The following is a 55,191-nucleotide window of genomic DNA, read 5'->3' as shown; positions in this document are numbered from 1 at the left end:
GGGGGGGGGGGTGGTTCCGGGGCGGGCAGGGGCCCCCCCCGCCTCCCCCGTTAACGGGGCGAGCGGCGGGGTTTGTTTAACCGGGGGGGGGGGGGCGGGTGGGCCCCCCCCCGCGCCGCACGTCGAGGTCGTCGGTCAGGAACTCATGCAGAGGACCGCAGCCCCGCGGTCACAGGACCCGCCGTCTACGGCCGAGCCAGGTCTGGGCCACCACCACGACGGCGAGGAAGGCCCCGCTGACGACCTGCTGGTAGGCGGAGTCGAGGGAGCCGATCTGGTTGATGACGTTCTGGATCACCTTCAGCAGGAGCACCCCGACCAGCGAACCGCTGACGAAGCCGAACCCGCCGGACAGCAGCGTGCCGCCGATGACGACCGCCGCGATGGCCTCCAGCTCCATGCCCGAGCCGAGGATCGTCACGCCCGACAGCAGCCAGGCGGCGTTGAGCGCACCCGCGAGACCGGCGCACAGCCCCGACACGGCGTACACCGCGATCTTCGTCCGTGCCACGGGGGCACCCATCAGGGTCGCCGCGTCCTCGTTGCCACCGACCGCGTACACGTACTGGCCGAATCTGGTGCGTCGCAGTACGACGGCACCCAGTACGAACAGGGCCACCGTGATCCACACGGGCACGCCGATGCCGAGCAGTGAGCCCTGGCCGAGCGTCGCGAGGAAGGAGTCCTTGTCCACGAGGTAGGTCCGCGAGCCCTCGTCGGTGATCGCGAGCAGGATGCCGCGCGCGCCGAGCATGGCGGCGAGGGTGACGATGAACGGGGCGAGTCCCGACCGGGCGATGAGCAGTCCGTTGACCAGCCCGATCAGCCCGCACACCGCGAGCGGGAGCAGCAGGGCCACCGCCGAGCCGTACTGCGAGCCCCAGGCCGCCACCACTCCGCCGAGGGCGAAGAGCGAGCCGACCGATAGGTCGATCCCGCCGGTGACGATGACGAACGTCATGCCGAGCGCGACCACGGCGAGGAAGGCCGAGGACAGCGCCATGTTCTCGAGGTTGTCGCCGGTCAGGAAGGTGTCGAAGCTCAGCGACGCCACGGCCATGGCCATCAGGAGGGTGACGAGGGCCCCGTGCTGCTGAGCGAGGGCGCTGAAGCGGTCGGCCCGGCCCGGTCCGCGGTCCTCGTCGGTGATCCGCTGGACGGCATCGGGCTGCATGTCGGCTTCCGTGGTCTCGGTGGTCATCGCTTCCCTCGTTCGCGGGCCGCGTAGACGGCACCGACGATCACCACGGCCTGGGCCATCTGCGTCCACGACGGCGGCAGGTCGTGCTTGACGAGCGTGGTGGTCAGCAGCTGGATGAGGACGGCACCGGCGACCGTGCCGCCGATCCGGACCCGGCCGCCGGAGAGGGGCGTGCCGCCGACGACCACGGCGGTGATCGCCGACAGCTCCATCAGCGTGCCCAGCGAGGTCGGGTCACTGGCCGTCAGCCGGGCGGTGGCGAGGACGCCCGCCACTGCGGCCAGCGCGCCGGAGCAGGCGTACACCACGATGAGTACCCGGCGGACGGGCAGGCCGGCGAGGCGGGCCGCGGGCCGGCTGTCGCCGATGGCGAGCAACTGCCGCCCGAAGGTCGTGCGGCGGACCACGAAGGCCACCAACAGGGCCAGGGCGACGGCGATGAGGACGAGATACGGCACACCGAGCACGTCGCCGGAGCCGAGCGCCGTCATGCCCGGATCGCGTACGTCCTTGAGCTGGGGGAGCAGGACCAGGGCCAGGCCGCGAGCGGCGACCATGAGGGCGAGTGTGGCGACGATCGGCTGAACTCCCAGGTGGGCGACCAGTGTTCCGTTCGCGAGCCCGACCAGGATGCCGCCCGCCACCGCCACGAGTACGGCGGCCCACGGTCCGTAGCCGAGATAGAGGGACAGCAGCGAGGTGGACAGGGCCATCACGGAACCCACCGACAGGTCGACGCCCTCGGTGCCGATCGCCAGCGCCATGCCCAGCGCCACGATGAGCACGGGAGCGACCTGGACGGCCTGGGTGCGGAAGTTCTCCGCGGAGACGAAGTGATCGGTGAAGGCGAAGTTGAAGACCAGGAGCGCGGCGACGCCCGCGTAGACGCCGTACTCCTGGAGCAGGCGCAGCAGCCGGTCGCGGTCCACCCGGCCCTGCGCGAGCGCGAGTTCAGTCATGGTGGCTCCCGGCGGGTTCGGCCGCGATGGCCCGCATCAGCGCGTCCTCGGTGAGGGCGTCGCCGGTCAACTCGTCCACCACCGCTCCGTCCTTGAGTACGACGATCCGGTCGCTGCCCTCGATCAGCTCCTCGGTATCGGAGGAGATCAGCAGCACGGCCAGTCCGTCGTCGGCGAGTTCGTCGATGAGTGCCTGTACCTCCGCCTTGGCGCCGACGTCGATTCCGCGGGTCGGCTCGTCCAGCAGCAGCACCTTCGGGTGCAGGGCGAGCCAGCGGGCCAGCAGCACCTTCTGCTGGTTGCCGCCGGAGAGTTCGCCCACCATCTGGTGTGGGCCGGATGACTTGATGCGCAGCCGCTGCACGAAGGTGTCGACGATCCGGTCGATACGGGCGTCGTCCACCAGGCCGAACCGTGAGAGCGAGGGCAGGGCGGCAAGCGCGATGTTCTCCCGTACCGACAGACCGGGGACGATTCCCTCGGCCTTGCGGTCCTCCGGCAGCAGGCTGATCCCGGCGCGGATCGCGGCCGGTGTCGAGCCGGTGCGCACGGCGGCGCCGCCGACCGAGACCCGGCCCGAGTCAGTCGGCAGCGCTCCGGCGACGGCCCTGGCCGTCTCGCTGCGGCCCGAGCCGAGCAGCCCGCCCAGGCCCACCACCTCGCCCGGGCGGATGGACAGCGACACGTCCCGCAACTGGTGACGGGCCGTCAGTCCTTCGGCGTGCAGCATGGGTTCGGCCGACGTGTGGTGGGATCCGGTGAACTTGGTCAGGCCCTCGCTGCGGACCTCGCCGATCTCCCGGCCCAGCATGAGCGAGACCAGACGCAGGCGGTCGAGGTCGGCGAGGCGGCCGGTGTGCACCACCCGGCCGTCACGCAGCACGGTGACCGTGTCGCAGATCTCGTACAGCTCGTCCATGCGGTGGCTGACGTAGACCACGGCGATACCGCGCTCGCGCAGCATGCGGATCACGTCGAACAGGGTGCGCACCTCACGCGGTTCGAGCGAGGAGGTGGGCTCGTCCATGATCACGACACGGGCGTCGACGGCGACGGCACGGGCGAGGGCCACCATCTGCTGGGCCCCGACGCCGAGTTCGCGCAGCGGGCGGCGCACGTCGACGCGGATGCCCAGGCCGCGCAGCGCCTCGTCCGCATCCCGGTGCATGCGCCGGAAGTCGATCAGACCGAGCCGGCCGCGGGGTTCACGGCCGAGGAGGAGATTGCGGGCCACGCTCATCAGCGGGACGAGGTTGACCTCCTGGTAGATGGTCGAGATGCCCGCCTGCTGGGCCTGCAGGGGGGTCGTGAAGCGGACCGGCGTGCCGTCGTGGACGATCTCGCCCGCGTCCGGCCGGTAGACGCCGGTGAGTACTTTGATCAGGGTCGACTTGCCCGCGCCGTTCTCGCCGACGAGGGCGTGGACCTCCCCGGCGCGGGCGGTGAAGTCCACGTCGGACAGCGCCTTCACGCCGGGGAAGACCTTGGACACGCCGGTGACCGAGAGCATCAGCTGTACGCCTTGCCGAGGTCCGACCGGGCGTTGGACTCGGTGTACGCGCTGTCCTTGATAACGATGTCCTGAGCCACTTCGCCGCCCTGGGTGAAGGTGTCGAGGGTCTGGAAGGCAAGCGGCCCGAAGCGCGGGTTGGACTCGATGACGCCGTGGATCCAGCCGTCCACAATGCCCTGCACGGCGTTGCGCGTGCCGTCGATGGTCACGATCTTCACGGCGCCCGGCTTCTTGCCCGCGCCCTTGAGGGCGTTGACCGCGCCGAGGCCCATCTCGTCGTTCTCGGCGTAGATGCCCTTGATGCCGGGCTTGGACTGGATGAGGTTCTCGGTGACCGACTGGCCCTTCTCGCGGGCGAATTCGCCGGTCTGCTGGAACACCACCTTGAGACCGGGGGCCTTGGCCTTGATCCGGTCGAGGAAGCCCTTGGTGCGTTCCGTCGTGACGTTGTTGCCCGCTGAACCGAGCAGGATGGCGATGTCGCCCTTGCCGCCGGTCGCCTCGATCATCTCGTCGGCTGCCCGCTTGCCCTGCTCCACGAAGTCGGAGCCGATGAAGCTCACATAGTCCTTGCAGGCGGTGGCGTTGATCTTGCGGTCCACCGTGACGATCGGGATGTGCTTGGCCGCCGCCGTACGCAGCACGGGTTCCCAGCCGTCCGAGTTGAGCGGCGCGATGACGAGCAGGTCGGCGCCCTTGGCGATGAGGTCCTGGACGTCGCTGATCTGCTTGGAGAACTGCGACTGGGCGTTGGCGGTGAGGAGCTTGACGCCCCGTTTCTTCGCCTCCGCCTCGATGGAGGCGGTCTCCGCGATCCGGAAGGGATTGGCCTCCTTCTCGGACTGGGAGAAACCGACGGTGGCGCTCTTGAGGTCGAGCTTCTCGCCCCCGTACGCGTCGATGGTGCAGGTGGGTCCGGATCCGGCGCTGGGCGAGGCGACCTGCTGGCCGGCGTCACCCTGCTGGGGCGCGGCCTTGTCGCTGTCGGAGGAGTCCTCGGACTTGGTGCATCCGGTGGTCAGGACCAGGCTTGTCAGGAGGCCGGTGGCGAGAAGGGTTCGAGCGGAGGTACGACGGAGAAGTGCGGTGGGCTTCATGGGAGTCCCCAAACGGCGCGGCCCCGGCGCTGAGAGCGCTCCCGGGGAGTTCGGCACTTGCGGTCAACATGGCGTGCACGTCGTTCAGGGGAGTTTTTTACATCGTTGGAAGGAGGCTGTAAACCCTTCCGTCCGAAATCTCGGCCAGTTGGTCCGGACCGTGGTCAGCGTCGTCCGAGGGTGCTCTCCCGCTCCACCAGCCGGTATTCCGCGGTCAGTTCACGTCCTCCGGGCTCCTGACGGCCCGACAGACTGCGCAGCAGTGAGCCCATCGCGAGCTGGGCGATGGCCTGCTTGTCCGGCGCGATCGTGGTCAGCGAGACGGCTCCGAAACGGCTCTCGGCGATGTCGTCGAAACCCACCACGGCGACGTCCCACGGCACCCTGAGCCCGCGCTCGTGCAGCACCCGCATGGCGCCGATCGCGATGAGGTCGTTGTAGGCGAAGACCGCGTCGGGCCGGATGCCCGAGTCCAGCAGCCGCGCCATGGCCCTGGCCCCGTCGTCCCGGTCCCAGCCGTCGACGGGCACGACCATGTCGTCCGTGGTCGGCAGGCCCGCAGCCGTCAACTCCGCCCGCCAGCCGTCGAGTCGCAGATGGGCGGGGCGGTTCGCGGAGTCGGTGCGGGCGCCGAGGTAGGCGATCCGGGTCCGGCCGCGGCCGATCAGATGACGCACCGCCTCGCGCGAGGCCGCCACGTTGTCGATCGCGATGTGGTCGAAGGGCAGGTCGTACTCGCGCTCGCCGAGCAGCACCAGCGGCACGTCGTCGGCCCGGCCGTGCAGGTCCTCGGCCTCCAGTTCCAGCGGGCTCAGGATCAGCCCGTCGATCACCCGGGCCCGGAAACCCTGGCTGACCAGCAGCTCCTGCTCACGGTCGCCGCGCGTGTGGTCGAGCAGGACCGTGAACTCGTGCTGGGCCGCCGCGTCGATCACCGCGCCGGCGAGTTCGGCGAAGTAGGGATTGCCGAGCTCGGGAACGGCGAGCGCGATGATGCCCGTACGGCCCTTGCGGAGATGGCGCGCGGTCAGGTTCGGGCGGTAGCCGAGCTGGTCGATCGCCTCCTGCACCTTGGCGCGCATCGCCGGTGTGACGTGCGGATAGTTGTTCACGACGTTGGAAACGGTCTTGATCGAGACGCCGGCCCGTTCGGCCACGTCCTTCAGGCTGACCCGCAAGGAATCTCCTCGGCATCGACGGGGGCTCCGCGACCGGAGCTTTGTCATGGACCTGGACAGCGGCCAAGAGCCCGTGCTCTTATGCCAACTGCCTCTGCTTTCAACGTTGTACAGACTGAAGCACCGAGCCGCCACCCTTCCTCAACCAAGGAGGATTCGTGCGCATCAGACCGTTCACACACAGCCTCGCCCTGCTCGTCGCAGCAGTGCTGGGTGCCGCGGGACTGGCCGCAGCACCTGCCGCGACGGCCGCGGAGGATCCCGAGATCCACGGCCTCAAGGGTGAGTACTACACCCAGTCCGCCCCCGGCGCCTTCGACTTCCACGAACTCAAAGCCACCGGATTCGATCCGCAACTCGACTTCGACAACCTGGAGCCCCGTCTCCGTTCGGCGACCGGACGGTCGGACGACGTCTCCGTCCGCTGGACCGGCCGGATCGTGCCGGAGAAAACCGGCCCCACCACCTTCTCGATCATCGGGGACAACGGCTTCCGCCTCTGGGTGGACGGGAAACCCGTCATCGACCACTGGGTCGACGACTGGGACCGCGAACAGACCGGCACCCCGGTGGAGTTGACCGCCGGCAAGGCCTACGACATCAAGATCGAGTACTTCGAGCACTACGGGGGCTCCAACCTCCACGTGCGCTGGACGCCGCCCGGCGGAACCAAGACCGCCGTCCCGCAGTCGGCCTTCCTGCTGCCCGCGGACTACGACTACAACGGGGCCATCGCCGCCACGGTCCTCAAGGACGGCCGCACCCTGCGGCTCGACTTCGCCCAGACACTCGCGGCCGCCCCGGCCGGTCTCACCGACCACCTGGACGCCGTGATCGGCGGCGCCACCTGGCCACTCGGCCGGGCACGGCTGGATCCGGCCAACCCGAGATCGCTGCTGGTCGCGCTCAAGGAACCCGTGGTCGGCAACAAGACCGGCACCGCGCGCGGCGCCGCCGATGTGCGCTACGACGGATCGGGCGGCCTCTCCGGCAAGGACGGCAACGTTGTCAAGGCCTTCTGGAGCAGCGGCGCCAACAAGTCCACCTACCAGCTGACCACCCCGTGGGGCGAGAAGGTCACCCCGGCCAACGCCCACCGCGAGTACCCGAGGCCCCAGCTCACCCGCGGCGACTGGAAGAACCTCAACGGCAGCTGGCAGTTCGCCGCGGCCAAGGCGGGCGAACAGCCCCCGGTGGGCCGGGAACTCGCCGAGAAGATCCTCGTCCCGTATCCCGTCGAGTCCCAGCTGTCGGGCATTGAGCGGCACGAGGACCGGATGTGGTATCGGCGCACCTTCACCGTCCCGTCCGACTGGAGGATCGGTTCCGCCAAGCGCCTGCGGCTCAACTTCGGCGCGGTCGACTGGCGCTCCGAGGTCTACGTCAACGGCACCAAGGTCGCCGAACACAAGGGCGGCTACGACAAGTTCAGCGCCGACGTCACCGACGCCCTCAAGCCCGGCCGCACCCAGGAGCTGATCGTCGGCGTCTACGACCCGACCGACGCCGCGAGCGGCGAGAACCCGCCCGTCGGCAAGCAGCGCCTCGACCCCAGCGGCATCTGGTACACCCCGTCCTCCGGTATCTGGCAGACCGTGTGGATGGAGCCCGTCGCCACCGACCACGTCGACTCACTGAAACTCACCCCGGACGCCGGCGCGGGCACCCTCACCGTCGAGCCGCAGGGCGTACGCCCCGGACTCGCCGTCACCGCGACCGCGTACGACGGCAAGCGAAAGGTCGCCACCGTCACCGGACGCACCGGAAGCCCGCTCACCCTGAAGATCAAGAACCCCCGGCTGTGGTCGCCCGACGACCCGTTCCTGTACGACCTGAAGGTCAGCGTCGGCGCCGACCGCGTCAGCAGCTACTTCGGCATGCGGTCCATCGCCGTCGAGAACGTGAACGGAACCCCGCGAACCGTCCTCAACGGCAAGCCCGTCTTCATGATGGCCACCCTCGACCAGGGCTTCTGGCCGGACGGCCTGCACACCGCCCCCAGCGACAAGGCCCTGGCCTACGACCTGAAGATGCACAAGGCGATGGGCTTCAACTCGGTCCGCAAGCACATCAAGGTCGAACCCGACCGCTGGTTCTACTGGGCCGACCGGCTCGGCCTGCTGGTGTGGCAGGACATGCCGTCCATGACGGCGGGCGTCAACCCGTCCACCGCCGCCCGCGCCGAGTACGAGCTGGAGATGAAGCAGATGATCGACGAGCACATCAGCAGCCCGTCCATCGTCATGTGGGTCACCTTCAACGAAGGGTGGGGCCAGTACGACGTGGGCCGCATCGCCACACAGGCCAAGGCCTGGGACCCGACCCGCCTGGTCAACAACCAGTCGGGCCTCAACCTCGGCGCCGACGGCGGCACCGGCGACATCATGGACGAGCACGGCTACCCGAGCCCCGCACTGCCACCACGCCCGGACGGCAAACGGGCCCTGGTCATGGGCGAGTACGGCGGCCTCGGCCTCGCCGTACCCGGACACGCCTGGTCCGTACAGCAGTCTTACGTCGACGTCGACCCGGCCACGTACACCGACGACTACCTCACCAAGCTCGCCGAGGTGCACGCCCTCGCATGCAAGGGCGGCAACGGCGCGGTCTACACCCAGATCGCGGACGTCGAGGGCGAGCTGAACGGGCTGATCACCTACGACCGCAAGGTCGTCAAGCCCGATGTGCCACGGGTCAAGGCGGCCCACGAGGCACTGATCAACGACGTGTCGCGGCCGACTCCCGCCGGCTGCGCCTGACCCGGACCGCCCGGCGAACGGCTCACCTCCGCTCGCCGGGCGGCTGCTCCGGAACACGAATCACGGGAAACGGACCGTGACGACGAGGCCGCCCGGCCGGCCGGGCTCGGCCGTTGCCCCGGTTCCGTGGGCCTCGGCGATGGAGCGGACGATGGCGAGGCCCAGTCCGTGGCCCGTGGTGCCGATGCGGTCCTGGGTGAGGCGGCGGAACGGCTCGAAAAGGTCCGGCACCCGGTCGGCGGGCACCGGAGGCCCGGTGTTGGCGACGGTCAGCGTGCGGCCGTCGAGCCGTACCCGGACCCGGCCGCCGGGGTGGTTGTACTGAATGGCGTTACGGACCAGGTTGGTCAGCAGGTGGCGCAGCAGCACGGGGTCACCGAGGACGGTCAACTGCCGGTCCGCCGACACCTCTACGTCCACGTGCTCGCTCCTGGCCTGCGGGGCGAGTTCGGCCGCCACCAGTCGGGCCGCGGCCGACAGGTCCACGGTCTCGGTCTCTTCCAGGCCACGATCGCTGCGGGCGAGCAGCAGCAGAGCGGTGATCAGCCGCTCGGCCTCACGGTTGGCGGCGAGCAGATCCTCGCGTACGTCGGCAAGCCCCTCGGGGAGGGGATCGGCGAGGCCGACCTCCAGGCTGGTGCGCTGGACCGCGAGGGGAGTCCTGAGTTCGTGAGAGGCGTTGGCGACAAAGCGCCGCTGGCTCTCGAACGACCTCTCCAGCCGGTCCAGCATGGTGTCGAACGTGTCGGCCAGGCGGTGGAGTTCGTCGTCGGGGCCGGTGAGCGCCAGCCGCTGATGCAGGTTCTGCTCACTGATCCGACGGGTGGCCTCCGTCATCGCGGCGACCGGCCCGAGCGCACGCCCGGCCAGCCACCGGCCGACCAGTCCGGCCAGCAGTGCCATGACGAGCAGCCCGACGGCCGACCAGAGGACCATCTGCCGCAGAGCGGTGTCCTGCACGGCCTGTACGGTCTGGTCGAACTGCCGGACCATGGCGAAGTCGTCGCGAGGCCCGACCGACGGAGGAAGGGTTCCCTGGGGATCCGTGGGCTGCCCGCGCACGGTGGCGAACCCGCCGCCGCTCGGCACGTCACCCTTCGTGATCTCGATTCCCTTGAGCTGCTGGGCCGTTCCATAACGCGCGAGCAGCACCACGAAGGCCAGCAGCGCCGCGCCCGCGAGCAGAAAGAGCAGGGAGAAGGCCACGGTCAGCCGGGCACGGAACGGCATGCCCCGCAGCAGCGCCCGCGGGTTCAGTGGCACAGCCGGTATCCCTGACCCTTGTCGGCGGTGATGAGTCCGGGGTCGCCCAGTTTGCGGCGCAGCCGGCTGACGACGGCCCGTACCACGCTGGTGCGCGGGTCGAGGTTCTCGTCCCAGAGGGTGCGAACGAGTTCGTCGTGCGGCACCGCCATCCCCTGGGCCTCCATCAGCAGTCGCAGGACCGCGAACTCCTTGGGTGTCAGGTCCAGTTGCCGCCCCTCCACGGACACCTCGTGGCGAGCCCGGTCCAGGGTGATGCCCTCGTGTCGTAGCGCGACCGGTGGCGACTTGGGGACGCGGCGGCCGAGCGTCCGTATCCGGGCGACCAGTTCGGCGAAGTCGAAGGGCTTGGCCAGGTAGTCGTCGGCGCCGAGCGTCGTGAGGCCGTAGACCTTGTCCGTGATCTCGCCGGCCGCGGTCAGCATCAGGATCCGCGGCGGGTCGGTCAGTTCGCGCAGCCGTCGGCACACCTCGTCGCCCGTCATGACCGGCAGATCGCGGTCGAGGACCAGCACGTCGTAGTCGGTGAGCAGGCACATACGCTCGGCCTCGTCGCCGGAGACGGCGAGATCGACGGCCATCGCCTGCCGACGCAGACCGGTGGCGATGGTGCGGGCGAGAACGCGATGGTCCTCGGCTACCAGAACTCTCATGCGCCCCATGAAACCCGGCGCGGCATTGCAGCGGAGTAAGGACAGCAGTCGCATCGGCCCCGTCCCCGGCATGGCGAGGACAGTGCCCTTACGCCCCTGTAACGCGCTTATCCCGCTGCAAAGTGCTCCCTGCTTCTGTCGTGGCCATGAACTTCGTCAAGCGCGCCGGCCTGAGCCTGCGTGCCAGGAAAGGCAGGACGGCTGTCCTGCTGGGCATCTTCGCGGTCATCTGCACCCTGCTGCTGGGCGGTTTCCTGCTGCAGGACGCCACCGCCCGTCAGGAGGCGGACGCACAGCGGACGATCGGCGTCGACGTGACGCTGAAGGGCAAGTCCCTCACTCCGGCTCTCGCGGACCGGCTCGGGTCGTCCCCGCGGGTCCACCGGTACAACCCGCGGCTCCCGGTCGAGGCCGGGGCCCGCGGCATCGAACCGCTGGAGTCCGACGTCCCGAGGCCTGGCGGCAACCGCGCCGGGTCGAAGACACGGCGTTCCCTCTCCCTGGCACTGAACGGCGTGCGGGACTCTGGCCTGCTGCTGCCCTTCTCATACGGTTCGAACAAGATCACAGCGGGGCGTGGGATCACTCCTGCGGACGCCGACCGCCGGGTCGCCCTGGTCGAGAAACGGCTGGCCGAGAAGAACGGGCTCAAGGCCGGCGACACCCTCCGGGCACTGGCCGCCGACGGCAAGAGCACCGTGCCGCTCACGGTCGTCGGGATCTTCCGAGACTCGACGCCCGACCCGACGAGGTGGACGCCGCCGCACCTGCTGCCCGGCAACACGCTGTACGTACCAGTCCGCACGGTCCAGCAACTGAGCCCCGGCGCCGCGGACTTGGCCGAAGCGGTCTTCAGGATCGGCGCCCCCGAACAGGCCGAGCAGCTGCATGCCGAGGCCCGGCGGCTCCTCGGCACGGGGTCGTTCGACTTCCGCGTCAACGACAAGGCGTACAAGGACCAGGTCCGTCCGATCCAACGCGTCGGAACCATCGCCAGGCTGATCGTCCAACTCATCGCCGTGGCCGGGGCGCTCATTCTCGGGCTCATCGTGATGCTGCAGATCCGGGAGCGCCGCGACGAACTCGGCATGCTGCTGTCGCTGGGCGAGAAGAAGTGGAAGCTCATCGGCCAGCACACCGTGGAGGTCGCCGCGGTCGCCCTGCCGGCGGTGGCCGTCGCCGCCCTCGCCGGTCAGATCGCCGCCCAGCAGGCGGGTGACGCACTGCTGGGCCACCAGGAGTCCGCCTCTTCCCCGGGCCCCCGAGCCCCGGGCCCCCGAGCCCCGGACGCACCGGCCGACTCGCCCGAGATGCGCGTCCAGCCGTCAGACCTCGGCAAGGTCGCCGGCATCGGTCTCGGCATCTCCCTGGTCTCCACCGTCGTCCCCGGCATCGGGATTCTCCGCCTCCACCCCCGCTCCATCCTCACCGACAGCGAATAAGCACCGCACCGACACAGACCGGGAGAGCCGACCGACCATGAACTTCGTCAAACGCGCAGGGTTCAGCCTGTGGTCCCGCAGGGGCAGGACCCTGATCACCCTCTGCACCTTCCTCGTCATCTCCGTGATGGTGCTGGCCGGGGTACTGATCCAGGACGCGACCGCCCAGGCCAAGAACGAGGCCAAGCGCTCCGTGGGCGCCGAGGTCAACCTGGGGATGGACGTGACCGGCCAGAACGCCGCCGGTGGCATGGTGGCCCCTCAGATCAGCGCCGCAACGGTGGAGAAGCTGGGCGCGTCCAAGCTGGTCCAGAAGTACAACTACTCGATGTTCGACCGGGGCGTCGTCAAGGGCGGCACCGAGCTGGTCACCGGGGGAGTGGACACCAAGCCTCCGGCATGGGTCCCGACGGCACCCCGACCATCGGAGTCCTCGACACCGCGCTCCTGCCCGACTTCCGCAGCGGGAAGTTCCAACTCCTGTCCGGAGCACATCTCACCGCCGCCGACAAGGACAAGCACCTGCTGCTGATCGAGGAGAGGCTGGCGCGGAAGAACGGCCTCAAGACAGGCGACAAGATCACCCTCGGGGCCAACGAAGGCTCTGCCACAGCAGAGTTCACAGTGGCCGGGATCTACCGCGACCCGCGACCCAGCTCCGAACCCGAGCCCGAGTACTTCGTCGACCCGGCCAACATGCTGTACGCGTCCGTCGGAGGCTTCGCCGGGCTCAACGCCACCAAGGACGCTTCGCTGCAGGTCAGGAATGCGACCTTCCTCCTCCAGGACGCCGAAGACCTGGAGAGGTTCAAGGAGGAGGCCGGGCGGGAAGCGGGGTCCGAGCTGGACGGCTTCAAGCTGGACGCGAACGACAAGGCGATCCGGCAGATGACCGGCCCCCTGGACAGCATCGGTTCCACCGCCACCCTCGCGATGTGGCTGATCGGCATCGCGGGCGCCGCCGTACTCGTCCTCCTCGTCAACCTCGCGGTCAAACAGCGCCGCAAGGAGTACGGCGTACTACTGGCCATGGGCGAGAAGAAGTGGAAGCTCATCGCCCAGCAGGCGCTGGAGATCGTCGCGGTCGCGGCCCTCGCCATCGGGCTGAGCTTCCTGTTCACCCAGAACCTGACCCAGAGCGCGAGCCGGTCGCTGCTCGGCGAAGAGGCAGCCGAAGCCCGGCACAAGCTCGAATCCTGGCAGCCCCCCGCTCCCGGCAGCACCGGCATCGACCAGGGCATCGACCCGGACGACAAGCCGGTGGAGAACGCCGACCCCATCGACAGGATCGACATACGTCTCGACCCCGCGGCCCTCGCCACCGTGGGCGCCGTCGGCCTCGGTCTCGGACTGCTCGCCACGGCCGTCCCGGCCGCCTCCGTACTGCGGCTCAGCCCGCGGACCATCCTCACGAAGGGCAAGTGACAGCCACCATGACCAACACCAACACCAACAACACCGCGAGCGCCGCCGAACCCCCGCCCGTCCTCCGGCTCGACGGCGTCAGCCACACCTACATCGGCCAGCGCCGCCGGACCACCGTGCTGAAGAACATCGACTACAGCTTCCGGCGCGGCACCTTCTACACCGTGCTAGGACCCTCGGGCAGCGGCAAGACCACCCTGCTCAGCCTCGCGAGCGGCCTCGACGCACCCACCCGGGGGACCGTCAGCTTCAACGGCCAGGACCTGACGAAGCTCGGCCTCGGCCGCTACCGCAACAAGCACGCCGCCACGGTCTTCCAGCACTACAACCTGCTCACCTATATGACCGCCCTTCAGAACGTCACCACCGCCATGGAGATCACCGGAGTGAAGCCAAGCACCGGCGGGCGCAGGGCGCGCGCACTGGAACTCCTGGAGCGGGTCGGCCTGGACAGGCACATGGCGACGCGCAACGTCATGCGGCTCTCCGGCGGCCAGCAGCAGCGCGTCGCCATCACCCGCGCCCTGGCCTGCGACGTCGACATCCTCTTCGCCGACGAACCCACCGGAAACCTCGACGAGGACACCGCCCAGGGCATCATCGACACCTTCCGCGAACTCGCCCACGAACAGGACAAGTGCGTGGTCGTCGTCACCCACTCCCAGCGCCTGGCATCCCAGTCCGATCGCGTACTCACCCTGCGCAAGGGCAAGTTGACGGAGTGACTCCTGGGCGGCTCGCTCGCCGTACGCGGTTTACTCCGGAAGCTCCAGCATGGGTTCACCGCAGGACCGGCATTCGGCGAAGACATCGAGATCGTTGAGTATCTCGGCGTACTCGGTGTGTCCCTTGAGGGCCGCCGCGGCCGCGAGCAGACAGCGAGTGGTGATCTGGTCGTGCTCCGCCGCGGCCAACGTGTCCGCCAGCAGGGTCATGGCCTCGGGGAGCGCCTGACGATAGGCATCCGCGATGTCCTGGGGCAGGTCGGCCGGAGTCTCGCCCAGTTCGCCGGAACACATGGCCACGAGGCCGACGACGTACAGGTAGTCGTCCCGCTTGGCCGGAGGAAGCCCGCGCGCGATCGTGACGATGTACGGCACGGCCGCGTAGGCGGCCGGCCAGGCGGTGCCCTCGGAACACAGGTACGGCCACAGGTCGTTGAAGTGACCGCCGTTCGTGGGGTCGGCCATCAGGTGGCGCAACTCGTCGGGCACGAAGGGGGCGTCGGGCCAGCTGCCCTGCCCCTTGGACCAACCCCGGTGGTCGAGGGCGGGCCAGCGCGGGTCGTCCAAAGGCATCATGGGCGGAAAGTGTAGGTGGACCGGATCGCCCGTCGGGCGGGAGGTTCAGGTGTCCTTGGCAGCGATCCGACCAGGCCCGACGACGGCGGCGTACGGGGTGCCGTGCACGAAGGCGCGACTTGCTCCGGCACTGCCGCCTATCGTGATCCTGATTCGACTCACGTGTCACAACGGCAGTCAGGAGACTCTCCATGGCCCATTTACCGGAACCCGAGGACTCGACCGGCCACCCGTCCAGACGTCGCTTCGGCCGGCTCGCCGCCCTCGGACTCGCCACCGCTACAGGCTCGTTCGCACTCAGCTCACCAGCAGCGGCCGTCGGAGCGGAAGCAGCGCAGGACCACTACGACCGTGCCCGCGGGCTGGCAGGCAGCGATCCGGTCCTCCTCGCCGTCGTGAGGGCTCTGACGCCTGGCATCGACTTTCCCCGTCCGCCCGCGCCTGAGCCGCTGAAGCTCTTCGACAACCTGGCCTTTCTGAGCACCGGTTGGGTCTCGGCCATGGCGGTGCTGACCGACGACGGGATCGTACTGATCGACGCGCTCACGTCCCCCGCGGAGGCCGAGGGTGTTCTCGTCCCCGGGCTGCGTGCGCTGGGAGCCGATCCTAAGACGATCAAGTACGTCGTCGTCACCCATGGCCACGACGACCACTTCGGGGGCGCGCAGTACCTCGCCGACCGTTACGGAGCACGGGTGTTGATGGCACCGGCCGACTGGGACCTCATCGCCCGCACCCGGCCGGACCACGCCCCCACCAGGGACCTGGAGATCGCGGACGGGCAACGGCTTACGCTCGGCGGCACGACGGTCCGACTGCACCACACCCCGGGCCACACCTCGGGCACCGTCTCACCGGTCATCCCCGTACGGGCTGGACGCGAGCGCCACACGGCCATGCTGTGGGGCGGAATGAACCCGCCCACCTCACTCACGGAGCTGCGCACCTACCTGGCGTCCATCCACTCCTTCCGCGACCGGATCCGCCGGGCCGGCGTGGACGTGGAACTGTCCAACCACCCCAACGACCACGGTCTCCAGCGCGCCGAGCAGCTCCGGAACCGTCCTGACGGAGTGAACCCCTTCGTGCTCGGCCGGCCGCGCACGCAGCGGTTCATGGCGGTGATGGACCTCATGCTGCGCGGCAGGATCGCCGACGCCGAAGCGGCCGAAACCCCGGGCGGCACCCTCCGCCGGGCCGAGCCCGCCTAGAGGGAGGCGAGCAGCCCGTACAGGAGAGGGATGCGCGGCGCGCTGTCCGGCAGGCGCCACCAGCCGGAAGGGGTGCGGACCATCTGCGGGAAGCGTGGCCAGGGGAGTTCCTCGCTCTCGCGGAGCCGGACGATGCGCAGGCCGGCTCCGGCCAGTGCGTTGATCACCTCGTCCAGGCCGTGCCGCCACTCGAAACTCTCCGTCGCGCCGTCGACCGCCGGGCCGTCGGTGTACGTGTGGGTGGAGTTTCCGCGGATGGCGCCGCGCCCCTGGAGATAGTCGTGGCGCAGCAGAAGGTCCGGGCCCTCGTCGGGGGCGGGCTTGGGGCCGAGGGCGTTGAGCAGGGGGTGGAACTCGACGAGGTACAGCCGTCCACCCGGTTTGAGGAGACGGGCGATCACCTCCGCCCAGCGGTCCAGATCCGGCAGGTAGCACAGCGCCCCCTTGCCGGTGTAGACCACGTCGAAGAGTCGCCGGCCGAGCGCGTCCACCGCGTCGTACACGTTGGCGCGTACGTAGTCGACGTCGCAGCCAGCCTTCGCCGCGAGGTCCCGGGCCGCCGTCACCGACGCCCCGGAGATGTCGAGGCCGACCGTGCGCGCTCCGCGCCTCGCGAACGCGAGGGTCTCCGTGCCCAGATGGCACTGCAGATGCGCGACCTCCCGCCCGGCCAACTCGCCGAGGTCCTCCCATTCGAAGGGAGCGAACCAGCGGAACGGATCGGGTCGCTCCTCCACACCGTAGAAACGGCTGGCCAGGTGTACGGGAGTCCGCGCGTCCCAGTTCGCCCGGTTGGCCTGCATCATCTCCCGGACCACGGGATCGAACCGCTCGGCAGCCTCAGTCATGGCTCCATACAACCGTGAAATCCGTTCCGGCCGAAGCATGTCGGGTGGATCTCGACGAGCCCCTTCGTGAACTCCCCTCGCACGCACCCCGAAAGAAGGTGACCGGCGACCGATGAGTTGTCGGGCGGACCGAGGTCTACCCCTGCGAAAGGCATCAACACCCAACAACGAAGCAGGAGTCAGTGCCATGAGCGCAATCACGTCCCAGACCCGTCCCGCTACCTCGTCCCTGTCCTCCGCCCGTTCCGCCCGGCTGCTCGACACGCGCCCCGTGTGGCTGGTCGGCGTACTCGCCACACTCGCCGGTGCCGTCGTGACCGAGGGCTTCGGGCTCATCGCCCGCGGCGTCGGGGTACCGATGGAGGCGGCCAGTCCCGGCGCCACGGAAGCGGCGGAGATCCCAGTGGGCGGCTTCTTCGGCGGTGTGCTGTTCTGGTCGGTCGTCGGCATCGTTCTCGCGGTGGTTCTGGCGCGCTGGGCCAAGCGGCCCGCCCGCACCTTCGTGGTGACCACGGTCGCGCTCACCGCGCTGTCCGTCGCCGGTCCGGCGGTGGCTCCGCACACCGCGACCTCCACCCAGATCGTCCTGGCGATGTCCCATCTGGTCGCCGCCGCTGTGATCATTCCGGTGGTGGCGCGTCGGCTCTCCCACCGGCGCCCGTGACCCGCAACGCAGGACATGCGGCAGCTGTGGCGGCCGGCCCATGTGGGCCGGCCGCCATTGACGTCGTGTGGCGCCGGCGGTGTGCCATGGCTCAGCCCCGGTTGGGCGCACCCCGAGGTGGCGCCGGCGGCGAGGTCAGGCGCAGAGGACGCGGGTCTCGGGTGTGTAGACCGGACCGCCGCTGGTGTTGGCGCTGTCGCTGAACTCCGCGTAGAAGTACGAGTAGAAGCCGATGTTCCCGTTGCAGCCGGAGTCGGCGGCGACCTGAAGGGTGAGCGTGACGGTCCGGCTCTGCCCCGGCGGGATGGTGGCGCCGTAGTTGGTGCCGAGGTTGGCGGGACCGGTGCCGGTGCACGGAACGCTGCCGGCCGCCGTGGCCAGGCTGCAGCCGGTGAAGCTGTACTTGAGGTCGGGCCGTTGGGTGGTCAGCCAGGTGGGCTCGATCGTCTGGTAGATGAACCAGACGTCGTAGGTCCTGTTGTTGGTGAGCGTCATCGACAGATTCACCGTGCCACCCGGGGTCGCGGTGGCGCTGTCGGTGGTGAAGGTCAGATCGGCCGGGCCCGGTTCGGCCGCGCTCGCGCTGGGCGCGAGACCGAACAGGGCGAGGACGAGGGCGAGGATGCCGGTGAGACCGATGCGTCTCATCTGTGTTGATCGCATGACCCGGGAGGCTAGGCAAACCGCGAACGCACCGTCTTCCCCAAGGGACACATCCGGAGCGATGCTCGGCCGGAAGTGTGCGTCCGGTGATGCCACCGTGAAGGCGCCTCCACGAATGGCCACTTCCTGTATTCGTGCACGGCAACGCGGGATCGATGGCCCGATGAGCGCGGCGAGCCGTGCCGGATGGCTCTTCGGAAGGGTGTGGAGGGGCGTGGCGGTAATGGCGGATACAGGATGCGTCGGCCGCCGCTGAACGAGCACCGCTGCGTGCGAAGCGATGAAAGTTTCGGTCAATCATACGCATTTGGGCCACGTGCGTAGCCGCATGACCGGCCCTGGCCCTGCCCCGGATCTCCGCTCGGGCCGAGTTGCGCGCGTGGTCGATCGCGGTGGCGCGGGACTGGCGCTGGTCGTGCCGTTGGTGGTCCTCGCCCGTACTCAGGCTCGGCAGATCGCCTGGAACACGCCGCCGACTGGAGCAGCGCCGGTGCGGTGCTGCGTGAGATGTCCGCCGGCCGTCTGCGTGGCAAGGCGGTCCTGAGCGTCGCCTGACCCCAGCCGGGCCGGCCGGGCGAAGGCAGCCCGGCCGGCCCGCGTACCCCTGCGCTGCACCGCCCCCGCGCCGACAGTGCCCGGGGCGCCCCCGGCGCAGCGCATTCCTCAGAAGGACTGCTCGTGCCGGGACCGGAGCGGCACACTCGGGCCCGGCACGAGAAGTACGGGCCATCCCGGCGGTCTTGCGCGTGACGGCGAGTGGTCTGCCCCTTCAGACCGACACCCGGGCCTTGGCCGTGGCGTGTTGGGCTTCCGGTGCCGTGCGCCACAGCGCCGCCGCGAGCCACATCAGGATGACGCCCACCAGGATGTGCAGCCCGATCGTGAGCAGGCTGTCGGACAGGCCGGTGAGGAACGCGAACAGCGGCAGGACGACGGCGTAGCCCCAGGCGGGAATCCTCGGAAACAGCCGGGCGCGGATCATCGCCGCCCCGAACAGCGCACAACCCACGGCGAACACGGCCGCACAGCCGATGAGCACGGGGATCGTCGGGCCGGTCAGCGCCCCGTCGATGACGTCGTCGTCGAAGTAGAACAACACCAGGTTCGAGGCGAACGCGGCACTGCCGAACAGGCCGATACCGATGAGGTTCACGATGTGTGCCACCTCTGCGAAGCGGCCGGTGGTGGGGCGCTGCCGCAGGTGCAGCGCGGTGAGCAGCGGCAGGGCGAACGCGGGGGAGAGGCCGAGCGGGACGCTGGTCGCCGTGGTCTCCCCGGTGAACGCCTCGACCAGCGAGGGGAGGGCGATCAACAGACTGGACAGCACTCCGCACAGGGCGCCGGCGCGGATCGTCGATGAGGTGATGGGTGAGGCAAGGGGTGAGGACATGAGGCCAACTCCGGTTGCTCCGACGGTTCTGGCAGTGGGACAGGCCGCAACCGTAGGGAGCCGCCGATCAGCAGCAGGAGGTGCAGAACGGGGACATCGGCAGCCGGAAGTCACCATCTCCCGTGCGCCGTCCAGCCGTTCGGCACGTGCCGTTCGGCCTCGACCGCCCGGATTTTCCGCGGTGAGGCCGCTGAGCCGTCGGGTTCGGCCTAGCCTGACGACAGCGGGTGAAGGGGGTGTCCATGGCGGCGTACGGGCCCGTGCGGTGGGTGCCGCCGCTGCTGTACGGCGCCGTGCTCGTGGGCGGTCTGTACTACGCGGCGGCCGGACTGGGCGACGGCCCGGGCCCGTCGGTGTGGCGGACGATCGGCTTCGTCGCCGCGATCGGGGCGCTGTTCGTCCTGGAGGCCGCGGGGCACCGCCGTCCCGTGGCCCGGATGCCGCTGCTGCTGGCGCGCTGTGCCCTGATCGTCGCGGCGGTGGCCCTCGACGCCTCGGACCTGGCCCAAGTCCTGTTCGTGCTGCTGCCGTTCACCGCCTACTTCGCCTTCGGCCGTACGACCGCGCTCGCGCTGGGCGGGCTCTGCCTGGCCGGGCTACTCACGCTGTACGTCCTGACCGCTCCCGGCTGGTACCGCGATCTGGAGCACATCTCCGACCTGTTGATGCTCACCGTCGGCCTAGTACTGGCACTCTCGATGGCCGCCGTGGCCGTCGGTGAACAGCGGGCCCGGCGCGAACTGGAGGAGTACGCGACGCGGGTCGCCGAGCTGTCGGCCGCCACCGAACGCAACCGGCTGGCGCGGGACATCCACGACAGCCTCGGTCACCATCTCACGGCGATGTCCGTGCAGTTGGAGATGGCCTCCGACTTCCGGGCCCTGGACCCCGACGCGGCCCAGCGGGCGCTGAACGAGGCAAGGCGCTCGGTGAAGCTCGCACTCGGCGACGTACGGCAGTCGGTGCGCGCGCTGCGTGGCGAGGCGGCGCACCCCACGCTCTCGGCCGCGCTCTCCGGCCTGGCCCACGGAGGCGGGGCCCGGCCGGTGGTCACCGTCGAGGTGACGGGCGACGAGGACGGCCTCGGCGCGGCCGAGCTGACCGCCCTGTACCGGGCCGCCCAGGAGGCGGTGACCAACGCGCGCCGCCATGCGCGGGCCACGCGGGTGACGGTGGCGGTCCTGCTGGCCGAGGACACCGCGCGGCTGGTGGTGACAGACGACGGCCGTGGCTTCGTACCGGACGCGGCCGTCAGCGGGTTCGGGCTCCTCGGGATGAGGGAACGGGTGCACCTGGTGGCGGGGAGCGTGGACATCGACAGCGGTCCGGATGCCGGTACGCGGCTTACGGTGACCGTGCCGCGCGGGAAGACCGCGCGGAGATGAGCAGGGACGGGCGTGGGTCGAGATGACCATGGACGACCAGGAGCCGGCACCGCCGGTCCGGGTGCTGGTGGTCGACGACCAGCGGCTCATCCGCGACGGCATCGCCTCGCTGCTCGCCATCCGGCCGGGCATCGCGGTCGTCGGTACGGCCGTGGACGGACGGGACGCCGTGGCGAAGACTCTCGAACTGGGTCCGGACGTCGTGCTCATGGACGTCCGGATGCCGGAGATGGACGGGATCGAGGCCGTCGCCGTACTCCGCCGCCAGGCACCGGAGTGCCGGGTGGTCATGCTGACGACGTTCGAGGACGAGGAGTACGTCGTGCAGGCGCTGCGGGCCGGCGCCCACGGCTACCTGCTCAAGGACCTGCCGGCCGAGGAACTCGCCCACGCGGTCCGCCTGGCGCACGCGGGCGTCACCCAGCTCGACTCGTCCGTCGCCCGCCACCTCACGGCCTCCTTGCCGGCCCCCAAGCCCGCCCCGACCGCCAACCCTGCCGAGACTGTTGCCGCCGCCCTGAGCCCGCGTGAGACGGACATCCTGCGGCTCGTGGCGCAGGGCCACACCAACAGGGAGATCGCCGCGCGGCTCTACCTCAGCGAGGGCACGGTCAAGAACCACGTGTCCCGCATCCTCACCCGCCTCGCCCTGCGCGACCGCACCCAGGCGGCCCTGCGCGCCCGGGACCTCGGCCTGCTGTGAGAACCGCGCACGCCGTCGTCGACAGAGCCGCGCACGCCGGCGTTTCAAGTGGCCGCCGTCCGCCGCACTGTTGCGGTTCACCACCAGCGGGCACGAATCAGACATGTATTGCTGCCTCTCCGCTCCCCACGGTGGCCTGCGATCCGCCGCACTCCTCGCCCCCGCCCTGCTCCGAGCCCTCCACGCCGCTGGCCGCCGCGGTACCACGCAGATACGCCACCCCCGCGACCCGGATGCCGTGTCCGCGGTCAACCTGGAACTGGTCACCCTCACCGAGGACCTGGCTGTCATCACCTGGTACACCGGCGTGACCGGCAGCGACGACGGATTCGGCCACCTGCTCCCCGCGGTGACCGAGGGTGAAGTCGTCTACGGCACCCACCCCGCCCGACTGAACCTCACCGCCTCCGAAGGCCGCCGCACCGCCCATCACTACGTGGAACTGACCGACCTGGAACCCGGACAGACGTACTACTACCAAGCCCGCTCCCGGGGTTCGGCGGCCACACCCACACCGCTGCACCTCGTCAAGGGCAACGCCGTCGGAACCTCGCTGCACGGGTTCGGCTCGCGCGGCGGCCCGTACTCCTTCACTACGCCCCAGCCTCCCCCCGGACGCCACCTGAGGACGATCGCCCTCTGCAACGACCTGCACCTGGGGGAGACCACGGCCGGTCTTGTGGCCGGGGTTCCGTTGATGCGGGGCGTCTCGCAGCGGCTCGGCCTCGCCCCGTATCCGGAGATCATGGGCCGGGCCCTGGTCGACGAGGCACGTCGGCGCGGAGCCGACCATCTGCTGGCCGCAGGGGACATCTCGGCCGGCGGCGCGCCGCACGATCTGGCCGGGGCCAGACAGATCCTGGACGGCTTCGGCACGTACGGACAGGACTACTTCGTCGTCCGCGGGAACCACGACCGGCCCGGACCGAAGAGCGGCCACGTCCCGTCCGGCGACAGCTTCCTGCACGAATTCCCCGGTGGCGACGGGCCCGCGTACTTCGTACGCGATCTCGGCGGGCTGCGGATCGTCGGACTGGACACCTACGAGAAGTGGGGCAACGGCGGCGACTCGGGCGGACTCTCGTCCGACCAACTAGCCTGGTTCCGAGCCCGGTTGAGGGAGAACAGGGATCAGCCGACCATGGTCTTCGGACACCACCCGCTGACCGTACGCAACTCACTGTTCCCCGTGATGAGCGGCCAGCGCCTCAACCGCCGCCAGGCCCGCGCGATTCTCGCCGCCTACGCAGTAGCCCCCGGCGTCTTCCTCCACCACGCCGGTCACACCCACCGCAACAAGCGCACCGTCCTCCCACAGGCCCGGCACGTCACGCTCCAGGAGGTCAGTGCCGTGAAGGAGTACCCGGGCGGCTTCTGCCTCCTCCGGATCCACACGGGCGGCTACGCCCTCAACTACTACAAGACGAGCAGCGGACCGGCCCGCGAGTGGAGCGAGCGCAGCCGACGCGTGGCGGCGGGCCTGTGGCCGCAGCACGCCCTCGGCCGATCGGTCTGCGACCGCAACAGCGTCACCACCCGCGACCTCTCGGGCATCACCCCGCCCGCGTCGCGACCAGCGGTCCGTGGTGCTGCCTAGCCGACGGGCGGGTCAGCCGGCGGGCAGGTCAGCCGGTCGGCGGGTCGGATTCCTCGGCGTCGTGCCCCTTCCCGGGCCCGGTGCCCCTGGCGCGACCCCACTCGTGGTACGCCGCGACAGCGGTGGGCAGCGTCGGGAAGACCAGATCGGCGCCGACCGACTCGGTCAGGCCGTACGCGTCCAGGTCGTCCATCAGATCCTGCTTGACGCGGGCGAGGGCGAACACGATGCCGCGTCGGGCCAGTTCGAGGCGCAGCGCGTCGACGGCGTCCAGGGCGGTGATGTCGACCTCGACGTTGGCCTCGGTGTTGAGGACGAACCACCGGACCGGGTCCTCCTGTTCGTCGACGGCGGCCAGGGCCCGGCGCCGGAAGTCCTCGGCGTTGGCGAAGAACAGGGGCGAGTCGTAGCGGTAGACCAGCAGACCGGGGATGGTGCGGGCCTGTGGGTAGTCGTCGATGTCGTGCATCCCGGCCACACCTGGGACCACTCCCTGGACGGCATCGTGCGGACGGGCCACGCGGACCAGCAGCTCCGCGACCGACAGGCCGACGGCGACGATCACGCCGTACAGGATGTCCAGGGCCAGTACCCCGGCCAGGCAGCCGAGGGCCAGCAGCAGTTCCCGGCGGCGGAAGGACGCCAGTCGGCGGAAGCCCGCCAGGTCGATCATGCGGACGGCGGCGTACACGACGAGCGCGCCCAGGACGGCCGAGGGCGTGCGGGCCAGCAGCGGGCTCAGGAAGAGCAGGACCGCGAGGACCACCGCACCGGCGACCAGCGAGTACGCCTGGCTGCGGGCACCCGCCGAGGAGGCGAGCGCGGTCCGGCTGGCGCTGCTGCTCACCGGGAAACCGTGCAGTGCGCTCGCACCCAGGTTGGCCGCGCCGAGGGCCAGGAACTCCTGGTTGGGGTCGAGGCCGGGGCTCTTGTCGCCGGAGGAATCGTCGGAGGAGTCGACGGTGAAGGCACGCGCGGTGAGGATGAAGTCCGTGTAGCCCACGAGGAGGACTCCGAGGGCCGGCAGGACCAGGTGTGCCAGTTCGGTCAGGTCGGGCGCGGCGAGGCCGGGCAGCCCCGACGGGACCTCGCCGATCACCTTGATGCCGTACCGGTCGTCGAGGTCGAACATCGCCACGGTCGCCGTGCCGAGCACCACGGCCAGCAGGGGGCCGGGGACCGTCCGGAAGAACCGCGCCACGGTGAAGAGGAACGCGAGTGTGACGGCGCCGAAGAGCAGCGTCGCCGCGTGGACCTGCGTCAGGTGCCGTACGAAGGACCAGAATTGGGCGAAGAACGCCGAACCCGTCGTGCGTACGCCGGTGAGCTTGGGCAGCTGGTCCACGATCATGATCAGTGCCACGCCCGCGAGGTAGCCGATCAGGACGGGCCGGGAGAGCAGGTCCGCGAGGAACCCCAGCCGCACCGCCCACGCCACCAGGCACAACAGGCCCACCGTGAGTGCGAGGGCGGCCGCCAGGGCGGCGTAGCGATCCGGGTCTCCGGCGGCCAGCGGGGCGACCACGGTCGCCGTCATCAGCGCGGTCGTCGACTCGGGACCGACCGACAGCAGACGTGAGGAGCCGAACACGGCGTACAGCGCGAGTGCGGGCAGGATCGCCCACAGCCCGGCGACCGGCGGCAGACCCGCCACGCCCGCGTACGCCATCACCTGCGGGACGAGGTACGCGGCCACGGTCACCCCGGCCAGCAGGTCGCCCTTCAGCCACGAGCGCCGGTAGCCGAGGAGCGTGCCGACTCCGGGCGCGAGGTGCCCGAGGAGAGTGCCGGGCCCCTGTGCCGGACGGCGCCCCGGAACGTGCCCGCCCGCGCTCCTTGCCATGAGCCTCCTTCTGCCGCGTGACCTCAGGATCCACCGAGTGGCGGACGGCCGCGAGACGCCGACCCGGCCGGTGTCCACCGGCTGCACTCGGCGGGCCGGATCACGATGGGCCTGGAGACCCGCCGGCCCGCTCGCGAGCGTCACAGAGCGCGTCGACGAGGTGCCGCGCGGCCGGATCACGGCAAGGATCGTCCTCGACCCCGGTGAAGGAAGGTGAGGACGGTGGAGTATCCCCCGGTCGTCGGTGTCGTCGGTGTCGTCGGTGTCGTCGGTGCCGACGGCTCCGGACCCTGCATGCGCCGTCGACCGGGCGGCGGACGAGGCCGCCCATGCCGGCGTACCGCTGCGGCCGGCTCAGAGGCTCGCCGCGTGATCGGGAACGTATGTCTGCAGATCGCGCGGCGGGCGCTGGTAGCCGGTCGACGGCGGCCGGGGCGGCAGCTCCAGCACCGGCGGCGGCACCTCGTGGTACGGAACGGAACTCAGCAGATGGGCGATCATGTTCAGGCGGGCCCGGCGCTTGTCGTCGCTCTCCACGACGAACCACGGGGCCTCCGAGACGTCCGTGTGCACCAGCATCTCGTCCTTCGCCCGGGAGTACGCCTCCCAGCGGGTGATCGACTCCAGGTCCATCGGAGAGAGCTTCCAGCGCCGCGTCGGGTCCTTCAGCCGCTGCCGGAACCGCTTCTGCTGCTCCGTGTCACTCACCGAGAACCAGTACTTGCGCAGCAGGATCCCTTCCTCCACCAGCATTCGTTCGAAGATCGGGCATTGACGGAGGAAGAGCTGGTACTCCTCCTTGGTGCAGAAACCCATGACGTGCTCGACACCGGCGCGGTTGTACCAGCTGCGGTCGAGCAGCACGATCTCCCCGGCTGCGGGCAGATGCTCGACGTACCGCTGGAAGTACCACTGGGTGCGCTCGCGCTCGGTCGGCTTGGGCAGCGCCACGGTCCGCGCGACGCGCGGGTTGAGGTGCTCCGAGACCCGCTTGATCGTGCCGCCCTTGCCCGCCGCGTCGCGCCCCTCGAAGACCACCACCAGCCGGGTGCCCTCGGCCCGCACCCACTCCTGGAGCTTCACCAGCTCCGTCTGCAGACGCAGCAGCTCCTGCTCGTACGCCGCGCGCGGCACCTTCGCCGTCTTCTTGCCGGCCATGCCGCCTCCTCCGCTCGATGACGTCCTTCGATGACCTCTGGAGTCACCATGACCAACGTCGAACACCAGGACAGCACCGTACTGACCGACGAGGAACTGCGCACCCTGGACGCCCACTGGCGGGCCGCCAACTACCTTGCCGTGGGCCAGATCTACCTGATGGCCAATCCGCTGCTCACCGAGCCGCTGGCACCCGCGCACATCAAGCCCCGGCTGCTCGGCCACTGGGGCACCTCGCCCGGCCTCAACCTCGTGCACACACACCTCAACCGCGTGATCAAGGCCCGCGGTCTCGACGCCCTGTGCGTCTGGGGTCCCGGCCACGGCGGTCCGGCCGTCCTCGCCAATTCCTGGCTGGAGGGCAGCTACAGCGAGACCTACCCGGACGTCTCGCGCGACGCGGCCGGCATGGACCGGCTCTTCCGGCAGTTCTCCTTCCCCGGCGGTGTGCCCAGCCATGTGGCCCCCGAGACACCGGGCTCGATCCACGAGGGCGGCGAGCTGGGCTACTCCCTCGCCCACGCGTACGGGGCCGCCTTCGACAACCCCGATCTGCTGGTCGCCTGCGTGATCGGTGACGGCGAGGCGGAGACCGGGCCACTGGCCGCCTCCTGGCACTCGAACAAGTTCCTGGACCCGGTGCACGACGGCGCGGTCCTGCCGATCCTGCACCTCAACGGCTACAAGATCGCCAACCCGACCGTGCTGTCCCGGCTTCCGGAGCACGAACTCGACGCCCTGCTGCGGGGATACGGACACGAGGCGATCCACGTCACCAGTGACGACCCGCGCGAGATCCACCGCGCCATGGCCGGCGCCTTCGACCAGGCCCTCGACCGCATCGCGCTGATGCAGAACACGGCTCGTGAGGACGGCGCGACGGAACGGGTGCACTGGCCCGTGATCGTGCTGCGTACCCCGAAGGGCTGGACCGGCCCCGCCGAGGTCGACGGGGAGCCGGTCGAGGGAACGTGGCGGGCACACCAGGTCCCGCTGGCGGGCGTTCGCGAAAACCCCGACCACCTGCGCCAGTTGGAGACGTGGCTGCGCTCGTACCGGCCCGAGGAACTCTTCGACGTCGACGGCCGGCCCACCGCGGACGTCCTCGCCTGCATCCCCGAGGGGACCCGCCGGCTGGGCGCCACCCCGCACGCCAACGGCGGCCTGCTCGTACGAGACCTGCCCGTCCCGTCGCTCGACCGATTCGCCGTGCACGTCGACAAGCCGGGCGAGACCGTGCACGAGCCGACCCGGGTCCTGGGCGACCTGCTGGAACAGGTCATGAGGGAGACGTCGGACCGTCGTGACTTCCGCCTCGTCGGCCCCGACGAGACCGCCTCCAACCGGCTCCAGGCCGTCTTCAACGCCAGCGGCAAGGCCTGGCAGGCGCAGACGCTCCAGGTGGACGAACACCTGGACCGGCACGGCAGGGTCATGGAGATCCTCTCCGAACACCTCTGCCAGGGCTGGCTGGAGGGCTATCTCCTCACCGGACGGCACGGTCTGTTCTCCTGCTACGAGGCGTTCGTGCACATCGTCGACTCGATGGTCAACCAGCACATCAAGTGGCTCAAGACATCGAGGGAGTTGCCGTGGCGGGCCCCGATCGCCTCGCTCAACTACCTTCTGACATCGCATGTCTGGCGCCAGGACCACAACGGCTTCTCGCACCAGGACCCCGGCTTCGTCGACCACGTCCTGAACAAGAGCCCCGAGGTCGTACGGGTCTACCTGCCGCCGGACGCCAACACCCTGCTCTCCGTGGCCGATCACGCCCTGCGCAGCCGTGACTACGTGAACGTGATCGTCGCGGGCAAGCAGCCCTGCTTCGACTGGCTCTCCATGGACCAGGCCCGCGTCCACTGCGCACGGGGAGCGGGGATCTGGGAGTGGGCGGGCTCCGCCGACGGAGACCGCGAGCCCGACGTCGTCCTGGCCTGCGCGGGCGATGTCCCCACCCAGGAGATCCTGGCCGCCTCCGATCTGCTCCGGCGTCATCTGCCCGAGCTGGCCGTCCGGGTCGTCAACGTCGTCGACATGGCCCGGCTGCTGCCGCGCGAGGAACACCCGCACGGGATGGGCGAGTTCGAGTACGACGGCCTGTTCACCACCGACAAGCCGGTGATCTTCGCCTACCACGGCTATCCCTGGCTCATCCACCGCCTCGCCTACCGCCGCACCGGCCACGCCAACCTCCATGTCCGCGGTTACAAGGAGATGGGCACCACCACGACCCCGTTCGACATGGTCGTCCGCAACGACATGGACCGCTACCGCCTCGTCATGGACGTCATCGACCGCGTCCCCGGCCTCGGCGTCCGCGCCGCCGCCGTACGCCAGCGGATGGCGGATGCCCGCACCCGCCACCACACCTGGATCCGCGAACACGGCACGGACCTGCCCGAGGTCGCCGACTGGACCTGGACCGGCTGACCCCCCTTCTCCGGTATATCCGGTACAGGAGTTCACCGCCGGGCCGAGGGACCTTCCGCGGCCGTCAGCGCACCCAGCGCGCTGGCCTGGGTGCGCCAGTCCGACGGGTTGGGGGCTGTGCCGGACCAGCGCTGGCCCAGTCGGTTGAGGCGGTCCCGGTCGGTGCTCCAGATCGAGTCGGCCTGCTTCGTCACATAGGCCCGGTAGGAGGCGGACCCGGTGGCGTCCGCCAGGTCGGCGAAGTGCCGCATGAAGATGCCCTTGAACTGTTTCTGGTTGTCGTCGCAGGAACCCGTGCCGACGTCGCAGGACTCGGTCAGGACGCCGCCGCGGGTCAGCGCCGACGAGGACATCGCGGCGTCGGCCAGGCGCTTGGCCGTGTCCAGATACCTGCTGTTCCCGGTGGACCGCCACAACTGGGTGAAGCCGCCGATGGCGAGGCCCTGGTTGTAACTCCACACGGTCTGGCCGTTGTTGCCGCAACTTCCGTTCAGCCCGTCGTTGACCAGACCGGAGGAGTTGATCAGTCCGCTGCCCAGGTACCAGTTGGCGGCCGTGGTCGCCCGCGCGCCCCACACGGTGTCACCGGAGATCCGCTGATGGAGAGAGGTGGTCAGCCAAAGGTACTGCCCGTTGGTGACGGCGTTCTTGTACGTGCGCTCCCGGTCCCACCACACACCACCGCCGCAGGTGTTCGGATCCCAGTACTGGTGCACGTAGTTGGCGATCGTCACGGCCTCGTCCAGGTAGCGCCGGTCGCCCGTGTAGTCGTACGCCGCCAGCCAGGCGATGGCCCACCAGCCCGCGTCGTCGATCGCACGGCTGATGAAGTGCCCCTCGATCGGGTCCGAACTGCGCACGCCCGCGGGGAAGACGCCCCGGTTCTGCTCGAAGGTACGGGAGATCGCCCAGTCGTAGTCGTGCCGCCCGGTGCGTTCGGCGAAGTCGATGACCGAGGTGATGGCGACGGCCGAGTTCCACCAGCTGCTGCGCCACCAGCCCTCGTTGGTCTGGTACGAAGCCATCAGCGCGTCCGCCCCCGCACGTGCCCGGGTCGGTGCGGGCCTGGCCCAGGCGGTGCAACTGCCCTCCTGGTGGGAGGCCTCACGGCCACAGGCGCGGACGGCCCCGCCGTACAGCAGGCCCTTTGGGTCCCGGGTGGCGAACATGGCGGTTCGGGTCGAAGTTGCCCCCGACGGCACGCTCGTACGGCCGAGGGAAGCGCCCTCGGGCCAGCTCGCGCCGGCGTCCCAGGAGCGGTCGAGCCAGATCTCGTCGCCCGCGCCGCCGCTTCCGACGACGCCCCAGGCCATGCCGTTGCGCTGGTCGACATGCAGGCTGATGGTGCGCCCGAAGAGGGTGGTCGACGGTACGGGGGTGTCGTCGCCGGACGCGGTGGCGGGGTCGGCGCCGTCGCAGAACGAGCCGTCGCAGACCTTCGGGTACGCCCAGTCGGTGCAGGTGACACCGCCGGCGTCACCGCAGGCGCGGATCCAGCCGCGCCGGTGCCCCACCGGGTCGGAGATGTTGTACATCAGCGTGCGGGTGCCGGTCCAGGTGCCGGGGATGCTCGCCTTGCCGAGCACACCTTCCCAAGTGGCGCCCCGGTCCCAGGACCGGTCCAGCCAGACCGACTCGCCCGTCGTGCCGTTGTCGATGCTCGCCCAGGCCATGTTGTCCGGGTCGGAGACGTGCAGCCGGACGATCCGGCCGTTGATGGTCTTGCTCGGCACCGGGAAGGTGTCCTGCTGTGCCTTCGAGGGGTCCAGGGTGTCGCACGCCAGGGCACACACCGGCGTCGCGGCATGGGCGGCTGGAGCGGGGAGGGCGACGAGGCCGGTCAGGGCCAGGATCAGGGCGAGGAACGGGGTGAGCAACGGGGTGAGGAGTCTGCCGAGGACCGGGTGGGGCCGCGCTGACATGACGTACCGCCAATCCGTGAGGGCCGTGCGCGGAAGGGAGGGGGTGGCCGCCCGCGGAGGGCGGCCACTTTGAAGAGCGCCTGCTGTACGGGAGCGGTCGTGCTCAGGGAGCCCAGGGTGCCGAGACCGCCCAGGTGGTGTCCGGGACGAAGCTCGCCGGGTTGTCCCAGGTGTGCGTGCCGCCCTGCTGGGCCAGCCAGAGTTCCGAGTTGATGTGCCGCAGGTACTGGCGGGGGAAGCCGGACGCCGACAGCCGGATGCCGCCGCTGCCCTGCACCGGGCACCAGGTCGCGTCCTCCTTGTAGAGCGTGGAGTTGTCGTTCGCGTCGCGCCGGACGCGGAACTCGCGGTGGCGCAGGTACTCGCCCGGGTAGTTGCGGGACTCGAAGGAGTAGCAGAGCCGGTTGGCGAGACCCGGCTTCACCTTCCAGGTGGCGTCCTCCTTCAACAGGGCCGTGCTGCCCGAGGTCACCACCTCGGTAAAGCCGAGCCCGTCCTGGTGACGGAGGTAGCGGTCGGTGTAGCCCGGAGTGGTGACCCGGATCGACACGTACTGCTCCACCGGCAGCTTCACCGTCGGTCCGACCGTGCGGGACGCCGTGATCAGCGCCTGGTTGGCCGCCCGGACGCGGGCCTCGTCGACCTTGACGATCTGACGGTCGTAGGTCAGCAGGCCGTTGGCCTCGTTCTCGACGTCCGTGATCTGGGTGTAGACGGCCGCCGACAGGCCGCCCGCGGGCATCGAGTTCTCCCGGATGCCGTCGAGCAGCCCCACCAGGCGGTCGTTGAGGGCGGACAGGCTCGGCTGGTCCTCGTAGCTGAACCCGCCGCCCGGATACCACTCGTGACCGGAGACCCGGATGCCCAGACCGCCGTACTCGCCCAGCACGGAGGCGCGTACCGACTCCGTCGGCGTGTTGCCGGGACCGACGTAGTTGTGGCTGTCGACCACGTCGCCGTTGCCGCCGTCCTGGGCGCCGCAGCAGTTGACGCCGCTCATGTTGTCGACGAGGCGTGAGGGATCGTACGACTTGACCATGTCCGCGATGCGGGCCTGGTCGTACTGGCCCCAGCCCTCGTTCTGGTTGACCCACAGGATCAGCGAGGGCGAGCTGCGGTGCTCGTCGATGACGGCGCGGTACTCGTACTCCCACTGGGTGCGGGCCGCGGCGGACGGGCTCTTTCCGCTGTCCATGGCGGGCATGTCCTGCCACACCAGCAGCCCCAGGCGGTCCGCCCAGTAGAACCACCGCTGCGGCTCGACCTTGATGTGCTTGCGGACCATGTTGAAGCCGAGGTCCTTGTGCTTCTGCAGGTCGTACCTGAGGGCCGCGTCGGTGGGAGCGGTGTGGAGGCCGTCCGGCCAGTAGCCCTGGTCCAGGGTGCCGCTCTGGAAGACGAACGACCCGTTGAGCACGGGGCGTTGGACACCGCCCACGTTCCGCACCGCGATCGACCGCATGCCCGCGTACGAGCCGACCCGGTCGGCGCCCGCGCTGCCGGAGAGCTCAGCCGTGACGTCGTACAGGAACGGATCCTCCGGCGTCCACAGGCGGGCGTTGGGCACCGGCACGGAGAACTGCCGGCCGACCGCGCCGGTGACACTGCCGGCCTGCGTGCCGCCGCTGGAGACGGTGACCTTGGCACTCGCGCCGTCGGCCCCGGCAGCGCGCACCGTCACCTGCAGCGTGTTGTCCTGGAGGTTCGGGACCATGTCGAGCCGGGTGATGCGCGCGGCGGCGGTCGGCTCCAGCCAGACCGTCTGCCAGATCCCGGACGTGGCGGTGTAGAAGATGCTGCGCCCGGCGTGCGGGGTGACGTCCTGGATGCGCTGCTTGCCGACGGCCTGGCCGCCGGTCTGCGTGGCGTCGTACGCGGACACGACGATCGTGTTGGTGGCGCCGCCGTTCAGCAGCGGCGTGATGTCGTACGAGAAGGAGTCGTAGCCCCCTCGGTGGACGGCCCCCGGCCTGCTGCCCGTTGACCCAGACCGTGGTCTCCCAGTCGGAGGCGCCGAAGTTGAGCTGGACACGGCGGCCGCTCCAGCCGGACGGGACGGTGAAGGTGCGCTTGTACCAGAGCTTGTCGTTCTCGGTGATCTTCCGCTGGATGCCCGAGAGCGCGGACTCCGGTGCGAACGGCACCCGGATCTGCTCGCCGAACGACGACGGCTGACCGGCGTCGCGAGACGTGACGGCGAAGTCCCAGATGCCGTTGAGATTGGCCCAGTCGGGGCGTGTGAGCTGCGGTCGTGGATACTCCGGCAGCGGGTTGTCTACCGGTACCTGGTCGGTCCACGGCGTCGTCATCGGCGCGGGCTTGGGGGTCCAGGCCGCCGCGGCGGCACCGGCGGGAGCCGTGCCGGAGGCGAGGAGGCCGGTGACGGCGAGTGCCAGCACCGTGGCGGCGGTCGTGACGCGCCGCCAGGTCGGTATGGGTCTCAGCACGGTGATCGCTCCAGTGTCTCGGTGGCGCACGGAGGAACGCCGCCCGCAGGACGGTGGAACTTGTTCAACACGAGAGAACTTGCTGCACGACTACCACAGCATTCACCCGGCCAATTGTCCAGACCAATTGCAGACAACGTTGTCGGACGTTCGATGAACTCCCGCCTCATGGCGCCGCGTTGAGCAGGTCGAGAGCGCTCTGCTGCCGTGCCGCGTCCAGCTTGTCGACCGGGCCGAACCAGCGCAGTCCGTATTGGTCGAGGGCGTTCCGGTCGCTCGTATGGGCACGGTCCGCCTGGCGTTGGAGGTAGCCGGTGTACGGGTGGTCCGGCAGCGCCGAGTTGAGCTTGCCCAGACCGCGTACGTGCGCGCCCTTGAAGGACGGCCCGTCGCCGCCGCAGTCGCCGCCCTCGCACGGATCGCGCAGGATGCCGTCGGCGGTGTGGAGCGAGGAGGTCGTGGTCGCGGCGTCGGCGATCTGCCGTGCGCGGGTGAGGAGTTGACCGTCGGCGGTCGCCCTGTTGAGCTCGGTGAGTGCGCCGAGCAGGACACCCTGGTTGTACGACCAGACGGCCTGGCCGTTGTTGCGGCAGGTGGACAGGTCGACTCCGTCGTTGACCAGGTTCGAGCCGTTGATCATGCCGGTGCCCTGGAACCATGACCACCCGGCCCGGGCCCGGTTCACGTACGTCGTGTCGCCCGGGATGCGGTTGTGCAGGGCGGCGCTGAGCTGGATGTAGAGGGAGTTGGCGATGGCGTTCTTGTACGTCTTCGCCGTGCTCCACCACACTCCGCCGCCGCAGGTGCCATCCCAGTACGCGGCCATGTGGTCGGCGTCGGCGCGGGCCGTGTCCAGATAGCGGCGGTCGCCCGTCAGGTCGTACGCGGCGATCCAGGCGAGCCCCCACCAGCCGGTGTCGTCGATGTACTCGTTGCGGAACTGCCCGTCCTTGGCGTTGAGGTTCAGGTCGTACGTGCGGGAGATCGCGTACGAGTAGCTGTTCATGCCCGTCACCCGGATGTTGTCGACGAGGGCGTTGAGGGCGTTGGCCGAGTTCCACCAGCCGGTGGTGTCGAACAGGCCGGTTCCGTAGTTGTAGAAGGTCATCAGCCCGGTGGCCGCGGCGGTGCGCCGGTTGCCGGCGTTCCATGTGGTGCGGGCCCACGGGGTGCACGCGATCTCGGTGCGGTCGCCGGCCTTGCCGCAGGCGCGCAGGGCGCCGACGCCGCGGTTGTTCCAGTCGTCCACGTTGAACATGAGCGTGCGCCAGCCGCGTTGGCCTGCCGGGACGGTCGTGTCGCCGAGCTTGCTGCCCGAACTCCAGGTGCGGCCGCCGTCGAAGGAGCGGTCGAGCCAGACCTCGTCGCCCGGGTTGCCGTTGCCGATGGACGCCCAGCCCATCGCGTCGGTGTCGTCGAAGTGGAGGGCGATCGACCGCCCGTGGACGGCCGCCGTGACCGGAGTCCGGTCGTCGGGGGAGAGAGCGGGGTCACGGGCGTCGCAGTACTTGTTGCAGATGGTCGCCGCGGCGGCGGAGCCGGTGGCGGACGCCGACTGCGGGGCGAGTCCCGCGAGCAGGGCGAGGGCGAGGACCGCGGCCGACCGTCTGGGGATTCGGAGTCTTGGAAGGAGAGTCATGGGGCCTCTCTGTCAGGGCAACGCCCCTGATCCTTGCCGTGGAACCGGTCTTGTTCCTTCGCGGACGACACCGGTGCGAGCGAAGGCCGGGGCTGGGGGAATGAACATGAGAGCGCTCTCGGAAGGTAGTGAGGGGGAGGAGGAGCGTCAACGGTGCCGACGCACAAGGGAGTTGAACGTGGGACAAGGAGGGCATCCTCCACGGCAGCCGGGAACCGTCGGACAAGCCCGACCGGCCTCGTGCCCGACCGGCCTCGTGCCTGGTCGGCCGTGGCCCGGCGCCCTGGTTCTTCTGTCAGCGGCGGCGAATCCCGTCGAGCATCATCTGCAACAGCCGGGTCCGCCGGTCCGGGTCGGGCGGCAGCTGCCCGTCGACCCAGGCAATGGCCCCGGCCAGATGCCGTACGTCGTCGGCGTCGACGTCCGCACGGAGTGAGCCGGCTTCGGCTGCGCGGCGGATGAGCGCCGTGCCTGCATCGATGGAAAGCCGGCAGGTGTCGCTCTCGTGAACCGGTGTGCGAGCGAGGGCCTGGGCCAGGCCGTCGTACATGCCGCACTGCTCGATGTAGGCCTCCAGCCAGCGGTTGACCGCCTTGAGGGGGTCGGTCTCGTCGAGCAGTTCGACGCCGAGCCGGTGCAGATCGGCCAGACCTTCGGTGATCACCGCCAGGATCAGGTCGTCCCTGCTCGGAAAGTGGCGGTACAGGGTGCCGGGGCCGACTCCGGCCGCGCGTGCGACATCGTCCAGCGACGCGGTCACGCCGTGACGGGCGAACGCGTCGCGGGCGGCCTCGATCACCGAACGCCGGTTGCGTACTGCTTCGGCGCTCTATGGATCCCCGACTCTGGCGGCTCGGTGCTCGAATCGGTGGAGAACCTGCTCAAGGCCACCGAGCGCACGACGATCGCCACCGGCGTCCTCAACCTCTGGATGCATGACCCGGCACAGGTCGCCGCGGCCTACGCCGAACTGCGAGAAGCCCACGCCGACCGATTTCTGCTCGGCATCGGCGTCAGCCATGCGGCGGTGGTCGACGCGTCGCTGGAACCCGGCCGGTACCGGAAGCCGCTGGCCGCGATGCGCACGTACCTGGACGACCTGGACGCCGCGCCCGCCCAGGTGCCCAGCGACCACCGGGTCCTCGCCGCGATCGGCCCGAAGATGCTGGCCCTGTCGGCCGAGCGGGCGGGGGGGCGCATCCCTATCTGATCCTCCCCGACAGCACCCGCGAGGCCCGCGAGATCCTCGGGACCGGACCGCTGCTGGCGCCGGAACAGACGGTCGTCCTCACTGATGACGCCGACGAGGCGCGCACCATCGGCCGGGAGTTCCTGATCGGCTACCTGTCCTTCGCCACCTACGCCAACAAGATGCTGCGGTCGGGGTTCTCCTCCGACGACGTGGAGACCGTCAGCGACCGACTCGTGGACGCGTTGGTCGTGTGGGGTGACGAGGACGCCATCCTCCACCGTGTCGACGAACACCTGGACGCCGGCGCCGACCATGTCGCTCTCCAGGTGCTGACCGGCGACATGATGGAACTCCCGATGCGGCAGTGGCGCCGGCTGGGAGCCGCATTCGGCGACCGGCGCGCGAAGTGAAACCTGCCGGGGCGCCGACCCGTCTCTTCGGGCCAGTGCCTCGGACACCACCACAAGGCTCTCGGCGACGGTCGTGGCCCCGTGTCAGACGGCGACGATGCCCTCCATGCCGGACTCGTCGAAGGCGGGCAGGCCCTCGGCTGTCGTGACTTTGGTGAGGGCGCCGTCGGACTCGACGCGGAAGCCGTCGACGGTGCCGGACACGGCGTTCTGGACGTAGACGAACTTCTCGTCCTCGGTCACGGCGAGATCGATCACGCCCTGGGACTTGGCGGAGGGCGGGGTGGCGACACCCACGTCGTTGGTCAGGGCCAGCTTGCCCCGCTTGTCCATGCGGTACCCGGTGACGGTGGAGTTCCCGGTGTTGCCGCCGAAGAAGTAGTCGCCCGCGCGCTCCAGCCAGCAGAGGGTCTCCTGGCCGCTGGCCAAGGGTTGCTGAAGGACCTTCAGCTTGCCGTCGCGCCGCACCGCGTACGTGGTGACGGTGGACTTCTCGGCCTCCGCGACCAGCATCCGCTTCCCGGTCCTGTCGAAGCTGATCGCGAAAGGTACGCCGCCGACCGACTTGTTGACGACCGGTTCGGCGACGGCCGGCAGTCCGTCGCGCTTCATCGGGAAGACCTCGACGGTGTTGTTGCCTTTGGTGGTGACCATCAGGCTGCGGCCGTCCGGGGCGAACTCGACCTGACCCGGCGAGGTGTCGAACCGGGGTATGTCCTCGTTCTTGAGGCCCAGGGAACGGTAGGACCCCTTCAAGGGCTTGAGCCCCTGACTGGTGATCCTGAAGCCCTGGACGCTTCCCTCGCCGCCCGCGTTCATCACGTACGCGATCCCGTCGTGCACCGCCAGGCCGGACGGGAACTCGCCGCCGGAGTCCACGACGCGTCGGTCCCGCAGCTCTTGCCCTTCGACGCGGAAGGACGTCACCGTGCCGCTGCCCGCGTTGACGGCCAGCAGCGTGCCCGAGGCGTCGTCGTGGACGAGCGAGCCCTGGGAGGCGAGCGAGTCGGTGGGCGCGTCGACCTGGTCACCGCCCCGGCCACCGGTCGCATACCTCCCCGAGGGGCTCAGCCTGCCGTCGTCGCCCCGCGCGAACACATGGATGGTGTTGCCGTCCAGCTCGTTGCCCTGGACGAACACGGCGTGGTCGGCCCCGGCGGTGCTCCCGGAGTACTGGCCGGCCGAAGCCAGCGACACAGCCACCGTGGCCGCCCCGGCGATGGCCAGGGCCCCGCCGCCGATCACGATGCGCCGTGTCCTGGACTTCACCCGGTGACCTCCACCCATGCCGGCGGGTCGGCTCCTGCGGCGGTCGGTCTTGCGGCTGCTGTGCATGTTCACGTCCCGTTCCTCTGTTTCTGCTGTTTCTGCTGTTTCCGCGCGGTGCGGTCCACGGTTGTGGGTGACACCAGAGTGGACAGTGGGAGCGGTGTGACGATGCGGAACAGTCGCCGCGTCAGACTCTTGTAAGAGTCCGGGAGTCTCCTTGAAGACGCCGTGCGACGTGCTCTCCCGCAATGGCCGCCGAGGCGGCCCGGTGCGCCGGAATCGAAGTCACCACCCCGTCAGCAGCAGGTGGTTGAGAAGCAGGGCGAGCGCTGCCTGCGCCGCGAGCCAGGCGCGGGGGCGGGTCAGGAACGCGCACGAGGCCAGTAGCCACATGGCGAACGGCAGCCAGATGCGCTCGGTCTCCGCCTTGCTCATCCCGGACAGGTCCGCGACGAGCAGAGCGGCGGACGCGGCGGCGACCAGCACGGCGAGGCGGAGACCGGCGGAGGTGCCGGGCATGTCCGCCCAGGGCAGGATCCGTCGGCGCAGGGCAGAGCCGACCCGTGCGGAGGCGCCGCGGTGGTCGGGTGCCCGCCCGCGCGGAGGAGCGTCGAGGGGGGAACGTGCCCCGAGCCGTGGCGGGGTCTTGAGGAGCTTGGCGCCGGTGCGGCGCAGGCCCGCCACCGTTGCCGGGCCCACGATCAGGACCGTGCAGGCGAGGTTGGCCCACACCCAGTAGCCGTAGGGCCGGATGCCGCCGGCTCCCTGGTAGTAGCGCTCAACGAGCAGGTGGTACGCCTCCCACCAGTCGAAGCCCGCGAGGGTGAACACGACGGGGACGACGGCGACTCCGGCAAGGGCGTAGGGCAGGGGCCTGGTTCGTAGCGGGCCGAGCAGCAGGACGGCGCCCGCGAGCACGGCCAACAGGGTGAGCCCGTAGGAGAGATAGCAGGTGAGGCCGAAGAGGAGGCCGGAGGCGAAACCGGTGAGCCGCGGCCGGTGTCCGGTGACCGCGAGGGCGAGGAAGGCGATCGTCCAGGCGGCGACCGCCGCGAAGTAGCCGTCCGCGGACGTCCCCATCCACACCGCGGCCGGCGCCATCACCAGGAACGGCGCCGCCCGGCGCGCGAGTGCCTCGTCCGCGAGCGCCCGCACGGCGACCAGGACCGCCACGCACGCCGACGCACCGACAGTGATGCAGAAGGCTCCGGCCCAGCCTCCGCCGCCGAGCCCAGCCCGGTCGAGCAGGACGAACGTGAGCGTCGCCGCCGGAGGATGGCCCGCCACATGCGGGGGCCAGTGATCGGGGGAGTGGAGCAGGATGTGGCCGGTGAAGTCCCGCAGCGTCGCGGGGATGTCCTGGAAGCGGTCGATGACCTGCAAGTACTCGTACCTGGTCGTGAGTCGGACCGCGATACCGCGCTGCCAGCCGTCGATCAGCGCCAGTGACCACGTCCACGCCATGGCCGTACCCCAGGCGACACCCAGCAGGGCGCGCCACGGCAGCCGGGCGGCCACTCGCGGCCCGTACGCCACGACGCCGACCGCGACGACGAGCGCCGCAGGGGTGCCGGGGCCGAAGTGGGGTCCCCAGTTGGCGTAGAGGGGTGGCCAACCCACGTGCAGGGTGCCGTGCTCCCGCTCGATCGCGGTGCCGACCAGCGCGGCCGCCACGACGAGCAGCGCGGCGGCCGCGGTCGCGTACAGGTCTCGGAGAAGATCACGGGTCACGGGGGAACGCTAGGCCGAGGGGACCGTGCCGAGGCCGATGCGCGTGCGGACGTCAGCGTTTCGTCATGTGTCGAGGGCCCCTTTCCGCAGGTGCGGCGGCCTACGGTCGGCGCATGTCACGGTTGCACACCCCGCCTGCCTCGCCCACATCCCCCGGTTTCTGGCGCAGTCCCGTACGAGGTCCGTGGTTCACCTCGGTGCTCGGTGTCGTCCTGCTCGGCGGGATCACCGCGCTGTTCGTCACGGGGCTGCTGTCGTACGCCGCGTACAACCCGGACCTCTCGCCGGTGAACGACAAGACCCCCGACAAGGGACTGCTCGGCTTCTACCTCTTCGCGTGGCCGACACAGCCGCACTGGCTCTACCGGCTCACCCAGGGCATCCATGTCACGCTCGGCATCACGCTCGTCCCCGTCCTGCTGGCCAAGCTGTGGTCGGTCGTTCCGAAGCTGTTCGCGCTGCCGCCGGCCCGCTCGCTCGCGCACGCCCTGGAGCGGATCTCCCTGCTGCTCCTCGTCGGTGGCGTGCTGTTCGAGTTCGTGACGGGGGTGCTCAACGTCCAGCTGGACTACGTCTTCCCCGGCTCCTTCTACCCCCTGCACTTCTATGGCGCCTGGGTGTTCTTCGCCGGGTTCGTGGTGCATGTGGTGCTCCGGGCTCCCGCCGCCGTACGCAATGTCCGTCACATGCGGGCGGGGAAGGGTCCGCAGGAGGAGGTGGGCGGGGAGGCGGACTTCCCGCTGGTCTCCCCGCGGCCGGCCGAGCCCACCGTGTCCCGGCGTGGCGCGCTGTGGTTCGTCGGCGGCGGTTCGCTGCTGCTGTTCGGGACCACGGCCGGACAGAACTTCGACGGTCCGCTGCGGCGCACCGCCCTCCTGGCGCCGCACGGTGGCGCCGAGCCGGGCAGCGGTCCCGGCGGCTTCCAGATCAACAAGACGGCCTCGTCCCGGGGGATCAGAGTTGCCGAGACGCGCGAGGACGTGTGGCGGCTGGTCCTCACCGGGCCCTCCGGGACCGTCCGGTTGAGCCGCGCCGAACTGCTCGAACTGCCGCTGCGCAGTTCGGCGTTGCCCATCGCCTGTGTGGAGGGCTGGTCGACAGGCGACCAGTGGTGGCGGGGCGTACGGCTGCGGGAACTCGCCGTTCTCGTCGGGTACGAGGCGGACGCGGCCCCCGACGTCATGGTGGAGTCCCTCCAGCGACACGGCGCCTTCCGCAAGGCCGCCCTGCGGGCCAACCAGGTGCGTGACCCGCGTTCCCTGCTCGCCCTGGACGTCAACGGCGAGCCGCTCACCCCCGACCACGGCTACCCGGCCCGGATCATCGTGCCCGCGGCGCCCGGTGTGCTCAACACCAAGTGGGTGGCCCGGATGACGTTCGGAGACCTGTGATGCGCAGAGCGTTCCCTCCGCTCGGCAGCCCGCTGCAACTGCTGCTCCTGGCCTGCTCGTTCGCCCTCGCCGGATACGCGGGTGTGCGTCTGCTCTCCGACGACTGGCTCGGGGTGACGCTGTGGTTCGTGGGCGTGGCCGTGCTGCACGACCTGGTGTTCCTGCCGTTGTACGCGGCCATGGACCGGGCCGTCACCGGAGCGCTCGGTACCGTCGGCCGCCGGACCCGGACCCTGTACGTCCGGGTGCCGGCGGCCTTCTCCGGGCTTCTGCTGCTGGTGTGGTTCCCGTTGATCAGCGGCCGGGTCGCGGACGGCTACGAGTCCGCCACCGGCCTGTCGGCGGACGGCTTCCTCGCCCGCTGGCTGCTGATCACCGCCGTACTCTTCGGCGGTTCCGCCCTGCTGCTGGTGCTGCGGCTGCGCAGGGAGACGAAGCAGCGGCCACCGGTCGACCACTGATCCACGGTGCGCCAGCCCAGCGGGCGGGCGTACCGCAGCAGCGCCCGGGTGCCGAGCCGGGCCCAGGGGAAAGCGGCGCCGGTGGCCCCCTGGGCGCCGGTGCCGCGCACGATGCGGACGTCGGCGCGCTCGTCCACGTCCACCGGAACCGTCTCGGCGATCAACAGGCCGCCGGGCAGCAGCAGTTGGGCCAGCCTGCGCAGCAGGGCGCGTGGGTCGCCGCCGATACCGAGGTTGTCGTCCAGGAGCAGGGCGGTGTTCCAGCGGCCCTCGCCCGGCAGGGGTTCGAAGACCGAGCGCCACAGGGCAGGCCCACCGAGGCCCAGGGTGTGCTCGACGGCGGCCCCGCTGACGTCGATACCGAGCGTGGTCCGGCCCCGGGCGGCGAGTTCCGTGACCAGCCTGCCGGGCCCGCACCCGACGTCGAGGACGGCACCCTCGCACCGGTCCAGGACCTGCCGGTCCACGGAGTCGGCCCGCGCACACCACCGCTCGACATCCAGCGGCAGCAGCCAGCCGTCGCCACGGCGCAGGAAGAGCGGACCCCGGCCGGCCCGGAGGGCGTCGGCGTAGGGGTCGGCCGACCAGCTGTGCTCGGCGGGGTCCCGCGCCATCACCTCATGCGCTGTGCTCATCGGCGGCCCGCCGTCCGTAGCCGCGCCAGTTCCGCGGCGAAGCAGCCGTGCGGCGCCAGGGCGGCGACCGCCTCGGCGTCGGCGGACGTGTCCACGTCCCGCAGGCGCGGCAGGTCGCGCACCCGCAGACCGGCGGCTACGAGCCGGGCGCGCTGGACGGCTCCGGTGCCGGGCGTCGACATCGGAACCCCGCGCAGCAGCTCGGGATCCGGCTCCGCCAGCCCGAGCGCCCAGAAGCCACCGTCCTCGGCCGGGCCGAAACAGGCGTCGTACCCGTCGAAGTCCACGGGGAGCAGGCCGGGGGTGACCTGAGGTGTGTCCATCCCGATGAGCAGGGCCGGTCCGTCGCAGTCGGCGAAGGCAGCGGCCAGCCGCTCGTCGAGCGCACCCGCACACTGCGGTACGACGTCGAAGCCGGGCGGCAGCCAGGGCCCGGGTCTCCCGTCGAGAACCAGGATCCGGCGTCGGGCGGGCGCCGCGGCCACCGCGCGCAGGGTGTCGGTGAGGGCCGCCTCGGCGAGTGCCGCCGCCTCCTCGGGTGTGAACGGCGGCGTGAGCCGGGTCTTCACCCGTCCCGGCCGCGGTTCCTTGGCGATGACGAGCAGGGTGGTCACCGGCGGGATCCTCCTTGTGCCTGGGGTGTGGCCGCTGCGGGTACGGCCGGGCGCTCGGCCAGGACGCGGCTCATGTCGCGTACCGCCTGCCAGGTGCCACGCCAGGTCCCGGTCACCTTCGAGGCACCGGACCGCGGCAGATACGGGACGTCGTGCTCGGTGACGCGCCAGCCCGCGTCGGCGGCGCGCACGACCATCTCCAGCGGATAGCCGCTGCGCCGGTCGGCGAGGTCCAGGCCGAGCAGTGCCTCGCGGCCGGCGGCGCGCAGCGGACCGAGGTCGTGCAGGCGCAGACCCGTGCGTCGGCGCAGCATCAGCGCCAGTGCGAGATTGCCCGCCCGGGCGTGCACGGGCCAGGCGCCCCGGCCCCGCGGACGACGCCGCCCGAGCACCAAGTCGGCCGCGCCGCCCCTGACTTCGGCCACGAACGGCACGAGCAGGGCCGGGTCCAGCGAGGCGTCGCAGTCGCAGAAGCACACGATGCCGGCCGTGGCCGCGGTCAGTCCGGCATGGCAGGCGGCGCCGAAGCCGCGGCGCGGTTCGTGGACGACGGTGGCGCCCAGGTCCCGGGCGATGTCCGCCGAGCCGTCGGTGGAGCCGTTGTCCACGACGAGGGCACGCCAGCCGGGCGGAATGCGGGCGAGTACCCAGGGCAGTGCCTCGGCTTCGTTCAGACAGGGGAGGACGACATCGACGTCCTCGGGTGTGGAAGAGGTCATCACGGCTCTCACCCTACGAACGCGAACTGGACATATCGGGCTTCGGCTCCTTACGAAACACGGACGTCAGGGCCGACGGGCCACTCGGAGAGCGACGGTCACGGGCATGCGGTGCGAGGCTGGCCGTATGGAACAGCAACCGTACGAGCCGGTGGCGGACGCCTCCGCCGACAGGCGGACCGGGACGGCACGCGTCCTCGTCGTCGACGACGACCCCACGGTCGCCGAGGTCGTCTCGGGCTACCTGGATCGCGCCGGGTACCTGGTGGACCGGGCCGAGGACGGTCCGACCGCCCTCGCCGGCGCCGCCGCGCACTGGCCGGACCTGGTGGTACTCGATCTGATGCTGCCCGGCATGGATGGCCTGGAGGTGTGCCGCCGGCTGCGCGGCCGTGGACCCGTGCCGGTCATCATGCTCACCGCCCGCGGCGACGAGGACGACCGCATCCTCGGTCTCGAGGTGGGGGCGGACGACTACGTGACCAAGCCGTTCAGCCCTCGGGAGCTGGTGCTGCGGGTGGAGTCGGTCCTGCGCCGCACGCGGCCCGTCGCGGGCACGCGTTCCCACAGTGCGGCCGGCCTCACCGTCGACCCGGCCGCGCGCCGCGCCACCAAGAACGGCGGCGAACTCGCCCTGACCCTGCGCGAGTTCGACCTGCTCGCGTTCTTCCTGCGGCATCCGGGCCGGGCGTACAGCCGCGAGGACCTGATGCGGGAGGTGTGGGGCTGGGACTTCGGAGACCTCTCCACCGTCACGGTCCACGTCCGGCGGCTGCGCAACAAGGTCGAGGACGATCCCGCCAGGCCCCGCCTGATCCAGACGGTGTGGGGCGTCGGCTACCGATTCGAAGCCGCAGGTCCTTCTGGTTCCTCCGGTTCCTCTGGTTTCTCTGGTCCGTCCGATCCTGCCGATCCTGCCGGCCCTTCCGGCCAGGGTGAGGAGTGATCATGCGCGACACCCTCCTCATCGCCCTGTACGCCTTCCTCGGCGCCGGCGCGGCCGGGCTGCTCGGGGCGGGGACACTGTGGATGCTGCGCCGCCGCTCCTTGACCACCTCCCTGACCGTGGTGGCCGCCGTCGCGGTGACCGCGATGCTCGCGGGCACCCTGGCCGTGGCGCAGGCGATGTTCCTGTCCGCGCACGACCTGTCCGTCGTGACGACCGTGGTCGCGATGGCGGCCGTCGTCTCGCTGGCCGCGGCGCTGCTGCTGGGCCGCTGGGTGGTCGCCCGGAGCCGCGAACTCGCCCTCGCCGCCCGCTCCTTCGGCGACGACGGCGACTTCACGGCGCCCCACGGCGCGGCCACCGCCGAACTGGCCGCGCTCAGCCGCGAGTTGCAGGCCACCAGCGCGAAGCTCGCCGATTCCAGGCAGCGTGAGCGTGCCCTGGAGGCCTCCCGCCGTGAACTCGTCGCCTGGATCTCGCACGACCTGCGCACCCCGCTCGCGGGTCTGCGCGCGATGGCCGAGGCGCTGGAGGACGGTGTCGCCGCCGACCCGGACCGCTATCTGAAGCAGATCCGCACAGAGGTCGAACGCCTCAACGACATGGTCGGCGACCTCTTCGAACTCTCCCGCATCCACGCCGGCAGCCTGGCTCTGTCACTCTCCCGGATGTCCGTCTACGACCTGGTCGGCGATGCCCTCGCCGGGGTGTATCCGCTGGCCCGCGAACACGGGGTGCGACTCGTCGGGGACCGCGTCGAGCCCCTGCCGGTGGAGGTGGACGGCAAGGAGATGAGCCGGGTGCTCGGCAACCTCCTGGTCAACGCGATCCGGCGCACCCCCGCGGACGGAACCGTCATGGTGGCCGCCGAACGATTGCCGGACGGCGTGGTGCTGTCCGTGACGGACGGCTGCGGTGGCATCCCCGAGGTGGACCTGCCCCGCGTCTTCGACACCGGCTGGCGCGGCACCCATGCCCGTACCCCACCGGCAGGGGCGGGTCTGGGCCTGGCCATCGTCCGCGGCATCGTGGAGGCCCACCAGGGCCGGGCCACCGTACGCAACATTCCCGGTGGTTGCCGCTTCGAGGTGGTGCTGCCCGCGGCCGCTTCCTGAAGCGGGCAGCACCACCGGTCCAAGGGGGAGCTACGCGCCCCGCATCCCGGCCCGCGCGAACTCCCGCATGCCCTCCGCGAAACCGACCTCCGGCTTCCATCCCAGCTCCGCCCGCAGCCGGGACGAGTCGGCGGTGATGTGCCGCACGTCGCCCAGCCGGTACTCGCCGGTCACGACCGGCTCGGGCCCGCCGTACGCCGCGGCCAGCGCCCCCGCCATCTCTCCGACGGTGTGCGGCTCACCGCTGCCGGTGTTGTACGCGGTGAGCGCTCCCACGGCCGAATCCGCCTCCAGCGCCGTCGCGTTGGCCGCGGCCACGTCCCGTACGTGCACGAAGTCCCGCCGCTGCCGGCCGTCCTCGAACACACGCGGGGCCTCGCCCCGGGCGAGCGCCGAACGGAAGAAGGAGGCGACCCCGGCGTACGGCGTGTCCTGCGGCATCCGGGGCCCGTACACGTTGTGGTAGCGCAACGACACCGCCGAGCCACCCGTCGAGCGCGCCCACGCGGCGGCCAGATGCTCCTGGGCGAGCTTGGTCGTGGCGTACACGTTGCGCGGGTCCGCCGGCGCGTCCTCCCCGACCAGCCCGGGCGACAACTCCTCCCCGCACACCGGGCACCGCGGCTCGAAACGCCCGGCCGCCAGGTCGGTGACGGCCCGGGGCCCGGGCCGTACGACCCCGTGCCGCGGGCAGGTGTACCTGCCCTCGCCGTAGACCACCATCGAGCCGGCCAGCACCAGGCGCCGGACGCCCTTGTCGGCCATGGCGGTGAGCAGTACGGCCGTGCCGAGGTCGTTGCGGGAGACGTACTCCGCCGCGTCGGTGAACCCGTTGCCCAGCCCGACCATCGCCGCCTGATGACACACGGCGTCCACACCGGACAGAGCCCGGGCCACAGCCTCGTGGTCCCGCACGTCAGCATCCGGGTGATCACGAACGTCGAAGACGACGGACTCGTGCCCTCGCGCCTGAAGCGCCTCGACGACATGGGACCCGATGAACCCGGCACCGCCGGTGACCAGTACTCGCATGCGCCCACGTTAGGGCGGCACAGCCGCCCGACCCCCCGGCCGCGCCCACCACGTCACGAGTCCGTAAGACGACGCGCTGCCCGCCGGTCGTCATGTCCCAGCTGTGAGTTCGCCGCTGAGTGTCTTGTGGATGTGAGCGCTTGGCCCGTTCAGCCCGATGATCTCGACCGTCTTGCCGCGCTGGGCGTACTTGGTCTCGATGGCGTCCAGGGCGGCGACGGAGGAGGCGTCCCAGATGTGGGCGGCGGACAGGTCGATGACGACCTTGTCGGGGTCGCCCGCGTAGTCGAACCGGCCGACGAGGTCGTTGGAGGAGGCGAAGAACAGCTCGCCCGTGACCCGGTAGACGACGGTGGCGTTGCCGGGGTCGAGGGCGGCGGTGACCTCGGCAAGGTGGGCGACGCGCTTGGCGAAGATGACCATCGCGGTGACAGAGCCGGCGACGACGCCGATGGCGAGGTTGTGGGTGGCGACGACGCAGGCGACGGTGACCACCATGACGGTGATCTCCCCGGCCGGCATCCGCTTGAGTGTCTTCGGGGCGATGGAGTGCCAGTCGAAGGTCGCGAACGACACCATGACCATCACCGCGACGAGTGCGGCCATGGGGATGTCGGAGACGACCGGTCCGAAGACGCTGCACAGCACCATCAGGAAGGCACCGGCGAGGAACGTCGACAGGCGGGTGCGGGCGCCGGAGACCCGTACGTTGATCATCGTCTGGCCGATCATGGCGCAGCCGCCCATGCCGCCGAAGAAGCCGGTCACGATGTTGGCGATGCCCTGCCCGATGGACTCGCGGGTCTTGGAGGAGTGGGTGTCGGTGATGTCGTCGACCAGCTTCGCCGTCATCAGCGACTCCATCAGACCGACCAGGGCCATCGCGAGAGCGTACGGAGCGACGGTGGTGAGGGTGTCGAGGGTGAACGGCACGTCCGGCAGCCCGGGCACCGGCAGGGCGGACGGCAGGTCGCCCTTGTCACCCACGGTCGGCACCGCGATCCCGGCCGCGAGTGTGATGACCGTGAGGATGACGATGGAGACCAGTGGCGCCGGGATCACCGAGGTGACCTTCGGGAAGAACACCATCAGCGCCAGCCCGGCGACGAGCAGCGGATAGACCGGCCAGGGCACGTTCGTCATCTCCGGCACCTGTGCCAGGAAGATGAGGATGGCGAGGGAGTTGACGAAGCCGACCATCACGCTGCGCGGCACGAACCGCATCAGCCTGGCCACCCCGAGCGCGCCGAGGACGATCTGGAAGACACCGGCGAGGACGACGGCCGCGACCAGGTGGCCGAAGCCGTGTTCGCGGTTGAGCGGGGCGATGACCAGGGCGACGGCACCGGTGGCGGCGGAGATCATCGCCGGTCGGCCGCCGACGATCGCGATGGTCACGGCCATCGTGAACGAGGCGAACAGGCCGATGGCCGGCTCGACCCCGGCGATGATCGAGAACGAGATCGCCTCCGGGATCAGCGCCAGGGCAACCACCAGACCGGCCAGCACCTCGGTGCGCAGCACCTTCGGATCGGACAGCCATGACGGACGTCGGGAGCCACGCAGCCGGGCGGCCGGAGACAGTGCGGGGGAGGACAAGACGAGAGGAACCTGTCGTGCTCGGGCACACCCGGCATCACGGCGGGCGCACAAGTAGGAATGGAGAGCCGGGGCGGTCCTCCACGAGATCCGCGAGTGGCGCGGACCGAGGTCAGGGGGCAGCGGCGACGCGACCGGAGCGGGAATCGGGCGCTGCTTGCGGTCGGAGGGTCATGGCGGGCAGGAAGCGGCGCCGGGCATGACGGACATGCGCACGCTCTCTCCTGCGGACAACGGTCTTCGCCGGGGGCTTCGTCGGCCCCGACACGGCTGACGGCCACGGGACGGTATCCCGCGCCATGCGAACGGGCACGGCAAGCAGCCGCCCCGACACCGGCACAACCCTACGCCTGATGGCCAGGGCGGAGGAGTTCGCGGCCACACCGGGGGAGCGCCCGACACGGAGTACGTCCGTGCCGGGGCGGCCCTGACCGGGCGGCGGGGCGCAAGATCCGACCACTGAGGAGTCGGCTGCACCCCGCTGCCACAGTGAAGAGTCAGGTCGGCGCGTATGTGCCGTGGCTTCAGCTGATCCGGGCAGCGGGGGCCGGTGCGGGCTCGGGCGGCGGTGGGGCGCCGTCGCTCTCCACGGTGACGCGCGGCAGCCGCCGGTCGAGCCGGCGGGGCAGCCACCACGCGGCGCGCCCCAGCACTGCCATGGCCGCGGGCACCAGCACCATGCGGACGATCGTGGCGTCGAGCACGATGGCCGTGGCCAGCCCCAGGCCCATCATCTTGACGAGTGGCGAGGGGTTCGCGACGAAGCTGAGGAACACCACCGTCATGATCAGCGCGGCGGAGGTGATCACGCGGCCCGTGACCGCCATACCGCGGGCCACCGACTCGGTGGGGTCACCCGTGGCGTCGTACTCCTCGCGGACGCGGGAGAGCAGGAACACCTCGTAGTCCATGGACAGGCCGAAGAGGACCGCGAAGAAGATCGTCGGCAGGGGTGAGGCGATCGGCATGGTCTCGTGGAGGTTGAACAGCCCTCCCAGCCAGCCCCATTGGAAGACGGCCACCACGACGCCGTACGCGCCCCCGATGGACAGCAGATTCATCAAGGCGGCCTTCAGCGGTACCGCGACGGAGCGGAACACCAGCATCAGCAGCAGGAACGACACCACGAGGATCGCGGCGATGAACACCGGGAGGGTGTCGGCGAGTTGACTGGTGAGATCGTCGGTCATGGCGGTCAGGCCCGACACGGCGACGTTGTCGGGGATGATGCCGCGGATGCGTTCGAGGGTGTCGGAGGTCGCGGCGTCCGCGGGGGCGGTGGTGGGAAGCACGGGCAGGACGACCGTGTCACCCGCCGTGGAGAACCGGGGCTCGCCGAGCGACGCGATGCCGGGGTCGTCGGCGACGCGCCGCGACAGTCCGGGGATGCCCTCGGCGTCCACACCGGGGCTGTTCAGGTCGGCGACGATGAGCAGCGGGGCGTTGAAGCCGGGACCGAAGCCCTCCGCCAACAGGTCGTAGGCACGGCGGTGGGTGGTGCTGGTCGCGTCGTTGCCCGCATCGGGGAAACCCGTCTCCATGCGCAGCGCCGGTATCGCCAGGGCCAGCAGCACCGCGGACCCGGCCAGCAGGTACGGCCACGGCCGGCCGGAGACGCGGTGCGCGAACCGCCACCACGCCGTCTTCTCAGGGGTCGCGGGGTTCTCGGACTTCTTGGCACGGCGCGTACGCAGGCCCCGGTGCCGCCGCTCCTTGTGGATGCGGTCACCCAGCAGGGACAGCAGGGCGGGCAGCAGCGTCAGGGCGGTCGCCACGGCGAACAGCACGACCAGCGAGGTGCTCAGGCCGATCGAGGTCAGAAAGCCCAGGCCGGTCAGCGCGAGCGCGCTCATCGCCACCACCACGGTGCCGCCCGCGAACAGAACGGCCGCACCGGACGAACTCATGGCGTTCGACAGCGCGGTGGCGTTGTCCTGGCCGGCCGAGCGGTTCTCCCGGCAGCGCGCCACGATGAACAGGGCGTAGTCGATACCGACACCCAGGCCGATCATCGCGCCGATCGTGGGCGCGGCGGTGGACACGTCGGTCGCATGGGCCAGCAGCGCGATGCTGCCCAGGCCGGCTGCCACGGCGACCAGGGCGAGCGCCACCGGGACCAGCGCGGCCACGATCGTGCCGAACGCCACCACCAGGATGACCAGGGCGGTCAGCAGTCCGGCCGCCTCCGCGCCCGAGGTCGGCGTCTCGGCGTTGATGAACACGGCATCGCCCCCGAGTTCGGCGTCGACGCCGTCGCCGCGGACGGGTTCGATCGCGTTGTTCAGGGCGTCGATCTTCCCGGGATCGACCTCCATCGGCGGTACGTCGAAGGCGACTTGGACGAAGCCGATCCGTCCGTCGGGCGAGACCGTCCCCGCGGTGAAGGGATCGGTCACCGTGGCGACGTGTTCCACCTCGGCGATGCGGTCGACGGCCGCCTCGACGGCAGGCCGGTGGCGATCGATCCGCTCCCCTTCCGGCACGGCGAACACGGCGACGGCGCTGCCGCCGGACGCTTCCGGGAAGCGCTCCTCGAGCAGTTCCATCGCCTTCTCGCTCTGGCTGCCGGGAGCGACGAGATCGTCGACGAACGAGCCGCCGACCAGACCGGCGAGAGGCAGGACCAGCGCCAGGGCGGCCACCCAGGCGGCGATGGTCACCCATGGTCGGCGGGCGCTCGCGTCGCCGATACGGCGCGTGAGTCGATTCATGGCTGGGGCTCCTGGGAGACGGCTGCCGAGGAGGCAGTTGTCGGATGGGCTCGTACGGGACGCCTGCCGTCGGGCGGCATCGGTCGGTGCGCGGCGGCAGGAGATTCGAGCGGTTCCATCGTGGGCGCCGACGACGCCGCCGTCTCCCGCCGTCAGGAGGGTCGGGCGCCCCCACGCGCGACGGGGTGTACGGGCCCGCGTCTCCGTCCGGCGACGGAGGACCGCATCCGCCCGCGGGCGGGTGACGGTGCCTCGGAGCTGGAACTACGATGGCCTGCCCGGCGCGTCGCGGTGCCCAGCGCCAGGCCACCGGACGCTTCCCGGCCAAGGCACCGGCCGCCTCTTGATGGAGCGACGATGATCCGCACGGCTCCGCATGCCGAGACGCCCGGCCCTGGACCCGGCCGTAGGGCGCCGGGCAGGTTCCGCGGCCCGTTCACGCGCTGGCCGCGGGGCGCGGACGCCGTCCTCGCGACCGTGCTGTTCCTGCTGACCGCGCTCCTGGAAGAGGGGCCGGGGGACTCCCTCGTCTTCCGCCCGGTCACCGAAGTCTTCCAGCCCGCCCTTCTGCTCTTCACCGTGGCCGGCGCGGCGCTCTACCTGCGTCGGCTCAGGCCGGTCGAGGTCCTGTGCGTGGCGCTCGTCGCGTGGGCCCCGACGCTGGGAAGCAGCTACTCCGCTCTGGGCGGGATGGTGATCGTCGCCCTCTACAGCGTCGGACGGCACGACGACGACAACCGGTGGGGCCCTCTCGGTGTCGGCGCAGCCGTCGCCGCGCTCACGATCGACGGCCTCCTCCTTTCCACGCCCTGGGAGGACATCGGCTTCGGCTATGTCTGCATGTTCGGGGCCTGGTACCTCGGCCGACGTCTGCGGCTCCGAGCCGGGCGCGCTGCCAGGATCCGCCAGGAACAGGCCGCCGAGGCACGGCGGATCGTGGCCGAGGAGCGCACCCACATCGCCCGTGAACTGCACGACGTGGTCGCCCACCGGGTGAGCATGATGACGGTGCAGGCCGGAGCGGCCCGGATGGTGGTCGCCGAGGATCCGCAGGGCGCCCTGGAGGCGATGGCGGCGGTGGAGGAAGCGGGTCGCCAGGCGCTGGACGAACTGCGGCACCTGCTGGGAGTGTTGCGGCCGAACGCCGAGCGTGACGGACTGGGTCCTCAGCCGGGCCTGGCCGACCTGCCCCGCCTGGTGGCGGAGGTCCGGGAGGCGGGTCTGGATGTCTCGGTCACCGGCGGCATCCGGGATCCCCTCCCGGCCCGCGTGGATCTCTCGGCGTACCGCATCGTCCAGGAGGCACTGACCAACGTGCTCAAGCACAGCGGACCGCGGACCCGCACCGAGGTGCGCCTGCGCGCCGAAGGTGACGGCATCACCATCGAGGTCCTCGACGACGGCCGCGGTACCGCCGTCCGGTCGGTGTCGGCCGCGCACGAGGGCCTGCCCGGCCACGGCATCGTCGGCATGCGGGAGCGGGCCCTGCTGCTCGGTGGAAGCCTGGACGCCCAGCCGCGTCCCGGCGGCGGCTTCCGGCTCACCGCCCAGCTGCCCACCAAGGGGGAGCCCACGTGAGCATCCGCGTCGTCGTCGCCGACGACCAGGCGCTGGTACGCCGCGGCTTCGCCATGATTCTCCGGGTCCACCACGACATCGAGGTCGTGGCCGAGGCGGGGACCGGTGTCGAGGCGATCGAGGCCGTACGCCTGCACCGCCCGGACGTGATCCTCATGGACATCCGCATGCCCGAGATGGACGGCCTCGAAGCGACCTCCCGGATCCTTCAGGAGGCCGACTGGGACACCCGGGTGCTGATCCTGACCACCTTCGACCCGGACGAGTACGTCTACGAGGCGCTGCGCTCCGGCGCCAGTGCCTTCGTTCTCAAGGACATTCCCCCCGAACAACTGGCCACCGCCGTACGCACCGTGGCCGAGGGCGGGACTCTGCTGGCCCCCTCGATCACCCGGCGCTTCATCGACCGGTTCACTCAGCGCCGCGTCAACACTGTCGCCGCGGCCCGCCTGGAGCGGCTCACCGGCCGCGAGAGCGAGATCATGACCGCCGTCGCCCGGGGCGCGAGCAACGCGGAGATCGCCGAGCGGCTGTCCATCGGCGCCGCCACCGTCAAATCACATGTGTCGAGCATCCTCACCAAACTGGGGCTGCGCGACCGGATCCAGATCGTGATATTCGCCTACGAGAGCGGCCTCGTGGAAGCGGGCGACCACGACGTCGGCCACTGACGGAGTCAGGGATCGAGGGCCGTCGACGTCGATGCGGCCGAGTTCGGGACGGACGATCGTTCCGCTCACGTGGCGAGGGAGGCCCGGAGGAACTCGAGGATCTCCTTTCGCGCGGGCTCGGCCTGCCGCGCCAGGCCCGGGATGCTGAGGAAGGCATGCCCCGCTCCCGGGTATTCGGTGAGCCGCGTGGGTGTTCCGGCCGCTCGGAGTCGTTCGGCGTAGCGGCGGCCGTCGTCGGCGATCGGGTCGTGGGTCGGTACCACCACGAGCGCTGAGGGCAGCCCGTCGAGATTGTCGGCGTACAGCGGCGAGAACGCCGATGTCGACGCACTGGTCGAGATGGTTCTGTCGCACTTCGCCGACGAGCCCGGCCCGGCCTGGAGCCGCGTCAGGTCACGTCCGCCCCGACGACGATCATTCGTGGACAGGGTTCACCGGGCCACGGTCGCCAGGACGTCGTGGCCCAGTCGCTGGATGACGTCCGTGGCGAGCCGGTGGCGCACCAGTTTGCCGTCCCGGGTGGAGCGCACGAGGCCCGCGTCGCGCAGGGTCCGCAGGGCGCGCGAGACCTGCGGTTCGCTGGAGCCGAGGCGGGTGGCCAGCTCCGAGGTGGTGATGGGCTCGCCCAGCAGATGGCGGCACAGCTCCATCCGCGCGGGCGAGGTGAGCGCCATCAGCCGCTGATGCAGATCCCGTACGGTCAGCTCCGCGGTCGAGGTGGTGCCGCGCGCCGCGTACTGCACCACCACGCACGACGGGTGCTCGTGCTTGACGGTCAGATGCGGCCACACCCGGGCGGACGGCACGAGGACGAGGGGGCGCGGGGCCACCTTCACCTCGTCGATCTGCAGTTTGTCCAGCCGGACCCGTTCCCCAGGTCCGACCCGGGCCGCGGTCGGCAGCAGTTCGGTGAGCACCTCCGCGGGGGAGCGGGACGCCAGCCGGCGACGTACCTCCCGGGCGTGCTCCTCCAGGGCCGGGCGCAGGAGGCGCCAGTCCTCGGCGAAGAACGCGGTGTCGGCGGCCCGCAGCACCGCCAGCAGCCGGTCCCGCAGATCGAGCGGTGCCGCCACCAACTGTCGCGCCAGCTCACCGCGCGCGTAGGAGCGGCGCTGGCAGCTGCGTGCGTAGTCCTCCGCGGCGGCGGTGCCGGCCCGCAACTCGCGAGCCGGTGGCAAGGTCTGCGCGTTGGTGCCGAGGACTCCGGGCGCCACCAGTTCGAGGAAGTCCTCGGCCCGCAGTGCCGCGATCGCCGCCAGTTCCTCGTCCAGGCTCGCCGCGAGCGGCAACGCACGGGGGAAGAACAGGCGGCAGCGGAAGCGGGCCCACAGAGGAGCGAACGTGGACAACTCGTCGCGCAGTCCGGGTGCCGAGGCGACGGCGCGGGACGCCCAGCCGCCGGCCTCCGGGTGGTGCTCGGGTTCGGCGAGCACGTGCAGGCCCGCCATCAGCTCCGACAGCGGGGAGGGCCCTGCCGCGAGGTCCGCGGGGCCGAGCCCTCCGAGGTCGAGAACGATGCTCACGCCGTCAGCGTACGGCCGAGGTCACCGCACCGGCGCGCCCGGACCGAGCGGGATGCCCAGCAGATACCAGACGAAGAACAGCAGCACCCACACCACCAGCATGATCAGGGCGACGGGCAGGGTGAAGGAGACCAGGGTGCCGATGCCGGCCTTGCGGCGAAGGGTCTGCAGATAGCCGACACAGAGCATGAACGAGGTGCTCATCGGGGTGATGGAGTTCGTACAGGAATCGGCGATGCGGTACAGAGCCATGGTGGTGGCCGGGCTGGTGCCGAGCAGCATCAGCATCGGCACCAGTGCCGGGGCCACCAGGGCCCACAGAGCGGAGCCGGAGGTGATGAGGAGGTTCATCATCGCGACCGTGAGGATCAGCAGGGAGAACAGCACCAGAGTGGGCGCGCCCAACCGCTCCAGGAAGTCCGCGCCTTCGACCGCGACGACCGTGGCGATGTTGGTCCACTTGAACAGGGCGAGGAACTGCGACACGGCGAAGAAGAGCACCAGCAGCGGAGCGATGGACCGCACACCCTCCGCCATGAACTCCGGTATCGCGCGGCTTCCCCTGATCCGCCCGGTGAGCCGCCCGTACACCGCGCCGATGAGCAGGAAGAAGACGGTGAGGAAGACGGCGATGGCGTTCATGAAGGTGGACTCCACGATCGCGCCGCCCTCACCGCGGAGCGGCGACGAGGCGGGCACCATCGCGAGCACGATCAGCGCGGCGTAGCCGAGCACGGCAAGACCGGTCGTGCGCAGGGCCCGTACCTCGGTGGCGTCGTCGACCTCGGCGGCGACGACCTGCTGTGCCGCGGCGGCCTCCAGGTCCGCGTCGGGGAGCAGGTGGTGCTCGCGCTTGGCGAGGATCTTGTCCACGACCAGGGCGATCGTGCCGGCCAGCAC

Annotated in this window: 45 protein-coding genes and 2 pseudogenes (1 of these 47 cut by a window edge); 19 read left to right on the top strand and 28 right to left on the bottom strand. The window is 70.6% G+C overall.

Annotated elements, in window-relative coordinates:
* Positions 1–169 precede the first annotated feature (169 nt).
* From ACIBEI_RS21600 to ACIBEI_RS21580, 5 genes are all read right to left on the bottom strand, one after another.
* Positions 170–1,174 (bottom strand): ABC transporter permease, encoded by a 1,005-nt coding sequence (locus ACIBEI_RS21600; protein WP_398891407.1) that lies wholly within the window; start codon positions 1,172–1,174, stop codon positions 170–172.
* A 23-nt stretch (positions 1,175–1,197) separates the two neighbouring features.
* Entirely contained in the window at positions 1,198–2,160 is a 963-nt protein-coding gene (locus ACIBEI_RS21595) for an ABC transporter permease (RefSeq protein ID WP_398891098.1), read from the bottom strand.
* Positions 2,153–3,670 (bottom strand): sugar ABC transporter ATP-binding protein, encoded by a 1,518-nt coding sequence (locus ACIBEI_RS21590; RefSeq protein WP_398891096.1) that lies wholly within the window; start codon positions 3,668–3,670, stop codon positions 2,153–2,155. The genes ACIBEI_RS21595 and ACIBEI_RS21590 overlap by 8 nt, the downstream gene beginning before the upstream one ends.
* Positions 3,670–4,770 carry an ABC transporter substrate-binding protein gene (locus tag ACIBEI_RS21585; protein ID WP_398891094.1) on the bottom strand — a complete coding sequence of 367 codons (1,101 nt, stop codon included), beginning with the start codon at positions 4,768–4,770 and terminating at the stop codon, positions 3,670–3,672. Before ACIBEI_RS21585 ends, ACIBEI_RS21590 begins: the two co-directional genes overlap by 1 nt.
* Before the next feature lie 164 nt (positions 4,771–4,934).
* Positions 4,935–5,948, bottom strand: a complete 1,014-nt coding sequence (locus ACIBEI_RS21580; protein ID WP_398891092.1) for a LacI family DNA-binding transcriptional regulator — start codon at positions 5,946–5,948, stop codon at positions 4,935–4,937.
* A 158-nt stretch (positions 5,949–6,106) separates the two neighbouring features.
* On the opposite strand from ACIBEI_RS21580, the gene ACIBEI_RS21575 reads away from it, so the two are divergent.
* Entirely contained in the window at positions 6,107–8,707 is a 2,601-nt protein-coding gene (locus ACIBEI_RS21575) for a PA14 domain-containing protein (protein WP_398891090.1), read from the top strand.
* A 60-nt stretch (positions 8,708–8,767) separates the two neighbouring features.
* Here ACIBEI_RS21575 and ACIBEI_RS21570 read toward each other — a convergent pair whose 3' ends face one another.
* Positions 8,768–9,970: a sensor histidine kinase gene (locus ACIBEI_RS21570; protein ID WP_398891088.1), complete on the bottom strand. Its 1,203-nt coding sequence runs from the start codon at positions 9,968–9,970 to the stop codon at positions 8,768–8,770.
* Positions 9,961–10,623: a response regulator transcription factor gene (locus ACIBEI_RS21565; protein WP_398891086.1), complete on the bottom strand. Its 663-nt coding sequence runs from the start codon at positions 10,621–10,623 to the stop codon at positions 9,961–9,963. Before ACIBEI_RS21565 ends, ACIBEI_RS21570 begins: the two co-directional genes overlap by 10 nt.
* A 146-nt stretch (positions 10,624–10,769) precedes the next feature.
* On the opposite strand from ACIBEI_RS21565, the gene ACIBEI_RS21560 reads away from it, so the two are divergent.
* The 4 genes from ACIBEI_RS21560 (at position 10,770) to ACIBEI_RS21545 (ending at position 14,215) form a co-directional block, all read left to right on the top strand.
* Entirely contained in the window at positions 10,770–12,065 is a 1,296-nt protein-coding gene (locus ACIBEI_RS21560; RefSeq protein WP_398891084.1) for an ABC transporter permease, read from the top strand.
* Positions 12,066–12,102: 37 nt separating this feature from the next.
* Positions 12,103–12,597 (top strand): hypothetical protein, encoded by a 495-nt coding sequence (locus ACIBEI_RS21555; RefSeq protein WP_398891082.1) that lies wholly within the window; start codon positions 12,103–12,105, stop codon positions 12,595–12,597.
* 164 nt (positions 12,598–12,761) lie between these two features.
* On the top strand, positions 12,762–13,490 hold the full coding sequence (locus ACIBEI_RS21550) for an FtsX-like permease family protein (RefSeq protein WP_398891405.1): 729 nt from the start codon (positions 12,762–12,764) through the stop codon (positions 13,488–13,490).
* On the top strand, positions 13,487–14,215 hold the full coding sequence (locus ACIBEI_RS21545; protein ID WP_398891080.1) for an ABC transporter ATP-binding protein: 729 nt from the start codon (positions 13,487–13,489) through the stop codon (positions 14,213–14,215). Before ACIBEI_RS21550 ends, ACIBEI_RS21545 begins: the two co-directional genes overlap by 4 nt.
* A 30-nt stretch (positions 14,216–14,245) precedes the next feature.
* On the opposite strand, the gene ACIBEI_RS21540 is transcribed toward ACIBEI_RS21545, so the two are convergent.
* Positions 14,246–14,791 (bottom strand): hypothetical protein, encoded by a 546-nt coding sequence (locus ACIBEI_RS21540; RefSeq protein WP_398891078.1) that lies wholly within the window; start codon positions 14,789–14,791, stop codon positions 14,246–14,248.
* A 191-nt stretch (positions 14,792–14,982) separates the two neighbouring features.
* Between ACIBEI_RS21540 and ACIBEI_RS21535 the strand changes: the two genes are divergently transcribed.
* Positions 14,983–16,002 carry an MBL fold metallo-hydrolase gene (locus ACIBEI_RS21535; protein WP_398891076.1) on the top strand — a complete coding sequence of 340 codons (1,020 nt, stop codon included), beginning with the start codon at positions 14,983–14,985 and terminating at the stop codon, positions 16,000–16,002.
* Here the strand turns inward: ACIBEI_RS21535 and ACIBEI_RS21530 are convergent.
* Positions 15,999–16,850 (bottom strand): class I SAM-dependent methyltransferase, encoded by an 852-nt coding sequence (locus tag ACIBEI_RS21530; protein ID WP_398891074.1) that lies wholly within the window; start codon positions 16,848–16,850, stop codon positions 15,999–16,001. The genes ACIBEI_RS21535 and ACIBEI_RS21530 overlap by 4 nt on opposite strands.
* Positions 16,851–17,037: 187 nt before the next feature.
* Between ACIBEI_RS21530 and ACIBEI_RS21525 the strand changes: the two genes are divergently transcribed.
* Complete coding sequence (locus tag ACIBEI_RS21525) at positions 17,038–17,514, top strand: DUF6069 family protein (protein WP_398891072.1); 477 nt, start codon at positions 17,038–17,040, stop codon at positions 17,512–17,514.
* Between the two features lie 135 nt (positions 17,515–17,649).
* Here ACIBEI_RS21525 and ACIBEI_RS21520 read toward each other — a convergent pair whose 3' ends face one another.
* Together ACIBEI_RS21520 and ACIBEI_RS21515 are read right to left on the bottom strand one after the other, a co-directional pair.
* Positions 17,650–18,177: a hypothetical protein gene (locus ACIBEI_RS21520; RefSeq protein WP_398891070.1), complete on the bottom strand. Its 528-nt coding sequence runs from the start codon at positions 18,175–18,177 to the stop codon at positions 17,650–17,652.
* Between the two features lie 769 nt (positions 18,178–18,946).
* Entirely contained in the window at positions 18,947–19,567 is a 621-nt protein-coding gene (locus ACIBEI_RS21515; protein WP_398891068.1) for a hypothetical protein, read from the bottom strand.
* Between the two features lie 242 nt (positions 19,568–19,809).
* On the opposite strand from ACIBEI_RS21515, the gene ACIBEI_RS21510 reads away from it, so the two are divergent.
* The 3 genes from ACIBEI_RS21510 (at position 19,810) to ACIBEI_RS21500 (ending at position 23,252) form a co-directional block, all read left to right on the top strand.
* Positions 19,810–20,952, top strand: coding sequence for a sensor histidine kinase (locus tag ACIBEI_RS21510; protein ID WP_398891066.1), 1,143 nt, complete (start codon positions 19,810–19,812; stop codon positions 20,950–20,952).
* Positions 20,953–20,980: 28 nt separating this feature from the next.
* A complete protein-coding gene (locus ACIBEI_RS21505; RefSeq protein ID WP_398891403.1) occupies positions 20,981–21,655 on the top strand; it encodes a response regulator in 675 nt (224 codons plus the stop codon).
* Between the two features lie 103 nt (positions 21,656–21,758).
* Entirely contained in the window at positions 21,759–23,252 is a 1,494-nt protein-coding gene (locus tag ACIBEI_RS21500; protein WP_398891064.1) for a metallophosphoesterase, read from the top strand.
* A gap of 28 nt (positions 23,253–23,280) precedes the next feature.
* Here the strand turns inward: ACIBEI_RS21500 and ACIBEI_RS21495 are convergent, their stop codons facing one another.
* The gene (locus ACIBEI_RS21495; protein WP_398891062.1) at positions 23,281–25,095 is read right to left on the bottom strand and encodes a SulP family inorganic anion transporter; all 1,815 of its coding nucleotides are present in this window, start codon (positions 25,093–25,095) and stop codon (positions 23,281–23,283) included.
* Between ACIBEI_RS21495 and ACIBEI_RS21490 the strand changes: the two genes are divergently transcribed.
* Positions 25,094–25,312, top strand: coding sequence for a hypothetical protein (locus ACIBEI_RS21490; protein WP_398891060.1), 219 nt, complete (start codon positions 25,094–25,096; stop codon positions 25,310–25,312). The two genes, ACIBEI_RS21495 and ACIBEI_RS21490, sit on opposite strands and share 2 nt — an antisense overlap.
* A 137-nt stretch (positions 25,313–25,449) precedes the next feature.
* Here ACIBEI_RS21490 and ppk2 read toward each other — a convergent pair whose 3' ends face one another.
* On the bottom strand, positions 25,450–26,253 hold the full coding sequence (gene ppk2, locus ACIBEI_RS21485; protein ID WP_398891058.1) for a polyphosphate kinase 2: 804 nt from the start codon (positions 26,251–26,253) through the stop codon (positions 25,450–25,452).
* A 48-nt stretch (positions 26,254–26,301) separates the two neighbouring features.
* Here ppk2 and ACIBEI_RS21480 point away from each other — a divergent pair, with 48 nt between their 5' ends.
* Positions 26,302–28,686, top strand: a complete 2,385-nt coding sequence (locus ACIBEI_RS21480) for a phosphoketolase (RefSeq protein WP_398891056.1) — start codon at positions 26,302–26,304, stop codon at positions 28,684–28,686.
* A gap of 32 nt (positions 28,687–28,718) precedes the next feature.
* On the opposite strand, the gene ACIBEI_RS21475 is transcribed toward ACIBEI_RS21480, so the two are convergent.
* The 4 genes and pseudogenes from ACIBEI_RS21475 to ACIBEI_RS21460 form a co-directional block, all read right to left on the bottom strand.
* Positions 28,719–30,608 carry a glycoside hydrolase family 76 protein gene (locus tag ACIBEI_RS21475; protein ID WP_398891054.1) on the bottom strand — a complete coding sequence of 630 codons (1,890 nt, stop codon included), beginning with the start codon at positions 30,606–30,608 and terminating at the stop codon, positions 28,719–28,721.
* A gap of 103 nt (positions 30,609–30,711) precedes the next feature.
* Positions 30,712–33,007: pseudogene (locus tag ACIBEI_RS21470) on the bottom strand (AbfB domain-containing protein).
* Between the two features lie 214 nt (positions 33,008–33,221).
* Positions 33,222–34,694: a glycoside hydrolase family 76 protein gene (locus ACIBEI_RS21465; protein WP_398891052.1), complete on the bottom strand. Its 1,473-nt coding sequence runs from the start codon at positions 34,692–34,694 to the stop codon at positions 33,222–33,224.
* Between the two features lie 295 nt (positions 34,695–34,989).
* Positions 34,990–35,454: a TetR/AcrR family transcriptional regulator gene (locus ACIBEI_RS21460; protein ID WP_398891050.1), complete on the bottom strand. Its 465-nt coding sequence runs from the start codon at positions 35,452–35,454 to the stop codon at positions 34,990–34,992.
* A 3-nt stretch (positions 35,455–35,457) separates the two neighbouring features.
* On the opposite strand from ACIBEI_RS21460, the gene ACIBEI_RS21455 reads away from it, so the two are divergent.
* Both ACIBEI_RS21455 and ACIBEI_RS21450 read left to right on the top strand, forming a co-directional pair.
* Positions 35,458–35,904 carry an LLM class flavin-dependent oxidoreductase gene (locus tag ACIBEI_RS21455; protein ID WP_398891048.1) on the top strand — a complete coding sequence of 149 codons (447 nt, stop codon included), beginning with the start codon at positions 35,458–35,460 and terminating at the stop codon, positions 35,902–35,904.
* 161 nt (positions 35,905–36,065) lie between these two features.
* Complete coding sequence (locus tag ACIBEI_RS21450; protein ID WP_398891046.1) at positions 36,066–36,296, top strand: hypothetical protein; 231 nt, start codon at positions 36,066–36,068, stop codon at positions 36,294–36,296.
* A gap of 84 nt (positions 36,297–36,380) precedes the next feature.
* Here ACIBEI_RS21450 and ACIBEI_RS21445 read toward each other — a convergent pair whose 3' ends face one another.
* Together ACIBEI_RS21445 and ACIBEI_RS21440 are read right to left on the bottom strand one after the other, a co-directional pair.
* Positions 36,381–37,631 (bottom strand): lactonase family protein, encoded by a 1,251-nt coding sequence (locus tag ACIBEI_RS21445; protein ID WP_398891401.1) that lies wholly within the window; start codon positions 37,629–37,631, stop codon positions 36,381–36,383.
* Positions 37,632–37,850: 219 nt separating this feature from the next.
* The gene (locus ACIBEI_RS21440; RefSeq protein ID WP_398891044.1) at positions 37,851–39,296 is read right to left on the bottom strand and encodes a hypothetical protein; all 1,446 of its coding nucleotides are present in this window, start codon (positions 39,294–39,296) and stop codon (positions 37,851–37,853) included.
* A 113-nt stretch (positions 39,297–39,409) separates the two neighbouring features.
* On the opposite strand from ACIBEI_RS21440, the gene ACIBEI_RS21435 reads away from it, so the two are divergent.
* Positions 39,410–40,687, top strand: coding sequence for a molybdopterin-dependent oxidoreductase (locus ACIBEI_RS21435; protein ID WP_398891042.1), 1,278 nt, complete (start codon positions 39,410–39,412; stop codon positions 40,685–40,687).
* A gap of 316 nt (positions 40,688–41,003) precedes the next feature.
* On the opposite strand, the gene ACIBEI_RS21430 is transcribed toward ACIBEI_RS21435, so the two are convergent.
* Genes ACIBEI_RS21430 through ACIBEI_RS21420 form a run of 3 tightly spaced genes read right to left on the bottom strand, consistent with a single transcriptional unit; the run spans position 41,004 to position 43,116 of the window.
* Positions 41,004–41,783 (bottom strand): class I SAM-dependent methyltransferase, encoded by a 780-nt coding sequence (locus tag ACIBEI_RS21430; RefSeq protein WP_398891040.1) that lies wholly within the window; start codon positions 41,781–41,783, stop codon positions 41,004–41,006.
* Positions 41,780–42,397: a DUF2064 domain-containing protein gene (locus ACIBEI_RS21425; RefSeq protein WP_398891038.1), complete on the bottom strand. Its 618-nt coding sequence runs from the start codon at positions 42,395–42,397 to the stop codon at positions 41,780–41,782. The genes ACIBEI_RS21430 and ACIBEI_RS21425 overlap by 4 nt, the downstream gene beginning before the upstream one ends.
* The gene (locus ACIBEI_RS21420; RefSeq protein ID WP_398891036.1) at positions 42,394–43,116 is read right to left on the bottom strand and encodes a glycosyltransferase family 2 protein; all 723 of its coding nucleotides are present in this window, start codon (positions 43,114–43,116) and stop codon (positions 42,394–42,396) included. The genes ACIBEI_RS21425 and ACIBEI_RS21420 overlap by 4 nt, the downstream gene beginning before the upstream one ends.
* A gap of 127 nt (positions 43,117–43,243) precedes the next feature.
* Here ACIBEI_RS21420 and ACIBEI_RS21415 point away from each other — a divergent pair, with 127 nt between their 5' ends.
* Both ACIBEI_RS21415 and ACIBEI_RS21410 read left to right on the top strand, forming a co-directional pair.
* Positions 43,244–44,062, top strand: coding sequence for a response regulator transcription factor (locus ACIBEI_RS21415; RefSeq protein WP_398891034.1), 819 nt, complete (start codon positions 43,244–43,246; stop codon positions 44,060–44,062).
* A gap of 2 nt (positions 44,063–44,064) precedes the next feature.
* Positions 44,065–45,177 (top strand): sensor histidine kinase, encoded by a 1,113-nt coding sequence (locus ACIBEI_RS21410; protein WP_398891032.1) that lies wholly within the window; start codon positions 44,065–44,067, stop codon positions 45,175–45,177.
* A gap of 30 nt (positions 45,178–45,207) precedes the next feature.
* Here ACIBEI_RS21410 and ACIBEI_RS21405 read toward each other — a convergent pair whose 3' ends face one another.
* The 3 genes from ACIBEI_RS21405 to ACIBEI_RS21395 form a co-directional block, all read right to left on the bottom strand.
* Entirely contained in the window at positions 45,208–46,209 is a 1,002-nt protein-coding gene (locus ACIBEI_RS21405; RefSeq protein WP_398891030.1) for an NAD-dependent epimerase/dehydratase family protein, read from the bottom strand.
* Between the two features lie 90 nt (positions 46,210–46,299).
* The gene (locus tag ACIBEI_RS21400; protein WP_398891028.1) at positions 46,300–47,808 is read right to left on the bottom strand and encodes a SulP family inorganic anion transporter; all 1,509 of its coding nucleotides are present in this window, start codon (positions 47,806–47,808) and stop codon (positions 46,300–46,302) included.
* A 524-nt stretch (positions 47,809–48,332) separates the two neighbouring features.
* Positions 48,333–50,519 (bottom strand): MMPL family transporter, encoded by a 2,187-nt coding sequence (locus ACIBEI_RS21395; protein WP_398891027.1) that lies wholly within the window; start codon positions 50,517–50,519, stop codon positions 48,333–48,335.
* A 357-nt stretch (positions 50,520–50,876) separates the two neighbouring features.
* Here ACIBEI_RS21395 and ACIBEI_RS21390 point away from each other — a divergent pair, with 357 nt between their 5' ends.
* On the top strand, positions 50,877–52,097 hold the full coding sequence (locus tag ACIBEI_RS21390; protein WP_398891025.1) for a sensor histidine kinase: 1,221 nt from the start codon (positions 50,877–50,879) through the stop codon (positions 52,095–52,097).
* Complete coding sequence (locus ACIBEI_RS21385; protein ID WP_398891023.1) at positions 52,094–52,768, top strand: response regulator; 675 nt, start codon at positions 52,094–52,096, stop codon at positions 52,766–52,768. Before ACIBEI_RS21390 ends, ACIBEI_RS21385 begins: the two co-directional genes overlap by 4 nt.
* 65 nt (positions 52,769–52,833) lie before the next feature.
* On the opposite strand, the pseudogene ACIBEI_RS21380 reads toward ACIBEI_RS21385, so the two are convergent.
* The 3 genes and pseudogenes from ACIBEI_RS21380 to ACIBEI_RS21370 all read right to left on the bottom strand — a co-directional run.
* Positions 52,834–53,166 (bottom strand): annotated as a pseudogene (locus tag ACIBEI_RS21380) (alpha/beta hydrolase); the annotation flags it as partial.
* 33 nt (positions 53,167–53,199) lie between these two features.
* Entirely contained in the window at positions 53,200–54,291 is a 1,092-nt protein-coding gene (locus ACIBEI_RS21375) for a DUF5937 family protein (protein WP_398891020.1), read from the bottom strand.
* A gap of 21 nt (positions 54,292–54,312) precedes the next feature.
* On the bottom strand, positions 54,313–55,191 hold the 3' portion of the coding sequence (locus tag ACIBEI_RS21370; protein WP_398891018.1) for an AbgT family transporter. It continues 696 nt past the right edge of the window; 879 of the gene's 1,575 nt are visible here — the last part of the coding sequence; its start codon lies beyond the right edge, outside the window; the stop codon is at positions 54,313–54,315.

The sequence above is a fragment of the Streptomyces sp. NPDC050988 genome (assembly GCF_044456225.1).
Taxonomy (GTDB): Bacteria; Actinomycetota; Actinomycetes; order Streptomycetales; family Streptomycetaceae; genus Streptomyces.
Note: the sequence above shows the minus strand (reverse complement) of the source record. Positions and strands in the feature narration are given on the sequence as shown.

Coding starts and splice junctions, on each gene's coding strand:
- ACIBEI_RS21600 (WP_398891407.1), bottom strand. CDS start 1,174: ATGCAGCCCGATGCCGTCCAGCGGATCACCGACGAGGACCGCGGACCG.
- ACIBEI_RS21595 (WP_398891098.1), bottom strand. CDS start 2,160: ATGACTGAACTCGCGCTCGCGCAGGGCCGGGTGGACCGCGACCGGCTG.
- ACIBEI_RS21590 (WP_398891096.1), bottom strand. CDS start 3,670: ATGCTCTCGGTCACCGGCGTGTCCAAGGTCTTCCCCGGCGTGAAGGCG.
- ACIBEI_RS21585 (WP_398891094.1), bottom strand. CDS start 4,770: ATGAAGCCCACCGCACTTCTCCGTCGTACCTCCGCTCGAACCCTTCTC.
- ACIBEI_RS21565 (WP_398891086.1), bottom strand. CDS start 10,623: ATGAGAGTTCTGGTAGCCGAGGACCATCGCGTTCTCGCCCGCACCATC.
- ACIBEI_RS21560 (WP_398891084.1), top strand. CDS start 10,770: ATGAACTTCGTCAAGCGCGCCGGCCTGAGCCTGCGTGCCAGGAAAGGC.
- ACIBEI_RS21555 (WP_398891082.1), top strand. CDS start 12,103: ATGAACTTCGTCAAACGCGCAGGGTTCAGCCTGTGGTCCCGCAGGGGC.
- ACIBEI_RS21550 (WP_398891405.1), top strand. CDS start 12,762: ATGCTGTACGCGTCCGTCGGAGGCTTCGCCGGGCTCAACGCCACCAAG.
- ACIBEI_RS21540 (WP_398891078.1), bottom strand. CDS start 14,791: ATGATGCCTTTGGACGACCCGCGCTGGCCCGCCCTCGACCACCGGGGT.
- ACIBEI_RS21535 (WP_398891076.1), top strand. CDS start 14,983: ATGGCCCATTTACCGGAACCCGAGGACTCGACCGGCCACCCGTCCAGA.
- ACIBEI_RS21530 (WP_398891074.1), bottom strand. CDS start 16,850: ATGACTGAGGCTGCCGAGCGGTTCGATCCCGTGGTCCGGGAGATGATG.
- ACIBEI_RS21525 (WP_398891072.1), top strand. CDS start 17,038: ATGAGCGCAATCACGTCCCAGACCCGTCCCGCTACCTCGTCCCTGTCC.
- ACIBEI_RS21520 (WP_398891070.1), bottom strand. CDS start 18,177: ATGCGATCAACACAGATGAGACGCATCGGTCTCACCGGCATCCTCGCC.
- ACIBEI_RS21515 (WP_398891068.1), bottom strand. CDS start 19,567: ATGTCCTCACCCCTTGCCTCACCCATCACCTCATCGACGATCCGCGCC.
- ACIBEI_RS21510 (WP_398891066.1), top strand. CDS start 19,810: ATGGCGGCGTACGGGCCCGTGCGGTGGGTGCCGCCGCTGCTGTACGGC.
- ACIBEI_RS21505 (WP_398891403.1), top strand. CDS start 20,981: ATGGACGACCAGGAGCCGGCACCGCCGGTCCGGGTGCTGGTGGTCGAC.
- ACIBEI_RS21500 (WP_398891064.1), top strand. CDS start 21,759: ATGTATTGCTGCCTCTCCGCTCCCCACGGTGGCCTGCGATCCGCCGCA.
- ACIBEI_RS21490 (WP_398891060.1), top strand. CDS start 25,094: ATGAGCCTCCTTCTGCCGCGTGACCTCAGGATCCACCGAGTGGCGGAC.
- ACIBEI_RS21495 (WP_398891062.1), bottom strand. CDS start 25,095: ATGGCAAGGAGCGCGGGCGGGCACGTTCCGGGGCGCCGTCCGGCACAG.
- ppk2 (WP_398891058.1), bottom strand. CDS start 26,253: ATGGCCGGCAAGAAGACGGCGAAGGTGCCGCGCGCGGCGTACGAGCAG.
- ACIBEI_RS21480 (WP_398891056.1), top strand. CDS start 26,302: ATGACCAACGTCGAACACCAGGACAGCACCGTACTGACCGACGAGGAA.
- ACIBEI_RS21475 (WP_398891054.1), bottom strand. CDS start 30,608: ATGTCAGCGCGGCCCCACCCGGTCCTCGGCAGACTCCTCACCCCGTTG.
- ACIBEI_RS21465 (WP_398891052.1), bottom strand. CDS start 34,694: ATGACTCTCCTTCCAAGACTCCGAATCCCCAGACGGTCGGCCGCGGTC.
- ACIBEI_RS21450 (WP_398891046.1), top strand. CDS start 36,066: ATGCTGCGGTCGGGGTTCTCCTCCGACGACGTGGAGACCGTCAGCGAC.
- ACIBEI_RS21445 (WP_398891401.1), bottom strand. CDS start 37,631: ATGCACAGCAGCCGCAAGACCGACCGCCGCAGGAGCCGACCCGCCGGC.
- ACIBEI_RS21435 (WP_398891042.1), top strand. CDS start 39,410: ATGTCACGGTTGCACACCCCGCCTGCCTCGCCCACATCCCCCGGTTTC.
- ACIBEI_RS21430 (WP_398891040.1), bottom strand. CDS start 41,783: ATGAGCACAGCGCATGAGGTGATGGCGCGGGACCCCGCCGAGCACAGC.
- ACIBEI_RS21420 (WP_398891036.1), bottom strand. CDS start 43,116: ATGACCTCTTCCACACCCGAGGACGTCGATGTCGTCCTCCCCTGTCTG.
- ACIBEI_RS21415 (WP_398891034.1), top strand. CDS start 43,244: ATGGAACAGCAACCGTACGAGCCGGTGGCGGACGCCTCCGCCGACAGG.
- ACIBEI_RS21410 (WP_398891032.1), top strand. CDS start 44,065: ATGCGCGACACCCTCCTCATCGCCCTGTACGCCTTCCTCGGCGCCGGC.
- ACIBEI_RS21405 (WP_398891030.1), bottom strand. CDS start 46,209: ATGCGAGTACTGGTCACCGGCGGTGCCGGGTTCATCGGGTCCCATGTC.
- ACIBEI_RS21395 (WP_398891027.1), bottom strand. CDS start 50,519: ATGAATCGACTCACGCGCCGTATCGGCGACGCGAGCGCCCGCCGACCA.
- ACIBEI_RS21390 (WP_398891025.1), top strand. CDS start 50,877: ATGATCCGCACGGCTCCGCATGCCGAGACGCCCGGCCCTGGACCCGGC.